Origin of the sequence: Leuconostoc palmae (assembly GCF_019656075.1) — a bacterium.
Lineage (GTDB): Bacteria > Bacillota > Bacilli > Lactobacillales > Lactobacillaceae > Leuconostoc > Leuconostoc palmae.
In genome coordinates, this window is sequence record NZ_BPKZ01000005.1 from 1 (window position 1) to 57671 (window position 57671).

The 57671-nt window shown below is 35.3% G+C and carries 48 protein-coding genes, 1 tRNA gene and 4 pseudogenes (1 of these 53 running past the window's edge); 46 read left to right on the plus strand and 7 right to left on the minus strand.

Going from position 1 to position 57671, the window contains the following annotated elements:
- The first annotated feature begins 183 nt into the window (after window positions 1-183).
- The 5 genes and pseudogenes from K5Q12_RS03575 to K5Q12_RS03595 all read left to right on the plus strand — a co-directional run bounded on the left by K5Q12_RS03575 (window position 184) and on the right by K5Q12_RS03595 (window position 3609).
- The gene (locus K5Q12_RS03575) at window positions 184-903 is read left to right on the plus strand and encodes an adaptor protein MecA (protein WP_220742461.1); all 720 of its coding nucleotides are present in this window, start codon (window positions 184-186) and stop codon (window positions 901-903) included.
- Window positions 904-955: 52 nt separating this feature from the next.
- The gene (locus K5Q12_RS03580) at window positions 956-1360 is read left to right on the plus strand and encodes a rhodanese-like domain-containing protein (RefSeq protein ID WP_220742354.1); all 405 of its coding nucleotides are present in this window, start codon (window positions 956-958) and stop codon (window positions 1358-1360) included.
- A 124-nt stretch (window positions 1361-1484) separates the two neighbouring features.
- Window positions 1485-1979 (plus strand): annotated as a pseudogene (locus K5Q12_RS03585) (lipoate--protein ligase family protein); the annotation flags it as partial.
- A pseudogene (locus K5Q12_RS03590) lies at window positions 1979-2777 on the plus strand (oxidoreductase dimerization domain-containing protein); the annotation flags it as partial. The pseudogenes K5Q12_RS03585 and K5Q12_RS03590, both read left to right, overlap by 1 nt.
- Window positions 2778-2805: 28 nt before the next feature.
- Window positions 2806-3609 carry an alpha/beta fold hydrolase gene (locus K5Q12_RS03595; protein WP_220742355.1) on the plus strand — a complete coding sequence of 268 codons (804 nt, stop codon included), beginning with the start codon at window positions 2806-2808 and terminating at the stop codon, window positions 3607-3609.
- 20 nt (window positions 3610-3629) lie between these two features.
- On the opposite strand, the gene K5Q12_RS03600 is transcribed toward K5Q12_RS03595, so the two are convergent.
- A complete protein-coding gene (locus K5Q12_RS03600; RefSeq protein WP_220742356.1) occupies window positions 3630-5312 on the minus strand; it encodes an FAD-dependent oxidoreductase in 1683 nt (560 codons plus the stop codon).
- A gap of 13 nt (window positions 5313-5325) precedes the next feature.
- Window positions 5326-5892 (minus strand): redoxin domain-containing protein, encoded by a 567-nt coding sequence (locus tag K5Q12_RS03605; protein ID WP_220742357.1) that lies wholly within the window; start codon window positions 5890-5892, stop codon window positions 5326-5328.
- A gap of 138 nt (window positions 5893-6030) precedes the next feature.
- On the opposite strand from K5Q12_RS03605, the gene K5Q12_RS03610 reads away from it, so the two are divergent.
- From K5Q12_RS03610 to K5Q12_RS03620, 3 genes and pseudogenes are all read left to right on the plus strand, one after another.
- On the plus strand, window positions 6031-6426 hold the full coding sequence (locus K5Q12_RS03610; protein ID WP_220742358.1) for a TetR/AcrR family transcriptional regulator: 396 nt from the start codon (window positions 6031-6033) through the stop codon (window positions 6424-6426).
- A complete protein-coding gene (locus K5Q12_RS03615) occupies window positions 6410-6763 on the plus strand; it encodes a hypothetical protein (protein WP_220742359.1) in 354 nt (117 codons plus the stop codon). The genes K5Q12_RS03610 and K5Q12_RS03615 overlap by 17 nt, the downstream gene beginning before the upstream one ends.
- Before the next feature lie 77 nt (window positions 6764-6840).
- Window positions 6841-7611: pseudogene (locus K5Q12_RS03620) on the plus strand (SDR family oxidoreductase).
- Window positions 7612-7892: 281 nt separating this feature from the next.
- On the opposite strand, the gene K5Q12_RS03625 reads toward K5Q12_RS03620, so the two are convergent.
- Entirely contained in the window at window positions 7893-8075 is a 183-nt protein-coding gene (locus K5Q12_RS03625; protein ID WP_220742360.1) for a DUF3042 family protein, read from the minus strand.
- Between the two features lie 84 nt (window positions 8076-8159).
- Here K5Q12_RS03625 and K5Q12_RS03630 point away from each other — a divergent pair, with 84 nt between their 5' ends.
- Entirely contained in the window at window positions 8160-8909 is a 750-nt protein-coding gene (locus K5Q12_RS03630; RefSeq protein ID WP_220742361.1) for a glycerophosphodiester phosphodiesterase family protein, read from the plus strand.
- Window positions 8906-9808, plus strand: coding sequence for a tRNA (adenosine(37)-N6)-dimethylallyltransferase MiaA (gene miaA, locus K5Q12_RS03635; protein ID WP_220742362.1), 903 nt, complete (start codon window positions 8906-8908; stop codon window positions 9806-9808). Before K5Q12_RS03630 ends, miaA begins: the two co-directional genes overlap by 4 nt.
- On the opposite strand, the gene K5Q12_RS03640 is transcribed toward miaA, so the two are convergent.
- On the minus strand, window positions 9801-11912 hold the full coding sequence (locus tag K5Q12_RS03640) for a cation:proton antiporter (RefSeq protein WP_220742363.1): 2112 nt from the start codon (window positions 11910-11912) through the stop codon (window positions 9801-9803). The genes miaA and K5Q12_RS03640 overlap by 8 nt on opposite strands.
- A gap of 144 nt (window positions 11913-12056) precedes the next feature.
- Here K5Q12_RS03640 and K5Q12_RS03645 point away from each other — a divergent pair, with 144 nt between their 5' ends.
- Both K5Q12_RS03645 and K5Q12_RS03650 read left to right on the plus strand, forming a co-directional pair.
- Entirely contained in the window at window positions 12057-14603 is a 2547-nt protein-coding gene (locus K5Q12_RS03645; RefSeq protein WP_220742364.1) for a M1 family metallopeptidase, read from the plus strand.
- Between the two features lie 191 nt (window positions 14604-14794).
- Window positions 14795-16057, plus strand: a complete 1263-nt coding sequence (locus K5Q12_RS03650) for an MFS transporter (protein WP_220742365.1) — start codon at window positions 14795-14797, stop codon at window positions 16055-16057.
- 36 nt (window positions 16058-16093) lie between these two features.
- Here the strand turns inward: K5Q12_RS03650 and K5Q12_RS03655 are convergent, their stop codons facing one another.
- Window positions 16094-17449, minus strand: a complete 1356-nt coding sequence (locus tag K5Q12_RS03655) for an HD domain-containing protein (RefSeq protein WP_220742366.1) — start codon at window positions 17447-17449, stop codon at window positions 16094-16096.
- 117 nt (window positions 17450-17566) lie between these two features.
- On the opposite strand from K5Q12_RS03655, the gene K5Q12_RS03660 reads away from it, so the two are divergent.
- From K5Q12_RS03660 to K5Q12_RS03715, 12 genes are all read left to right on the plus strand, one after another.
- Window positions 17567-18016 carry a YwiB family protein gene (locus K5Q12_RS03660; RefSeq protein ID WP_220742367.1) on the plus strand — a complete coding sequence of 150 codons (450 nt, stop codon included), beginning with the start codon at window positions 17567-17569 and terminating at the stop codon, window positions 18014-18016.
- 25 nt (window positions 18017-18041) lie between these two features.
- Entirely contained in the window at window positions 18042-18623 is a 582-nt protein-coding gene (gene rpoE, locus K5Q12_RS03665) for a DNA-directed RNA polymerase subunit delta (RefSeq protein WP_220742368.1), read from the plus strand.
- Between the two features lie 150 nt (window positions 18624-18773).
- Window positions 18774-18847, plus strand: a tRNA-Lys gene (locus tag K5Q12_RS03670).
- 545 nt (window positions 18848-19392) lie between these two features.
- Window positions 19393-20769 carry an amino acid permease gene (locus K5Q12_RS03675; protein WP_220742369.1) on the plus strand — a complete coding sequence of 459 codons (1377 nt, stop codon included), beginning with the start codon at window positions 19393-19395 and terminating at the stop codon, window positions 20767-20769.
- Window positions 20770-20870: 101 nt separating this feature from the next.
- Entirely contained in the window at window positions 20871-21917 is a 1047-nt protein-coding gene (gene plsX / locus K5Q12_RS03680; RefSeq protein ID WP_220742370.1) for a phosphate acyltransferase PlsX, read from the plus strand.
- Between the two features lie 43 nt (window positions 21918-21960).
- On the plus strand, window positions 21961-22209 hold the full coding sequence (locus tag K5Q12_RS03685; RefSeq protein WP_220742371.1) for an acyl carrier protein: 249 nt from the start codon (window positions 21961-21963) through the stop codon (window positions 22207-22209).
- A 333-nt stretch (window positions 22210-22542) separates the two neighbouring features.
- Complete coding sequence (msrC, locus tag K5Q12_RS03690) at window positions 22543-23016, plus strand: free L-methionine (R)-S-oxide reductase MsrC (RefSeq protein WP_220742372.1); 474 nt, start codon at window positions 22543-22545, stop codon at window positions 23014-23016.
- Window positions 23017-23209: 193 nt separating this feature from the next.
- The gene (locus tag K5Q12_RS03695) at window positions 23210-24724 is read left to right on the plus strand and encodes an ABC transporter permease/substrate-binding protein (RefSeq protein ID WP_220742373.1); all 1515 of its coding nucleotides are present in this window, start codon (window positions 23210-23212) and stop codon (window positions 24722-24724) included.
- Entirely contained in the window at window positions 24725-25174 is a 450-nt protein-coding gene (locus K5Q12_RS03700; RefSeq protein WP_220742374.1) for a SprT family protein, read from the plus strand. It abuts the gene before it with no gap.
- 57 nt (window positions 25175-25231) lie between these two features.
- On the plus strand, window positions 25232-26068 hold the full coding sequence (locus tag K5Q12_RS03705; protein ID WP_220742375.1) for an HAD family hydrolase: 837 nt from the start codon (window positions 25232-25234) through the stop codon (window positions 26066-26068).
- Window positions 26065-26280, plus strand: a complete 216-nt coding sequence (locus K5Q12_RS03710; RefSeq protein WP_220742376.1) for a hypothetical protein — start codon at window positions 26065-26067, stop codon at window positions 26278-26280. Before K5Q12_RS03705 ends, K5Q12_RS03710 begins: the two co-directional genes overlap by 4 nt.
- Window positions 26267-26998, plus strand: coding sequence for a CPBP family intramembrane glutamic endopeptidase (locus tag K5Q12_RS03715; RefSeq protein WP_220742377.1), 732 nt, complete (start codon window positions 26267-26269; stop codon window positions 26996-26998). Before K5Q12_RS03710 ends, K5Q12_RS03715 begins: the two co-directional genes overlap by 14 nt.
- A 49-nt stretch (window positions 26999-27047) precedes the next feature.
- On the opposite strand, the gene K5Q12_RS03720 is transcribed toward K5Q12_RS03715, so the two are convergent.
- The gene (locus tag K5Q12_RS03720) at window positions 27048-28145 is read right to left on the minus strand and encodes a M24 family metallopeptidase (protein WP_220742378.1); all 1098 of its coding nucleotides are present in this window, start codon (window positions 28143-28145) and stop codon (window positions 27048-27050) included.
- A gap of 188 nt (window positions 28146-28333) precedes the next feature.
- On the opposite strand from K5Q12_RS03720, the gene ccpA reads away from it, so the two are divergent.
- The 4 genes from ccpA (at window position 28334) to udk (ending at window position 32816) form a co-directional block, all read left to right on the plus strand.
- Entirely contained in the window at window positions 28334-29341 is a 1008-nt protein-coding gene (gene ccpA, locus K5Q12_RS03725) for a catabolite control protein A (protein WP_220742379.1), read from the plus strand.
- A gap of 116 nt (window positions 29342-29457) precedes the next feature.
- A complete protein-coding gene (locus K5Q12_RS03730; RefSeq protein ID WP_220742380.1) occupies window positions 29458-31308 on the plus strand; it encodes an acyltransferase family protein in 1851 nt (616 codons plus the stop codon).
- Between the two features lie 159 nt (window positions 31309-31467).
- Window positions 31468-32181 (plus strand): acetolactate decarboxylase, encoded by a 714-nt coding sequence (gene budA, locus K5Q12_RS03735; RefSeq protein WP_220742381.1) that lies wholly within the window; start codon window positions 31468-31470, stop codon window positions 32179-32181.
- Window positions 32181-32816 (plus strand): uridine kinase, encoded by a 636-nt coding sequence (gene udk / locus K5Q12_RS03740; RefSeq protein WP_220742382.1) that lies wholly within the window; start codon window positions 32181-32183, stop codon window positions 32814-32816. Before budA ends, udk begins: the two co-directional genes overlap by 1 nt.
- A 26-nt stretch (window positions 32817-32842) precedes the next feature.
- Here the strand turns inward: udk and K5Q12_RS03745 are convergent, their stop codons facing one another.
- Complete coding sequence (locus tag K5Q12_RS03745; protein WP_220742383.1) at window positions 32843-33694, minus strand: MurR/RpiR family transcriptional regulator; 852 nt, start codon at window positions 33692-33694, stop codon at window positions 32843-32845.
- A gap of 135 nt (window positions 33695-33829) precedes the next feature.
- Here K5Q12_RS03745 and gnd point away from each other — a divergent pair, with 135 nt between their 5' ends.
- The 18 genes and pseudogenes from gnd to xseA all read left to right on the plus strand — a co-directional run.
- Complete coding sequence (gnd, locus tag K5Q12_RS03750) at window positions 33830-34738, plus strand: phosphogluconate dehydrogenase (NAD(+)-dependent, decarboxylating) (protein ID WP_220742384.1); 909 nt, start codon at window positions 33830-33832, stop codon at window positions 34736-34738.
- 104 nt (window positions 34739-34842) lie between these two features.
- Window positions 34843-36381 carry a gluconokinase gene (gene gntK / locus K5Q12_RS03755; protein WP_220742385.1) on the plus strand — a complete coding sequence of 513 codons (1539 nt, stop codon included), beginning with the start codon at window positions 34843-34845 and terminating at the stop codon, window positions 36379-36381.
- 72 nt (window positions 36382-36453) lie between these two features.
- A pseudogene (locus K5Q12_RS03760) lies at window positions 36454-37759 on the plus strand (gluconate:H+ symporter).
- 98 nt (window positions 37760-37857) lie between these two features.
- On the plus strand, window positions 37858-39288 hold the full coding sequence (locus tag K5Q12_RS03765) for an APC family permease (RefSeq protein ID WP_220742386.1): 1431 nt from the start codon (window positions 37858-37860) through the stop codon (window positions 39286-39288).
- Between the two features lie 68 nt (window positions 39289-39356).
- Complete coding sequence (locus tag K5Q12_RS03770) at window positions 39357-40691, plus strand: aspartate aminotransferase family protein (RefSeq protein ID WP_220742387.1); 1335 nt, start codon at window positions 39357-39359, stop codon at window positions 40689-40691.
- Window positions 40692-40944: 253 nt separating this feature from the next.
- Window positions 40945-43635 carry an alanine--tRNA ligase gene (gene alaS, locus K5Q12_RS03775; protein ID WP_220742388.1) on the plus strand — a complete coding sequence of 897 codons (2691 nt, stop codon included), beginning with the start codon at window positions 40945-40947 and terminating at the stop codon, window positions 43633-43635.
- A 113-nt stretch (window positions 43636-43748) separates the two neighbouring features.
- A complete protein-coding gene (locus tag K5Q12_RS03780; protein WP_220742389.1) occupies window positions 43749-44000 on the plus strand; it encodes an IreB family regulatory phosphoprotein in 252 nt (83 codons plus the stop codon).
- Window positions 44000-44431: a Holliday junction resolvase RuvX gene (gene ruvX / locus K5Q12_RS03785; protein ID WP_220742390.1), complete on the plus strand. Its 432-nt coding sequence runs from the start codon at window positions 44000-44002 to the stop codon at window positions 44429-44431. Before K5Q12_RS03780 ends, ruvX begins: the two co-directional genes overlap by 1 nt.
- A 118-nt stretch (window positions 44432-44549) precedes the next feature.
- Window positions 44550-44846: a DUF1292 domain-containing protein gene (locus K5Q12_RS03790; protein ID WP_220742391.1), complete on the plus strand. Its 297-nt coding sequence runs from the start codon at window positions 44550-44552 to the stop codon at window positions 44844-44846.
- A gap of 186 nt (window positions 44847-45032) precedes the next feature.
- Window positions 45033-46505: a cytochrome ubiquinol oxidase subunit I gene (locus K5Q12_RS03795; protein ID WP_220742392.1), complete on the plus strand. Its 1473-nt coding sequence runs from the start codon at window positions 45033-45035 to the stop codon at window positions 46503-46505.
- Window positions 46505-47518 (plus strand): cytochrome d ubiquinol oxidase subunit II, encoded by a 1014-nt coding sequence (gene cydB, locus K5Q12_RS03800; RefSeq protein ID WP_220742393.1) that lies wholly within the window; start codon window positions 46505-46507, stop codon window positions 47516-47518. The genes K5Q12_RS03795 and cydB overlap by 1 nt, the downstream gene beginning before the upstream one ends.
- A 67-nt stretch (window positions 47519-47585) precedes the next feature.
- Window positions 47586-49307, plus strand: a complete 1722-nt coding sequence (gene cydD / locus K5Q12_RS03805) for a thiol reductant ABC exporter subunit CydD (RefSeq protein WP_220742394.1) — start codon at window positions 47586-47588, stop codon at window positions 49305-49307.
- The gene (gene cydC, locus K5Q12_RS03810) at window positions 49304-51031 is read left to right on the plus strand and encodes a thiol reductant ABC exporter subunit CydC (protein WP_220742395.1); all 1728 of its coding nucleotides are present in this window, start codon (window positions 49304-49306) and stop codon (window positions 51029-51031) included. The genes cydD and cydC overlap by 4 nt, the downstream gene beginning before the upstream one ends.
- The gene (locus tag K5Q12_RS03815) at window positions 51032-51664 is read left to right on the plus strand and encodes a glycoside hydrolase family 73 protein (protein ID WP_220742396.1); all 633 of its coding nucleotides are present in this window, start codon (window positions 51032-51034) and stop codon (window positions 51662-51664) included.
- Between the two features lie 94 nt (window positions 51665-51758).
- Window positions 51759-54005 (plus strand): DNA helicase PcrA, encoded by a 2247-nt coding sequence (gene pcrA / locus K5Q12_RS03820; RefSeq protein ID WP_220742397.1) that lies wholly within the window; start codon window positions 51759-51761, stop codon window positions 54003-54005.
- Between the two features lie 24 nt (window positions 54006-54029).
- Window positions 54030-56075, plus strand: a complete 2046-nt coding sequence (gene ligA / locus K5Q12_RS03825) for an NAD-dependent DNA ligase LigA (RefSeq protein WP_220742398.1) — start codon at window positions 54030-54032, stop codon at window positions 56073-56075.
- The gene (locus K5Q12_RS03830; RefSeq protein ID WP_220742399.1) at window positions 56072-57214 is read left to right on the plus strand and encodes a CamS family sex pheromone protein; all 1143 of its coding nucleotides are present in this window, start codon (window positions 56072-56074) and stop codon (window positions 57212-57214) included. The genes ligA and K5Q12_RS03830 overlap by 4 nt, the downstream gene beginning before the upstream one ends.
- A gap of 62 nt (window positions 57215-57276) precedes the next feature.
- Window positions 57277-57671 carry the 5' end (the start) of an exodeoxyribonuclease VII large subunit gene (gene xseA, locus K5Q12_RS03835; RefSeq protein ID WP_220742400.1) on the plus strand. Its footprint extends 892 nt past the window's final position, so 395 of the gene's 1287 nt are visible here — the first part of the coding sequence; the start codon lies at window positions 57277-57279; the stop codon falls past the right edge of the window.

Genomic DNA, 57671 nt, shown 5'->3' on the forward strand with positions numbered 1-57671 from the left:
AAGCTCTATCACGCCGAAAGTAGTTGCCGGATCGCTGGCTGCGAGGATAGGAAGATGCGGTGCCGTACATAGGAAGTACTCTGAGAAGAGTGCTTTTTTGTTTTATACCATTGAATATAAAATTTTAAATTTTGCTTTTATCTTTAAATATAGCTAAAATAGTTATGAAAGGTGGTGTCAATAATGGAAATGGAACGCATTAATGATAATACAATCCGTGTCATGATTGAGAATACAGACCTTAAAGAAAGAGGTATTTCCATTGCAGAACTTTTAGGAAATCATGAAAAAATAGAATCTTTTTTCTATAGTATTCTTTCTGAAGTCGATGTTGAACATGATTTTGGTGATGATGATCAAGTGACTTTTCAGATATTACCTAATAGAAATGGTCTAGAATTATTCATATCAAGGATATCCGAAGATGATCAAGTCGGTGATATTATCAATAATATAATATCTCACGCGAAGAAGAGTACATCAGATTTAGATGATATTTCGGATAAGCGCCGTACAGAATTACAACAGTCAGATAATGGCGATAAAGTCGAAATAAATCAATCAACAAGTATTAGGGAATCTAAAAATTTAAATAAACCTGCCTTAATAAATAATGTAATTGCATTAAAAATATTAGATTTTGAAAATCTTATTGTAATTTCTGATTTGTTGCAAGATTATTCATTATCATCAGATCTATTTAAATATGATGATAACTTTTATTTGGTTTTGAGATTTTTAGATAAATCTTTGAGTCAAGATGATATTGATAACCTAAAATCTTTTGCTATTGAGTTTTTACAATTAAGTGACAAAGATAGTGATGTTCTGAATGAACATGGACAATTAGTTTATAAAGAAACTGCATTAGCTAGTATACGTAAAATTTTTAAACACAATTAAGCATAAATTTTGATATAATGGAGGAATTGATGCTAATTGGAAGAGGTTTGACATGAACATATTTGTAACTGTTGCTATGGTTCTTATTCTATGGCTTTTAATGACATTCTTTAGTTGGTTGTGGGTTATAATCAGTGCAAAATCAACTGGTACTATACTGACTTCTGATCAATTTTCGCAAAAAATTGAGGAAACACACTCAGCTCAAATAATTGATGTAAGAGAAACAAGTACTTATAAGCGATCACATATTATGGGTGCCAGAAACATACCTAGTATGAATTTTTCTCAAGGTAAGTCTGGACTACGAAAAGACAGAGATATATTTTTATACGATGATAGTTTAAGAAATGTTTTACGAGCTAGCAAGGCACTAAAAAAACAATCATATGACAAGCAACATATTTTTTTGCTACGGGGTGGGTTTAAAAATTATCCTGGGAAAAAAACAAACTAAAAGCAATAACTAAGATAGCTTAGTTATTGCTTTTTTGTTTCTGAAATAAAAACCTTTTTTTTCATGAAAAGAGCAGTATACTTAATGTATAAATGTAAGCGGTTACAATAAAGGTGGGGTATTGATGCAATACATAAATTATTTTAACCAAGATGCGTATACTAATATTGCTATGGATTCATGGTTATTGAAAAACCTAAAAAACGATAAGCCAGTGTTTTCATTGTGGCAAAATAAAAGAGCTGTTATTGTTGGCGAGAATCAGAATACGTTTTCAGAAGTCAACGCTGACTATGTTAAAGATTATGATGTGCAAGTGGTGAGACGTGTTTCAGGAGGAGGTGCAGTTTATCACGATTTAGGAAATATTTGTTTTACGTTTTTTGTTCCAGTGTCTAGTAGTGCAAAAGTCGACTTTAAGCAATTCGTTAAACCTATGGCAGATGCACTCGAATCTTTAGGTATAAATGTAAAAATTTCAGGGAGAAATGATTTAGAGATAGCAGGCAAAAAAGTCTCTGGAAATGCACAGCGTTATTCTGGGGGATATCTAATGCATCACGGAACTTTACTTTGGGATACGGATGTTGATGCAATGGTTAGGGCACTAAATGTAGCGTTGAAGGATTAGATCATACGCTTAATGGTTTTGATGCTGAAATGACGAAACCAGTATTAGCCGATTTTGAACAACATGGTGGTCATATCGTGACATCTGCCATGGCAAAATCAGCACAACAAACTGACCAGGATGTTAGTTTGACGTATGAAGTTGATGGAGAAGAACACACTATAACTGGCGATTATTTGCTAGTTGCTGTTGGCCGTCGGGCTAATACAGATGGATTAGGTTTAAATAATACGGATATCAAGCTAAGTGACCGAGGTTTAATTGAAATTGCGGATACCATGCAAACAAATGTGTCACATATTTATGCAATCGGGGATGTGACAATTGGCCCTCAGTTAGCACATAAGGCGAGCTTTCAGGGTAAAATAGCTGCTGCTGCCATCGCTGGTGAAGCTCAAGCACGTACGTGACTTGCACTATTCTCTGCCTGGCGTGGCGTATACACAGTTTGAGTTAGCGACAACTGGCGAAACGCCAGAGTCTGCTAAGGCAAAACAACTAGATGTTAAGATTGCTAAATTCCCATTTGCCGCTAATGGGCGTGCTATCTCGATGGATGAGACAACCGGATTTATTCGACTAATTAGTGATACAGCAACACATGGCTTGTTAGGTGCGCAAATCGTTGGTCCCAGTGCTTCTGATTTGATATCAGAGTTATCATTGGCGATTGAAAATGGTTTGACCACCAATGATATTTCACTCACAATTCATCCACATCCAACATTAGGCGAAGCCATCATGGATACAGCTGAATTAGCGGATGGTTTACCAATTCATATTTAACAGATTTTCTGAATTTAAAAGGAGTAACATGGCAAAACTGACAACAAATGATCATGTGATGTTAGACTATCATATCTATGATTCTGGACAACCAATCATATTAGTGGCCGGTTATTCAGGTAATCAGGCGACGTGGTCTGGACAGATTGATCATCTGGTCGCAAATGGGTTACAAGTGATTACCTATGATAGACGTAATCATGGTGATAGTGACAATGTTGACTATGGCATGCGTTTATCACGTCATGGGCAAGACTTAGCTGAATTAATTGCAAGTCTTAAGTTAAAACAACCTATATTATTGGGACATTCAATGGGGGCTAGCACGATTTGGGCCTACTTGTCATTACATGGAGATGATAACGTTTTGGGCATCATTACAGAAGATCAAGTCCCGGTTATGGTTAAGCAAAAAGACTGGCAATTTGGTTTATTTCAAGCCGATTTTGAGCATGTCACCGAAGCAATGAGCAAACTTCCTAGTACGAAATTAACCAATATTAAGCTATCAGAACAAATGAAACGTCAAATTAGTCTGCACTATAAACCATTTGATTTTCAATATAATGCACCGCTATTATTTAATAGCCTATTGCAAGATTGGCGTGACGTCGTTGCGCGTGAAAAAGTCCCCCATCTCTTTATTGCGGGTGATAAATCGCCCCTTTGGTCAGCCCAACATGCGGTGGTGACAAGCCAATTAACAACTAAAGGCGAATATATTATTATCAAAGATGCCGGTCATATACCACATATTGAAGCACCAGACACCTTTAATCAAATTGTTAGCAATTTTATACAGAAAATAATCTCAATAAAAAACGCCACCTGAGTTGTGTGGCGTTTTTTTATTTATGCATTTACATTTTCAATTGCTGTCACGATATCTGACATCGTTTGACTGCCAAAAATAATATCTGGTTGATCATCAATCATCATCGCTGGCACACTCATAATGTGATGCGAATTTCTAATGTCAGGGAAAAGCTGTAAGTCAATCATTTCAGCTGAGACATGTGGATTCAGGGCTGCGATGTGCTGACAGGCAGCAACAACATCTGGACAAAAATGACAGGTTAGTGACACACCAATTTTAATATTAGTTGGTGGTAAAGCCTTGATACGTGATTGAAGTTGCGTATCAAGGCTTTGTCCTGGACCAGCAACGTTGTATAGTGCAAGTACTAACGAGTTTAATTCATGACCAGTGGGAATACCACTAAATGCAATACCTGTGGCTGCATTATTTTCATTGAGTAATGTAAAATGTGGTAATAATGGCATGTCGGCAGCTTTTGCTTCGGTGATACGCAATGTTAAATGTTGACTTAATGAAGCTAATTCGGTTAAAAATGACGATAATTCATGACTTTTATCACTATTATCTGTGATTTGAGACAGAATAACTGTTTTGGATAGTTGGTCAAAAATAGGTTGGAGTTGCTTGATTAAATTTTGATCGAACCATTGTCCTTGATGTTGGGTTGCAATATGTGGTTCATCTCCCAGTTGCGATTGTTGTCGCATATTGTCAGGTTGCTGGTGTTTTTTTGTAATCTGTGTGCGTTGAATAGGAATATGCAATGCTTTCTTAAGATTTGTGACATAAACTTCGGCACTTGTTGCAGCATTTGCACCATCAGCCGCCGCAGTGACAATCTGACGTAGTGGCTTAGCAATCACATCGCCAGCAGCAAAGACACCGGAAATATTAGTTTGACATTTATTGTCAGCGATAATGTATTTATCATCGTCGAGTGTTAACTCTTCTGTGAATAAATCAGTTTGCGGGTCGGTCCCGACATAAATAAACATGCCAAAAGTGTTGTCACCTTGAGCAACATGATAGACTTTCTTTTCATGTGTTTGATTATTAACAAAGACAGCTTCAGTTAAATAATCTTTACCCGAAACAGATTGCACTTCAGTGTTTGGCCAAACCGTAATATTGTCATTAAGTCGCGCGCGATCGGCTGTTAGTGGCGGACAAGTAAAATCATCGGAGCGCATCACAACAGTCACATGTCTAGCAAAACGTGTTAAATATTCAGCTTCTTCAGCTGCGGCGTAACCACCACCGATGACAAAAACTTCCAAACCGCTAAATAATTCGCCATCACAAGTTGAACAATAGGCAATACCACGGCCACGAAATTCTTTTTCACCTGTAAAACCAACTTGATGAGGTTGGGCGCCGGTTGCGATAATAATGCTGCGAGCTTGATAAGTATTTTGCTTGCCTGAAACTGTTTTAACTGCTGGTTGACTAAAGTCAACTGATGTAATGGTATCGGATACAAAATTAACACCAAACGCATCAGCTTGTTGCTTCATGTTATTCACCAATTGAGTACCCTCAATGGTATCTACCGCTGGATAATTGGCGACACTTGATGTGGTTGTAACTTGTCCACCGATTTGGTTGCCTTCGATAATCAATGTGTCCATCGTGGCACGGCCAGCATAAATACCAGCAGAAAGTCCGGCTGGACCACCACCAATAATCAAAGTGTCATAAATGTGGGGGTTTGTCATGAATTTAAGCCTCTTAAATTTTACCAACTAGATCTAAGCTAGGCGCAATGGTGTCTTCGCCTGGATGCCAATTTGCTGGGCAAACACGATCGCCGTGTTCAGCCACAAATTGTGCGGCTTCTAGTGTACGGAGAATTTCTTCGGCATTACGACCAATACCCATATTATTGATTGTATAAGACTGAATTTTCCCTTCAGGATCGACGATAAAGACAGCTCGGAATGCTAAACCGGCGTCTTCATCTAAGACATTGAAGAAACGTGCTAATTTGCCAGCGGGATCAGCAAGCATTGGATACTTTACTTTAGCGATGGTATCTGTTGCTTCGGCCCAGGCTTTATGAACAAATTCGCTATCTTCTGAAACCGAATAAATTTCAGCATTAGCCTTTTGGAAATCAGCATAATGGTCAGCTAAGTCACCTAGCTCTGTAGGGCAAACAAATGAAAAGTCAGCGGGATAAAAGAAATACACGCCCCATTTTCCTAGGGTATCTTGCTTAGTAACTTGTGTGACGTCGCCGTCGTGATAGGCGTTGACAGAAAAGTCTGCGATTTCTTGGTCAATAAAGTTAGTCATAATGATTTTCCTCCTTTTAAATTATAATCATTCTAAACTAACTTCAGTATACAACGCAATTAATAAAAAAATCAAGGGGATATTAAATTAATTATTATTTTACTTGACCGATCAGTCAAATAAAACTATACTAAGGGCATGGGTAGAAAAAAAAGTTTTGATCAACATATCGTCGTTGCACAAATGAGTACAGTGTTTGTGCAGCGTGGTTTTGAAGGGACATCTTTAGATGATTTAGTCACAGCGACAGGATTATTACGTGGCAGCCTTTATAGTGAATTTGGTAGTAAACAGGGCATGTTTATGGCGTGTTTAAAAGCAAATTTGAAGAAGCAACCATTAGATGATGTCACATGGTTTTTGTTGCTTGTGGCAATGCTAGAATTGACGTCAAATAGCCAAGCTGTGAATGAAATCGTCAGTCAGTGGTACGCCAAACAGAATAGTCCTAATATTGCAACGCAATTAGGACAACAGTTGCTGAAGTATAGTCATATTTTATCGGGGGATAACGACAATGGAAAACGTAGTTAATATACAAAATGAGCAATTAGTGATTGAACCAATCGGATTGACTAAAATTGCAGCACTTAAAGAGCGTATTGCGATACCATTGACGCACGTTGTTGGTGCTTCAATCGATACTGGCATAATCAATGAAAGTAAGGGATTCAGAATGCCGGGAACAGCCATACCCGGTTACTGGGCAGGTACGTTTCGAAAAAATGATGAAATGACCTTTTTTAACATTAAACACACGAGCTTACCAGTTGTTATTCAACTTAAAGATGAAAAATATACGCGTTTGGTACTAGGCGTTGATAAGCCACGTGAGTTAGTGACTTTGATTAATAATCATGTGCTATCATGATATTTTTGGCAATTTTTGGTGGTAGGCATAAAATAGAGAAAATAAATAATAATCAGTAAACATCATGGAGGCTTGAAATGACGACGATTCCTGAATTATTTGATTTAACAGGTCGAGCTGCAATTGTCACTGGTGGGGCATCCGGACTTGGTCAATACTATGCGCAGGCTTTGATTGGTGCTGGCGCCGATGTTTTTGTGGTTAGCCGTTCCGAAAAAGGTTGGCAGGAACTCCGACAGTTTGCAGCATAACATGGGCGACAAGTTGTGTTTATGACACAAGATTTAACTGCTGAACAAGCCGCTATTAATGTCATTACTGAATTTAAAAAGCATTTTGAATCGTTAGACATTTTGATTAATAATGCAGGTGTTCAAATTCGTAACGATATCGTGAGTTATCGTGATGAAGATTGGCAAAAAGTAATTGATATTAATCTTAATGCACTGTATTATTTGTCACATGAAGCCGCTAAAGTGATGATTACACAAAAATCTGGGAAAATTATCAACATTGGCTCCATGCAATCGTTTCGAGCTGGAAAATATATTTATCCCTAGGCAGCTAGCAAACATGCTGTCGTTGGTTTGACCAAAGCGTATGCAGATGCGCTGGCGCCTTATGGTATACAGGTCAATGCGTTAGCACCAGGTTATATCGACACAGATATGACGAAAGCTTTGCAGGCAGATGAAACACGCAATACAGAGATTCTTAATCATATTCCAGCTGAACACTGGGCACAACCGTCGGAACTAATGGGGACGATAGTCTATCTCGCTAGTTCAGCTTCTAATTATGTCATTGGCGCAACGATTCCTGTTGATGGCGGCTACTTATTACGTTAAAAAAAGAGACCACCTGTTGAGGGTCTCTTTTTTAGTGACGTCATGGTTAACGTTTAGGCTGCACTTTTAATACAAACAAGAGTAATAACGATAAGATTGGGACAATAATCATGACTTGGTAAACAGACATAAAGGCTCATCTTGATTCATAGTTATGCTAAAACAAGTAATCGAAACACTGCTTTTTATTAGGGATCTCAATTACTTTACAGTTTATATAAATCAAGAGTAAATAAAAAACTTTCCCGTACAGTGTGGAAAAGTTTTTAAAAAATTAAACGTTAAAAGCGTGATTGGTGTGCAGAAATACTACGGCGAATAGCTTGCTTAGAAACTTCATCATGGTGCTCCTCAGCTTTTTGAGCTGGCTTCACAATTGTTTGGCGATAGCCAATAGCTGAAGCAGCAGCGACAAAAGCAGAAGCAATAATGCCAACGAAAACGCCTGATTTAAATGATTTCATAATATTCGCTCTTTTCTTAAGTTTCTTAAGTCCTATTATCAACTATTTTAGTCTATTTGTAAATGAGTTTAGTATAATTGAACTATGAATAAAAAAACAGAAATTATTGCACACCGAGGTTATCGCATTGTTGCACCCGAAAATACAATTCCTGCTTTTGAAGCAGCGCTGGCTTATAATCCAGATATGTTAGAAATGGACGTACATCGTACTCAAGACGGTCATTTAGTTGTTATTCATGATGAAAAGGTTGATCGAACAACCAATGGCAGTGGCTATGTTAAAGATTTAACATTAGATGCAATTAAGCAATTAGATGCGGGAAGTTATAAAGAACCTCGCATGATAGGCATTAAAATTCCAACACTTGAGGAATTTTTGACCTTTTTAAAAGAGAAAAATTATGATAAAACATTACTATTAGAAATTAAGACAGATCATGTAGCATACCCTAATATTGAAAAAGAAATCGTTGACATGATAGGTTTATTTCAGCCAACATATCGGGTAATTTATCAAAGTTTTAATCTCGAGACATTAAAAATTGTACGTCAGTTATTACCTCAAGCCGAAATTGCGGCGTTAGTTTTTTCAACAACGCCTAAGGTGTATTGGCTTAAATTTTGTGGTGTTTTTGACTATATTCATACTGACATTCGGATATTAAAACATAAACCCAAATTTTTGTGGACTTTTAATCAACATATTCGAACATGGACAGTTGATAGCGAAGATGATATGCGTATAGTTTTTAAATCACAATTACCTGGTTTAATAACTAACCAAGTTGCTTTAGCAGTTAAAATTCGTGCAGAGATTCAAGGTGAAAAATGAATAAAATACTTATAATTACTGGGCCAACGGCATCTGGGAAAAGTGATTTAGCCATTCAGATGGCAGAAAAATATAATGGAGAAATTGTATCTGCAGATGCTATGCAAATATATCGCAAGTTAAATGTCGGCACTGCAAAAGTAACAGTAAGTGAACAAAAAAAAGTACCCCATCACTTAATTGATATTGTAGATATGACAGCACAATTTTCAGTTGCTGAATTTTTGGAAAAAGCTGATGAAGTTGTCCTTGATATTATTTCGCGCGGAAAATTACCTATTATGGTTGGCGGAACAGGATTCTATGTTAAGGCTTTTATTGGTGAAGCAACTCTTGATTTTGTTGCTAGCAATTCAGATGAAGTTAAGCTGTTAAATAAAGAGCCTATTGACACTCTTGTTGCACAATTAAAGCAATTAGATAATGATTTAGCTCATCGTGTTGATTTAAAAAATAAGCAGCGTGTTGTTCGTGCAATACAAATTGCACGTCATGGTAAACATTCTGATATACAAAAACGGCCGGATTATGATTCGCTAATTATTGCTATTGATTGGGAAAGAGAACTTCTTTATCAACGTATCAATTCGCGTGTTTACAATATGATTGATAACGGGTTGATTGATGAAGCCAAATTAATTTTAGAAGCTGGTGGAGAAACTATTCAAGCAGGAAAGGCAATTGGATACAAAGAATTATTTCCATATCTGGAACATAATATGTCACTAGAGACGTCAATTAGTCAGATTCAACAAGATTCTAGAAGATATGCGAAACGCCAATTGACATATTTGCGTCATCAAATTCCTGGATTAGTCTGGATTGATGGTTATCATGCCAAAGCAGTATTATCAAATAAAATAAATAACTGGTTAAATAAAAAAACACATGTCAATTGACATGTGTTTTTTTATCAGTTACTAAACTGTCCAAAGTTTCGTTTTGTTGTAATTGAAGTGATTGCGCTTGATTAATTTCAGTATAGAGTACGGTTGCCATCGCATTTGGAATCATATTTTGGTCTAGTTGTTGCTGTACGTAGTTATATTCTTCCTGAAAAGCGCGGATAAATAGTGTGTTATCCACTTTGACTGTACTAGTACTATAATCACGTCTAATTAGAGAGAAATAGTGATCGAATTCTTTTCTTACCATATTAATGTCTTGATTACTTGTAAGATGCTTTTTAATCCTAGAATCAAGTAGAGAATCCAAATACTTATCTACTTGATTAATGACTTGAGTATTTAAATCCAATAACCTATTTCTTATATCTAACCAATCTTGTTTTTTATCTTGGTGGTCTTGTAGCCATTTTTGTCGACTAGATAATTTTTGTTTCTTTGTGTATTGACCGTTTACGATATGCCATTTGAAATGATTTACTGTGTACTTGATACGTCGATAAATTTGTTTTAAAATTCTATTTTTGGTATTCAATAGCTGGATTTGTTTACTAGTAAATCTATTAATAATCTTTTCATAAGCAGCTATCACATTATCATCATATTGTTCTGTAATAGTTTGACTATGTAAATAATCTAAAATAAATTGTTGTGTTTCGTTTCTCACAGTTTGGTAACTATCTTCAAGGGCTTGCCTATCAGATGATTGATAAAATCCTTTTTGAGATTGTAATTGGGATGTTAATTGTTCTCGTTCGTCATGTTGAGGAATAATGCGACGCATCTGGATAGTAGCATAATCTACCATTGCATCTCTCGTTTCGTTTAATTGAGCAAGTGTATATGACGCAATTTTCTTTGGTAACAACACTGGCAAGGCAATCGCACTGATAATCATACTAATTATGATTACTGTTGTTGCAACAATAATTAATTCTTCTCGATAAGGGAAAGTATGTCCAGCAATAGTTTTTGGTAGTGAAAAAGCCATCGCTAATGTAACTGTACCGTGAACACCACTAATCGCAAAAATTCGAGCATTAAAACTATGCTGTGGCGCATTATGTTCTTCAAATAACGTTTCGAAAGTTGGATTATCCTCTTGCCGAGCCCAAACGAATCTAACTAAAGAAGTTGTAATATAAATCAGGATAGCCAAGCCAATTAATTGTAATGTCATCATTGTGCCATATGATGACATGACATGCCAAACAGTTGGTAAAGAAATACCTAGAATAATAAAGACGACAGAATTTAACACATTTGCAATAGTTTCCCATACTGTATTTTGTGTGAGTTGAACATTTGTAGACGTTAATTTAAGTTTGCTAGATTCCCAATTATGAACAATTCCTGTTGCAACAACAGCTAAGATACCAGAAGTATGACAATATTCGGCTAACATATAGACGACAAAAGGTGTTAATAAGCTAATGGGGATGATGGTAGTTTCCGGTTTAGTTGTTCGAAAGCTAATGTTAGTACGTAACCAAACAATAAAAAAACCAGTTAAAATTCCGACAATAACACCACCGATTGAAACAAATAAAAACTTAGATAGACCGCTGAAAAAAGAAATGGAGCCACTTTGTAGAACGGATAAAGCTAAATCTAGCATAACCAAACCCGTTGCATCGTTAAATAACGACTCTAGTTCCAATGCTTCATTGACACCTTCTGGCATTTTTGTAGTGGCTGTTAAAGATTTAACGGCTACAGCATCAGTGGGGACAACAATAGCTGCTAATGCGATTGCTAAAGGCAAAGTCCACTTTGATTCAAACCAGTTAGCTAATAAACCAACGGCTGCCGCAGAAACTATGGCTAAAACAACTGAAAGTATAAAAATAATACTAAATCTTTGTCGTATTTTCGAAAAAGATTGTTGCTGCCCATCTAAAAACATTAATGGTGCAATAACAACAAGCATAAAAAATTCCGGTTCTAACTCAAAATCATGGAAAATATTTGTAAATGATAAACATACCCCCACAATAATAAGAATAAACGCATCAGGTATTTTCGGTATAAATTGTTTGATGATATTAGTGCCGATGACGCCAATAATTAATAAAAAAATGGTATATAGAGTATTCATGAAAATAATCCTAACGTTTTAATGGCTTTTGATTACACCACGTATTATAACAAAATCATTTAATACATTACATTATGAAGAAATGAACATCGTTTACCTAAAAGTGTATAATGAAGATATTCTAATCATTTAGTTGAGGTAAACATGGCAGAATTCACACAATTTTACAATTTTTTTAAACCCAGTCATTACGATGTATTTATAGATATTAATAGGGATACTAAAACTTTTTTTGGTCAGACTGTTATCTTTGGTGAGGCGATGGCGAAAGAGATATTTCTGCATCAGAAAGACTTAACAATTACCTCTGTAAAAATAAACAATCTATTGACTAACTATCAAGTGATAAATAATCAAGATGCCGTATTAATTGATTTACCAGATGTGGGCGATGATGTTATCACAATTAATTATTCCGGTGACTTAACGGACACGATGATGGGTATATATCCATCATATTATGAAATAGATGGCGAAAAGAAACAAATTATAGGAACACAGTTTGAAACTAATTTTGCACGTCAAGCTTTTCCTTGTATTGATGAGCCAGAGGCCAAGGCAACATTTAGTCTTTCATTGAAATTTGATGAACAACCAAATGAAATAGTGCTTGCAAATATGCCTGAAATACGAGTTGAAGATGGCATACATTATTTTGATAAGACCAAACGTATGTCAACCTATTTGTTAGCTTTTGCTTTTGGAGAACTGCAATCAAAGCATACTAGAACTAAAAGTGGTGTCAATGTTGGTGTATATGCTACTCGAAATCATGATCATAAAACATTAGATTTTGCTTTGGATATTGCGAAATCTTCGATTGAATTCTTTGAAGATTATTATCAAACACCATACCCATTACCACAGTCAAATCAATTGGCATTACCAGATTTTTCGGCAGGTGCAATGGAAAATTGGGGATTAGTCACTTATCGTGAAGCTTATCTTTTGATAGACCCTGAAAATACTGCTATTTCAACTCAAAAAACTGTAGCTACTGTGATTGCTCATGAACTGGCACATCAATGGTTTGGAGATTTAGTCACAATGAAGTGGTGGGATGATTTATGGTTAAATGAAAGTTTTGCTAATATGATGGAGTATGTTGCAATTGATGCAATTAAACCAGAATGGCACATCTGGGAAACTTTTCAAACATCTGACGTACCAATCGCCTTGAAACGTGATGCCACTTTTGGTGTACAACCTGTTCATGTTGATGTGAAACATCCAGATGAAATAGATGCGCTATTTGATCCAGCCATAGTTTATGCTAAAGGTGCTCGATTATTAGTAATGGTTAGAGGATTGATTGGCGATAATGCTATGAGATTGGGGTTGAAAAATTATTTTGCAAAACATCAATATGCAAATGCAACAGGAAATGATTTGTGGCAAGCGTTAGGTGAATCCTCAAATGAAAATATCGCTGAAATAATGCATGCATGGCTGGAAAAGCCTGGGTATCCAGTAGTCAAGGCTGAAGTTAAGGAGGGTAATTTAGTCCTCACACAATCGCAATTTTTAATCGATGAAAGCCATAAAACTGATCAACAGTGGTTTATACCTCTGAATAGTAATTACAAAAATGTGCCTAAAATAATGGATCAGAAAACTATCGTATTGGGTGAGTATCAGAGTTTAAGAAATCAAGAGAAAAAGGCTTTTAGGATCAACATAGGGAATGATTCACATTTTATTGTTCACTATGATACAACATTATTGCAAGATATCATACAAAATATTGAAAAATTAAATGCCATTGACAAATTACAATTACTGCAAGATCTGCGCTTGTTATCAGAAGGACATCAGACTTCATATACAGAGATAATACCTTTATTATCAAGGCTTTCGTCTGATAAATCTGCGATTGTTAATAATGCACTGTACCGTATTGCTAATAATTTAAAGCAATTTGTCGAAGCTGATTCAAAAGAAGAAAAAGATTTGCAACAATTTTTTGGACAACTAAGTGATGAGCAATTTAATCGGTTAGGCTGGCAACAAAAGCCACAAGACACTATAAATGATAAGTTAACAAGACCTTATATTATCTCGGCATCTCTATATTCTAAAAACAAATATGTCATCAATAAAGGACATGAATTGTTTCAGAAATATAGCGGTGCATTAAACACATTACCAGCAGATATTCGTGCGCTTGTCTTGAAGAATGAAATGATTCATTTCAATAATAATCAAACGCTATTCAATCAATTAATATCAGAATATACTAAAACAAATGATGCCAACTATAAAAGGGATATCAGATCTGCTATCTCTAGCACAACAGATATATTAGAGTTGCAACAGTTGATTAAGTTATTTCAAAATAACGCAGTAATAAAACCACAAGATTTGAGAGGTTGGTTTGGGGGTGTTTTAAATAATCCCAAAGGCGAGTCTTATGCATGGGATTGGGTGCGTCAGGAGTGGCCTTGGCTTGAAAAAACAGTTGGCGGTGATATGGAATTTACCTCATATATTACAGTAATTGCTAGCATATTAAAAAACGAACAACGTTTGTTAGAATTTAAAACGTTCTTTCATACTAAACTGGATCAACCAGCAATCAAAAGAGAGATTATAATGGATACTAACGAAATTGAAAGTCGAGTCGCATTAATTAATAAGTATGCTAGTACAGTTAATCATGCTGTTTGTCAGAATCTCAAAAGAGAGCTTTAGTAAAAGCACTCTTTTTTATTTATTATAAAAGTTTTATTTTATAGAGATAATCGCTATTAACCAATTTAATATACGGATATAATTTTTAAAAAATGTTAAACGTTTAATTGTTATTTGAAGTTAGTTGTGGTTTAATAGTTAACGGACAAAATAACGGTTGTCAGTGAACAGCCATTTTGGAGGAAAATTTAATGTCGTTAAGTCAAGTCAGTGCCGTTGCCAAAGAGGCTACGTCTAATAAAATGACTTCAGAACAAAAAGTTGTGCTTGGATCAACTACGCTTGGTTTTACACTTGATCATATGGATGCAACTTTTCTGTCGTTTGCTTTAGCACCAATGATTGCTGAACTACATATCAGTGGTACACAAGGTGGTATTATTGCAGCAATGTCAAACTGGGGTGCTTTAGTTGGTAGTGTATTATTTGGCATCTTAGCTGACCGTATTGGTCGAGTACGTGTGTTATCTTACACTATCATATTGGTAACATTTGCTACAGTAATCTTGGCATTCTTAGATAATGCTTATACTATATATGCTTCACGTTTCTTACTCGGCATGGGAACAGGTGGTGAATACGGCGTTAGTATGGCTTTGATTGCTGAGAGCTTTAAGGCTAATAAAGTCGGTCGTGTGAGCTCTATTACTGCAATAGGCGGTCAGGTAGGTGCAATATTAGCAGCTATATTAGCTACTATGATTATGCCTGCATTTGGATGGCGTGGATTGTTTATGATTGGTTTTTTGCCATTAATTGTGGTATATATTGTGCGCCGTCATATGAAAGAAACACCTGAATTTGAAAAGTTACAAGCCGATTATAAGTCAGGGAACAAAAAGTTTAGTTTTGCTTATATTGCTAACACACCAAAAAGAGCTTATACTTCCTTCGTGTTAATCATTATGTTGACAATACAAACAGCAGGTTACTACGGTTTGATGAATTGGCTTCCAACAATTATGCGTAAACAACTTGGTATTACAGCTACTGTAACAGCAGGGTATGTTAATTTAGGTATGATTCCGATTATTATTGGCATGGCAGTGGGAATGATGACATTTGGCACGATTTTGGATAAAATTGGACCAAGACCAGCATTTGCAATATTCTTAATTGCTTCGGCATTAATGATATTTGCCTTTACTTTTGCCTTTAACATGTGGACATTGACTATTCTTGGCGCAATTGTTGGCTTCTTTTCCAATGGTATGTATGGTGGATTTGGAGCAGTCATTAGCCGATTATATCCAGCTGAAATCAGGGCAACTGCTGCTAATACATTGATGGGATCTGGGCGTGCTATTGGTGCTTTCTCATCTGTTGCTATTGGCTGGGTTATGGATAATTATAGTGTGTCAGCAGTATTATTAAGTTTAGCTACAATGTATATTGTTAGTTTAGTCTTTATGTTAACCATTCCTGATTTTAAGAAATTAGGACGTCAAAGTTAAAAAAAAACACATGATGATATCATCATGTGTTTTTTTTTAACTTTCTGGATTCGGTGTGGTTAGTGCATTATTGTGAATATAACTTCGAAATTCTTTAAAAGTATCTGCAAAAAGTTCATCAGGTTCTATACTTAACATGTCTTTAGGAAAAAAGAATCGTTTATCAAAAGAAACTTGACCTTTGATAGCGGCTACTAAAGGTGAAAGTTTTGATAATTCTCGATGTGTACCATCACCAAGTAAAAAGTCAATTTGTGTACGTGGCTTAGCTACATTTGGGTTATAGTCATCATATGGTAAATCAAAGGCTTTATTACGTGCTGTATAGTAATGGGGGTTATATCCTGTATAAGCAACTAATTTTTCTAGATTATCGATAAGAGGTTCAGTATTATCGTCCATAACAATTGACTTTAATGGCTTACGATTTAAAAATCGTTGCGATAAATCGGACAGTATGGCATCAGGGTGTTCGCGCCACATTGAAATATAAGTCATGAAAACATTATCGTCCAATTTAAGATAATCGCCAACACTGAGAGTTTGACCACTAAATAGTGGTTGGAGAAGTGGTCCAACGAAATTTCTTTCATTTGTATGGCTATCTAAGTATAATACTTTAGCACGATGTAATAAATGTTCGAGTAGGACTTCCATACCACGTGAGACAGGGTGAAAATATACCTGTAAATACATCTGATAACGGCTGACCACATAATCTTCAACAGCGTGCATGCCTGCAATATCAAATGCAATACCACTGTGTGTTGGTCGCATGGTGCGTAGAATGCGATCAATGTCAAATTCACCATATTTAGTACCTGTATAATAAGCATCTCGAAGCAAATAGTCCATACGATCAACATCGAGTTGACTCGAAATAAGTTGAACAACCTGTTGATTAGGATATGTTTTAGCAATAACGCTAGCTACTTTATTTGGGAAATCAGGAGATACTTTTGATAACACAGCATTGATTTCTGTTGGTCCGGTAATAATAGCTCGTGTCATTGCTTCATGATCAGTGTTAAACAGATGTTCAAACGTATGTGAAAATGCACCATGTCCAATATCGTGTAACAATGCTGCGGTTAACGTTAATAATCGTTCATCTGTTTGCCAAAGACCATCATCTAATTTTTTTGAAGCATAATATTGTCCAAAGTGTTCGGTTATACGTCTAGCAATTTCATAGGCTCCCACAGAATGCCCGAATCGAGAATGTTCAGCACCGTGAAAGACAGTTGCACTGATACCTAATTGCTGAACACGTCGTAATCGCTGAAATTCGGATGTATTAATCAAATCTAATATAACGCGATCTTGAACATGAATAAAATTATGTATTGGGTCGCGTAACACTTTTTCGTTTTGTAATTTTTCTAGAATCATGATTTACCCTCTACTTGATTAAGTATATTATAATAGAAAAAGAATTAAATTAATAATAAAAGTTTAATTATGCTTATTCTTATAGGGATATGTAAGCATTATTGATGGAGAATTTACATGACAGATGTTGACCAAAGACCAATTGATGTTTTACTAAAAACGACTATTAGGCAAGAAAATGAATTTGAAGAATTTCAATTACATGCTGATGGACTCATGTATCGAAAAAACAACAATTTATTTATCAAATATAGTGAGCATTTGGAAGGACAAAACGATACACAGGTGCTTTTTAAAATTAAAAATAAAACAGTCCGACTAAATCGTAGTGGCGATAGTAACACAAAATTAATTTTCACACAAAATGAGTTATTATCTGCAACATATCAGACTGCGGCTGGACAGATGCAATTAGAAACAAAAACAGAGCTACTAGATGTCTCACTTAGTGAAGATTATTCTCATGGTACGATTAAAATTAACTATCAACTGTTTGCTCAAAATGCTCTAATTGGTCAGTATGAGGTTTTCTTGCAATTTACTGATAAATCTAGTAAACTTAATTAGTTAGAAACTCGAAAGGACGTGCACTATGGCACTCAAACAATTAGGCAATCACCCAAAAGAAGAATTAGCATTGGTTGAAATTGCAACTGCAATTTTGGAAGAACATAGGGCGGTCATGCCATTTAGCTCTTTAGTTCAAGAAATTCAGGACTTTTTGGAAATCGATGCAGAGACGTTCAAGTCACGTCTCTCACAATTTTATACAGAACTTAATACAGATGGTTCATTTATCTCGTTGGGTAATAACGAGTGGGGACTGCGCTCATGGTATCCTGTAGATGCTATTGATGAATCAATTCATGAGATGGATGATGATGACGATACACCAAAACGTAAAAAATCTGCTAAAAAGGTCAATGTCTTTGCCGATTCATCTGCCGATGATGATGTAATTGATTATAACGATGACGATCCTGAAGATGAAGAATTTGGTGAAGTAGCTGAAGAAGAAACTGAAGTTGATACTGATGACACTGATGTGGAAGTAGAAGACAGTGAAGAAGATGACATCGTAGTTGGTGATGATGAAAACATTGATGATAATTTATCAGAACTGGCTGGCACAAATGATTTAGATGATCTGAGTGACGGAGATATAGAAAAGTAAAAACCATGTTTTCATGGTTTTTTTTTGTTATAAACGTTGATATTAAAGTGTTTTCTGTTGTAATTACAAATGTAATAAAAAAAGTTAGAAAAAAGGGTTGCTTTTTTTATGGAATGTCTGTAATATATATAAATGTGCTAAGGCATGTTTGCTCCTTTAACTCAGTTGGTTAGAGTAGGGGATTTTTAATCCCAAGGTCCTCGGTTCGAGTCCGAGAGGGAGCACTGATATAACTGTCAGGAGACCTTTGGGATATTCCAAAAAAAGCAAGTAACTTCAAGTTACTTGCTTTTTTTTTATAAAAATAAAGAACAATATTGTAATACATTACAGCTTCCAACAGAATCGATAATCTAAAATCTATTTTTGGCATTCAAACAGTAATCAGTTATCGGATTATATGTTCTATTTGTAATAAAAATATCAGTTGCAAATTTAATTGAAGCATAGTATCATTGTTTAGAAGCATTGAGACGGACACGTAGTTATAATTCTTTTATAGAGACATCACGTTTGGTGGAAGTGGTGATAGTATATAACGAAAAACTACCGTTGATGCATAATATGATTAAGTATTAATCTGAAAGTATTGTCGGAGTAATTAGCCGTTATCCTAATTTTTTCAAGAAGCTTTGCTTAAGTAAGAGCATTGCTAAAAATTGGGTGGTACCGCGCAAAAGCGCCCCTGTGGTAAATTAGTTTTTATCACAGGGGCGCTTTTTGTTGCAATCACTTGACTATTGTCACAAAGTATAATAAAGGAAAAAATATGGCAAAAAAAGTTAGTGGCGAACTAAATAGAGATTTATCATCAAATCAAATGCAAATGATTGCTTTGGGTGGCACAATAGGTGTTGGGTTATTTATGGGTTCTTCATCCACAATTAAGTGGACAGGTATATCTGTTATATTAGCATATGCTCTAGCTGGTGTTGTGCTCTATTTGGTCATGCGTGCACTTGGTGAAATGCTTTACGTTGATCCTACAGTGGGTTCTTTTGCAAATTATGCCACAAAATATATCCATCCACTTGCTGGATATCTAACAGTATGGTCTAATGTATTTCAATGGTTAACTGTAGGTGTTTCGGAAACCATTGCTGTTGGTCTGTATTTAAGATATTGGTTCCCAGGAATTCCTGATTGGATAACTGGTATTGTTGTTTTGTTGATACTCACATTAGCTAACTTATCAACAGTTAAAGCATACGGCAATATGGAAACATGGTTTTCAATGGTAAAAGTTATAACAATCATTTTGATGATTATACTTGGATTTTTAGTTATTTTATTGGGATTTGGGAATGGATGGCATCCGATCGGATTTTCAAACTTATGGCGACATGGTCCATTTTTTGCTGATGGATTTAATGGGTTTATGTTTGCCCTTGCAATAGTCATGACATCATATCAAGGGATAGAGATTATAGGAATTACGGCTGGTGAAACTGAAAATCCGAAACATGCTATTGTTGCTGCAATACGATCTATTGTTGCCCGAATTTTAATTTTTTATATAGGTGCGATTTTCGTTATTGTAACCATCTACCCTTGGAACAAGCTTGATCAATTAGGATCACCTTTCGTGGAGACATTTTCACGTGTTGGTGTGACAGCTGCAGCTGGTATTATTAATTTTGTGATGCTAACAGCAGCGATGTCTGCTTTAAATTCAGGTATTTTCAGTTCTAGTCGTATGTTGTATACTCTAGCTCTAAACAAGGAACTGTCTCCTAAATTTTTAAAGTTGTCAAAACATCGTGTGCCTACATTGCCTGTGTTAGCAATGTCTACTGGTATTTTGCTTGGTATTATCTTGAACGCCATATTGCCATTGTTTTGGAATGGTAGTGCCAATATATTTGTTATAGTCTATTCAGCAAGTACGCTTCCAGGAATGATTCCATGGTTTGTTATACTTTTGAGTCAAATTAAATTTAGGCATGAAAACAAAGCGCATATGGCAGAACATCCTTTCAAAATGCCATTTGCACCCTATACAAATTATTTTGCCATTATTATGTTATTGGTAACGTTAGCCTATATGTTAGTTAATCCAGATACCAGAATACCTTTATTGGTAGGTTTGACATTCTTGATCATTATGTCTATAGTTTTCTTCCTAACACGAAAAAGACACTCATAAAAATATAGCTTGTCTCGACTTGTAGATGGCATAAATGATAAAATAATACGAGAATAATGACTTGGAGGGAATAACCTTAGATTTTTAAGGGTTTTTATAAAATGAAAATAGCAATAGATGCAATGGGCGGTGATTTTGCACCACTTGAAATCGTTAAAGGTGTCGAGATGGCTCGAGATCGTTATATGGATATCGAGTTTCAACTATATGGTACTCAATCTGCAGTTGAGCCATTAATCAAAAATTTAGAGAGAATTGAATTCATTCCAACAACAGAAGTAATTGAAATGGGCGATGAACCTGTAAAAGCCATGCGTCATAAAAAGGATTCTTCTATGGTTCGAGCTGCACTAGCAGTAAAAGAAGGACGAGCAGATGCATTGTTTAGTGCCGGAAATACTGGTGCGCTTTTATCAAGTGCAATTTTTTTGGTAGGTCGTATTAAAGGGGTTGATAGGCCAGCATTAGCAACGGCATTACCTAGCTTTGGCGGAACACATGATCAGTTTGTTTTTATGGATTTAGGTGCTAATGCTGAGAGTAAAGCAGCACATTTATATCAATATGGTATTTTAGGTAGCTTCTATGCTTCACATGTTTTAAACATAAACAACCCCTCTGTTCGTTTATTAAATAACGGTGCAGAAGAAGATAAAGGGGATGAAGTGCATAAGTCAGCACATCAGCTGATGAAGCATTCACCTGCTTTTAATTTTCTTGGTAATATTGAAGCAAGAGAATTATTAGAAGGAACTGCAGATGTTGTAGTTGCAGATGGTTTCTCAGGAAATGCAGCTTTAAAAGCTACGGAAGGAACTGCCTTGATGATGCTTAAGCAAATTAAACAAGCTATACTATCTTCAGGTCTAAAAGGAAAAATTGGTGGACTTTTACTTAAGCCAGCATTCAAGTCAATTCAGAAAAAATTAGATTATAACGAAGCCGGTGGCGCTGTTATTTTAGGTGTTAAAGCACCAGTGGTTAAGACCCATGGGTCAGCAAAAGCAAACGCTGTTGCCAATACAATGGGACAAATAAAAACCATGATAGACAATCAATTAATTTTGGATATTCAAAACTATATCAGTGAACACAGTGAAGAACTGAAAGCTGGGAAAGAGATGATCACTTCAGAAATGAATCGTTAATGTATTTTTGATTTATGGTTATCATTATTGGAGGTTATTTTACATGATTATGGAGAGAGAGGCTGTCTATAATATGATGGCTGATGAAATTGCAACAAGATTTAATGTGAAACGTGAGTCAATTACACCAAAATTAAATTTTCTCACAGACGTAGATGCAGATTCAATTGATTTTGTGGAACTTGTTTTAGAAGTTGAAGATATGTTTAACGTCAGTATTTCCGATGATGACGCAGAAAATTTGACAACTTTGGAACAAACAGTTGATTATATTGTGAACCATCAAAAATAGATTGACACTTACTATATATCAGTATATAATCATCATCAAGTTAATCAAATTAAGTGGTGAGTAGAGTAGTATTTTAAGATTTGTCAAGAGAGCTGTGTATGGTGAAAACAGTCAAATCTATGTATGAAAATGTAACACATGAGCTAGTAAAAGCTAGTGATTCGGATGGAATCGATACATTCCAATAGTTTATATAACTATAGACTCTAGAGGTGGCCGTTCCATTGGGCTATAAAGACGGGTGGTACCACGCTTAGCGTCCCGACAAGAATTTATTGAATTCTTGTCGGGATGTTTTATTTTTGATTAATAAAAAATGTATTGGAGAAGAAGATGTCAGGAACAAAGCATACACCGTTATTATCACAATTATTATCAACTTGGATTGAGGGAGAAAAAAGTGAAGAATATCCTTTAGCAAACCTATCCAATGCTATTGGCATTATTTATCAAAACATATCAGATATTAATTGGGTAGGATTTTATTTATTCAATCAAAAAAATAATGAACTAGTATTAGGACCCTTTATAGGAAAACCTGCTGTGGCTATTATAGCGCCTGGATCAGGTGTGGTAGGAAAGTCTTTTGTCGCATCTAAAACGATTGTGGTAGACGATGTACACAAATTTTCAGGGCATATTACCTGTGATGTAGACTCTAATTCGGAGATTGTGGTACCAATTATAGATAAAAATGGAAATAAGATTGGTGTACTGGATATTGATTCACCATTACTAGCAAGATTTAAAAATGAAGAACAGTCTGAACTGGAACATTTTGTTCAAACGTTACTCGAATATATTTAATTTAATTACTAGTGGTATGTGAGTTCACATAATAAATAGAAAACAATATAACCTAGAGAATTATTGGTGGTTGACTGTCTGTTACTATTTCTAATGTCGATGTGCCTTATTTAACTAAGGTTAATTTTTGCGATAAGTTGTCCATATCTGTACAATTAACATTAAAATAGCTTTTAGAAAAAGGTGAATTACGATGTGGCATACATTTATTGTGCGATATCCACAGTTTATAGCAGCGTTGTGGCAGCATATACAGTTGACAGTTATAGCGATTATTATTGCATCATTGGTTGCAATACCATTAGCTATATGGTGTGAAAGACACCGACGGTATGCGGAATATTTTTTACAAATTACTGGCATCTTTCAAACACTACCCTCGCTTGCCATACTTGGACTGCTAATACCGCTTGTTGGTATTGGCAAACCTACTGCATTGATTGCTTTGATTATATATTCACTATTACCAATTTTTCAAAATACTTATTTAGGTTTGGCCAGTGTATCCCAAGGTGTTTTAGATGCTGGAAGAGCATTGGGATTATCGCAATCAAAAATTTTGAAAAAAATACAAATACCATTAGCTATGCCAAGTATTGTAGCTGGTATTAGAACAGCTACTGTACTCGTTATTGGAACAGCTACATTGGCTTCATTAATTGGTGCTGGAGGTTTAGGCGATTTTATTTTACTCGGCATTGACCGTAACAATACTGATTTAATTGTAATTGGAGCAATTGCTTCTGCTGTATTAGCTATTTTAGGTGGCTTACTAATTAATTTATTGTCTCGCTTGAGAGGGTGGTTAAAAAACAGTATACTGATGTTTTTAACATTATTTTTTATAGGAGCAAGTGTCTTACCATATATTAGGACTGATAATACATCTCAAACTATTACTATTGCAGGGAAATTAGGATCAGAACCAGAAATATTGATTAATATGTACGCTGACCTGATAAAACAAGATCAGCCCAAGACAAAAATTGTTTTAAAACCAAGCTTTGGTGTCACTTCATTTTTATATAAAGCATTAGAAAGTGATAGGATTGATATTTATCCAGAATTTACTGGAACAGTCACTGAATCTTTAGGGAAAAGTCCAGTTAAACTATCTCAGGGTGCTAATGCACAAATAACTTATGATGCAGCTAGAAAATTGGCGAATTCTCAAGGGATGACATTAACAAAACCTATGAAATTTAATGATACATATGCGATTGCAGTAACTCAAATAAATGCTAAAAAATACCAGTTAGCCAATATTAGTGATTTATCTAAGTTACCCAATTCAAAAGCGGGTATGACTGCAGAATTTCTTGATCGAGCTGATGGTATGCCTGGTATTGAAAAAAGTTATGGTTTGAAAATACTAACAGTTAGCTTGGATCCAGCGTTAAGGTATCAAGCTATTAAGCAAAACCAGGTTAATATTATTGATGCCTATTCAACAGATTCACAACTTGTGCAATATCATTTAAAGGTGTTAAATGATGATCGCCATTTTTTCCCAGTTTATCAAGGTGCTGGATTAATGAAAAGTACATTTGCAAAAGCAAATCCAAAAGTTGTTAAAGCCATCAATAAGTTAGCTAATAAAATATCTAATACGGACATGCAAAAGATGAATTATGATGTCAATGTCAATCATCAAAATCCCGCCAAAGTTGCCAAAGAATATCTTGACAAGCAAGGATTAACTAAATAAATGCTATCTCAAAAACAGTTACAATTATTAGTCCAAAAAATATCAGTTCAAAATTTTGGCATGCCGTTTGAACATACTGCTGTTTTTAATAAACGTTTAAAAACAACTGGTGGTCGTTATTTGTTAAATACGCATGACATTGAATTTAATCCAAAGATGGTTGATTTATCAGAATTTATAGGTATCATTAAACATGAATTAGTTCATTATCATTTACACCAACAACAAAAAGGGTATCGGCATTGCGATAAAGAATTCAAACAACTACTCGCAGATGTAAAAGGATTAAGATATGCGCCTAATATAGCTACAGCAGACTCTTCAATTTTACGTTATATTTGTGAAAACGGACATATTATTATTAGAAAACGCCGATTTGATATTTCAAAATATCGATGTGCAAAATGTGGTTCAAAAATTTTGTTTGACGGTATGCATATAGAAGGTTAATTTCTATTAAGAATATGTCATGTTAAAAGTAAAACATACTAGGAAGGTTTTAAATTTATGATTCAATTACTTTTATCTGATTTAGATGAAACATTATTAAACGATGATGGCACAATAAATGACGAAAACATCTCAGCAATCAAAAAATTTACAGACAAGGGTGGATTTTTTGTACCCAATACGGGACGATCGTATAGATCAGTCTATCCTACCTTAAAAACTTTAGGACTTGACCAGAAAAAACAATTTGTTATTTCCTATAATGGTGGTGCAATTGCGGAAGTAGAGCCTAATGGCGAAACAAAGATTATTGTTCAGCATGGCATGCAACTGGATTTGGCAAAAACAATTTTTAAATTAGGGCAAGTACAAGAAGATGTCGATACACATATTTATACCTTAGATAAGCTATTTATTCACAATATTTCTGAATCAGATAAAAAATATATGTCAGAAAGACAGGTACCATATTCTGAGCAGTTGACGGATAGTTTAGATTTTTTAAATCAAGAAAAACCGGTGATGAAAGTTATTTTTGAGCATAACGACCCAATAGTTCGTCAAAAGATTGCTGATGCGGTTACGAGCCAAGTATCGCAAGATGTGTCACTAACTTTTAGTTCTAATCGATATGTTGAGTTTAATCCTAAAGGTGTAGACAAAGGATCAACAGGTTTAGAATTAGCTAAGTTACTAGGTATCGATAAGCAAAATGTAGCAGCTATTGGGGATAGTTTAAATGATTTAGCACAAATTGAAAAAGCAGGCGTTGGTGTTGCGGTCGCAAATGCTAAAGAAGAAATAAAGCTATTGGCAGATATTGTCTTAAAAACAACTAATAATCAAGCAGCTGTAGCAGACTTTATTTTAAACTATAGTGGCATTTCTTTATGAAACATTACATTAGTCAAATTGTTATCGCTATCGTGTCAGTTTTTATATTTATATCGCTATTTATTTTATCGGCACAACATTTGATTTCCAATATTCTGCTCATTATTCTTGTTGTCATTTTATTTATTATAATTAATGTAGCCTATATTTTAATTTCTTGGCAAAAAAAGAAAAAGGAACTAAAAGAGGAAGAACAACGTGATAAATTTTAACACCGATCCTAATCCGAAGCTTTTGTGGCAAAGGATTTTTAATTTCTTTATCGTTACGATTCTGCTAATTTTTATACCAGTTTTTATTCAACTCGCAGCGATCCAAAAAACAATCGTATTACAACTTGTTTTTATTGTTATGATGTTTGTTAGTTATAGTGGACTTGGTTACTATGCTTATACACTGTTGAAAAAAACATCGATTGACAAAGTTTTTCACAAACCAAATATACGTAACTGGCCTCATATCTGGTTTATTCTAAGATTATTTTTTATCATGATGATTTTGGAAGTTACAATAAATACTATCCGTGTTGCGTTAACGGGTGTAGCTACAACTGATAATCAAGAAGTTATTACTAACTTAATGTCACATATGAATGTTACAATGGTCGCTATGCTTATATACGCAGTGATTATGGCGCCGGTAGTAGAAGAAATTATCTTTCGTGGATTAGTGATTAATTATTTTTTTCGGAAATCTTGGTGGTGGGCTAGTATCATACTATCGGGCATTTTATTTGCTTTTCCTCATATGGGTTTAATTCCAACTAATTTAGTTGATGGGCTAAGCTACTTATTATATGCGTCAATGGGTATGGTCTTGGCCTATACTTACAAACGAACAGGTAATATACAAGATAGTATAGCTATTCATTTTATTAATAATTTTATTACAATGATTCCAATACTAGTGATAGCAGTGAAACATTCGTAGTAATCAACATTAAAAAGCATCGTTAATATCATAAAATTAACGATGCTTTTTAATGTTGATAAAGTGATTTCGATGTTTCTGTAAATGGTATAAAACCATTTTTGCTCATATAACCAGAGTCTTCAATCCTAACACCAGCCATATTAGGGATGTAAATTCCAGGTTCAATTGAAAATGCCATGCCTTCTTTTAAAATTAAATCATTCCCAGCAACTATTGAAGGGAATTCATGAACAGACGTGCCTAAACCATGACCCAAACGATGAACAAAGTTAGGACCAAAGCCAGCTTTAGTAATCACTTTTCTGGCAATGTTGTCTAGTTCATTAGCTGTCATACCAATTTTAGCCTTGCTTTGAGCAGTGAGTTGTGCTTCTAAAACTACTGCATGTATTTTTTCGGATAAGTCATCTACTTTACCATAAGCAATAGTGCGAGTAGCATCAGATGCATAACCATCGTGGATTGTACCTAAATCAAATAATACCATTTCATGTGACTTTAAAGGGATTAATGATGAAGTACCATGAGGGTTAGCAGCATGAGCACCAAACTGAACTAAAGTTTCAAAACTCATATTTGAAATACCTAATTTTTTGAGTTGATATTCTATATCAGATGCTAAACTAATTTCAGAGATACCATTTTCCATAAGGTTAAACCCAATTTCAAAAGCTTTATCTGCCTCTTGACCAGCAACTTTCATTTTTTGCAATTCATCTTTGCTTTTAATGAGTCTCATTTGATTAATTTGTCCTGTAGCATCTTTTAAAAAAGAGACATTTGGTAAGGCTTTTTTTAAAGCGTTATAACGTGACAAAGTAATTTGATCGAATTGAATAGCGAATTGGGTGCCAGAAGTAAGTGATTTTAGTTTACTTGCAATCATTTTCCAGGGGTTTTGATTGTCTTCGTAGCCAACTGTATCAAATTGCCAACCACTGACTACCATACTATTAACTTCTAAAGCAGGACCGAAAAGAAAAGGTTCATAATTAGCAAATAAAACCAATGCTAAAACACGCTCAATTGGATCTGAATTAAATCCTGTTAAATAAGCGATGTCATGATAATCTGTTAATATCACACCATCAAGATGTTCTTTGTTAAGCCAATTCGTCATTTCATGTAGTTTATTAATATTCATAATAGCCTCCGTTTATTTATAGTTTAACACTTCATATTGAATATTTTTTGTAACAAACTGAAACAGTAATGAAAACTTGTAAAAATAGCGTTGTAAGCGTTTGCAATTAGTTACCTTTTTGCTATAATGGAATGTGAAGAATTAACTACTATTTTAAAATGGAAGCGAAAAATAAAAGAAGGTTAACTATGCAAAAAAAAGGTTCGGCAACAATATATGATGTAGCAAATCGAGTTGGTGTCTCATTGGCAACGGTGTCCCGTGTCGTTAATGGTAATAGCAATGTTCGTGATTCAACTAAGCGTAAGGTTTTAGATGCAATTGAGGAATTGGGATATCACCCAAATGCTGTGGCGCGTGGATTGGCTTCAAAAAAGACCACGACAATTGGTGTGGTCATGCCTGATATGACAGATATGTATTATTCTGAACTAGCACGTGGTATTGATGATGTGGCTAATATGTATCATTATGATGTTTTATTGACTAATACTGACGAAGATCCAGTTCGTGAAACAATGGCTATTAATAATCTTGCAAGTAAGCAAGTAGATGGTATTATCTTTATGGGAAATGAACTTGATCGTGAAGTGTTAAACAAGATTACTAGTGCTGATGCACCAGTAGTTTTGGCAGGATCAGTGGATGCCGAAGGACGACTACCAAGTGTGAATATTAACTACGTTGATGCCGTTGATGAAGCGGTGACCATGATGATCAAGAATGGTCATGAACGTGTGGCTTTAGTTACTGGTCCTATGTCTCACGCTATTAATAAGTTACATCGTTTGGAAGGGTATAAAAGTGCGTTAGAAAAGGCAAATATCCCATATGACGAGTCATTATTATTTGTTGCACATCAAGACTACGATGCTGGACTGAAGATTGCAGAAAAAATATTAGACTCAAGTGCTAATGCTGTGGTTGCTTACGATGATGAAGTAGCGTTAGGTATTATGAATTATATGATAGATCAAGGTAAAAATATACCTGAGGATTTTGAAATTATAACAGCAAACAACACAAAATTTGCGATTGTTACTAGGCCCCAATTGACATCAATTAGACAACCAAAATATGATATTGGAGCAGTTTCAATGAGAATGTTAACAAAGTTGATGAACAATGAGATGATTGATGAAACACAGGTTCAATTGCCTCATACGATTGAACGTCGAGGCACAACAATCAATTAACGTTAAAATCATTTTAAAGAAATGAAATAGTAATATTTGATATTTTTTCGTAAAAAAAGTAAACTGTTATAAGTGTTTTATTTCTTATAATTTAAACGAGAAGGGTCACATTTTAAATGGTTAAAAAGCGCTATATCAGAGGTTTTGATGGGTTAAGAGCAATAGCTGTAATTGGCGTTATTGCATTTCATTTATTACCTAATAAAGTTTCTGGTGGCTGGTTGGGTGTGCCCCTTTTTTTTGTGTTATCTGGTTATTTAATTACGGATATATTAATTCAAGAATTTGATAAACATCAATATATAGCTGTTTTAAAATTTTATTTGCGACGACTCAAAAGATTGTATCCAGCGTTAGTAGTGATGTTATTTTTGACAGTAAGTGTTATTTTACTATTTGACCAGCAGTTAATCTATAACTTAAGACAAATAGTTTTAACAAATTTGCTATATGTGCATAATTTTTGGGCTATTAATCATGGACAATCATATTTTCAACAGTTTGGTGGTGCATCACCATTTACACACTTATGGTCTCTTTCAATTGAAGGACAATTTTATTGCATTTGGCCATTTGTGGTTTGGGTATTATTAAAAGAAAAGTTGAAAAGACCACTAATTGCGAGTGGCTTAATAGTTATGTCGGTTGTCAGTGCTATACTAATGGCTATTTTATATCATCCAGACACAATTAATCGTGTTTATTATGGTACAGATACACGTTTATTTGCAATATTAATTGGGACGGCTCTGGCTTTTGTTTGGCCATCAACAAGGCTTAATCCAGCTGTGAACCCTAAAACAAGAAATATTCTTAACTTAACAGGCGCTTTTTCTTTTGTGATTACTTTGATAGGGATGTTTTGGTTAAGTGGGCAACAGAGTGCAACTTACTATGGGGTGATGTATCTTTTTACAATTGTTGTAGCTATTTTGATTGCTGTAACAGCCCATCCTGCATCAGTTTTTAATCAACTATTAGACCAACGTGTGTTGAATTATTTAGGCACGCGTAGCTACAGTATCTATTTATACCAATTGCCAGTTTTTGTATTTTATGAAAAGTTTTTGCCAAATTATCAACCGAACTTAATCAATATTATTATTGAAGTTTTGATTGTATTAGCGTTGAGTGAATTGAGTTATAGATATGTAGAAAATACTTTTAGACACAATGGCTTTTTTGGTCAAACAATCAAAAAAATCGTCAGTTCTCGTAATTTATTTTTTTCTGTTATTATTGTGATAAGCTGTTTTATACTATTCATTGGACATGGATTGGCCAGTACAAAAGCTGGAATGGCCCAACCAGAAACAAAATTACAAAAAGAGCTTAAAGCAAACCAAAGCGAAATTACAAAGCGAAATAAACAAGCAGCTAAGAGTACAAAAGGTGGCGCAGTCACAACTAACAAGTTGACTAATGACCAACAAGCAATTATAAAAAAATATAGTTTAAATAAGGCGCAATATATTGCGTTTAAAGATTTACCATTTACTGCTATTGGTGATTCAGTTATGTTAGATGCTGCACCATATCTTCAAGAAGTGAACAGTAATATGGTTGTTGATGCTGAAGTTGGTAGACAATCTTATCAAACACCATCAATTGTTTCTCAAATGGCATCACAGGGTAAATTGTCTCAAAATATTTTAATTGGATTAGGGACAAATGGTGAAATTAAGCGTCAAGACTTAGATGAGATGATGAAAACATTTGGGTCTAAGCGTCAAGTATATTGGTTTAATAATTTTGTGCAAAGTCGTTCTTGGCAAAATGATAATAATCAAATGCTTAATGATGCTGCAAAAAAATATAAAAATTTACACATTGTTAATTGGCACGATTTGGCTAAGCAACACATTGATTGGTTCGCTGATGATGGTGTGCACCAAGGTCCTGAAGGTGATAGGAATTATGTGAGATTACTTGTTGAAGCAGTTGGCAAAGTCCAAAAAATCAAATAAAAAAAGCTACCTTTTGGTAGCTTTTTTTATTTGATTTTGATAACATCAGCTAATTCCTAACAAAAAGGTTTACAGTCCTTTTTTATTCGCTTAAAATAAAGAGAAAATGAATGATATGGAGGAAGTGCATAATCATCAATCTTATGCACAAACAAAATAATGAGTAGTTTATACGAACATGGGACACTTGCAATGCTTATGGGAAAGCAAATGCAAGGAACAATTACAGTTAAAGATTTACTTACTCATGGGGATACAGGTATTGGCACATTAGATGGTTTGAATGGTGAGGTCATTATTTTAAATGGTGAAGTATATCAAGCGCAAAGTGATGGGCGCGTTAATTTAATTACTGATGAATCAGTTGTAATGCCCTTTGCCTCGGTACATTTTGATAAACCAACAAGTACTCTTAATTTTTCAGAAGTTACCGCTAACACACTTAGTCAACAATTGAGAGATGAGAAATTAGCTAATGTGTTTGCTGCTGTTAAATTTCATGGTGATTTCACTAAAATTCATGTTCGTATTGCACCAAAGCAAAATAAGCCATATCCAAGCTTACTTGAGGTTGCTTCAAATCAGCCTGAGTTTGAAGCCAAGCAAATTTCTGGCACAATAATGGGATACTTTGCACCGCAAATTTTTAACGGACCTACTGCAGCTGGTTGGCATTTACATTTTCTATCAGATGATAAAAAATTTGCAGGTCATATGTTAGACTTTGAGGCTGAAAATATATCAGGAACACTACAAATATTTGACTCATTTATTCAGCACTTACCAATTGAAAATCCAGAATTTAGAGATATGCAATTAGAATTAGAAGGTTTGAATGCTGGTATTGAAGCTAGCGAAGGAGGAAAGCAATAATGGTCGGGAAGCCATTAGTAATTGGAATTACAGGTGGATCGGGATCAGGGAAGACGACAGTTAGTCGTGAATTAGTTAGACGTTTAGCTAATGAAGAATCTTCTGCAATTTTATTACAGCAAGATTCATACTATAAAGATCAATCCGAAAAGCCAATGTCTGAACGTATTCAGACAAATTACGATCATCCTGACTCATTTGAGACTGATTTATTTGTGTCTGATTTAAGACGATTAATGCGCCATGAAGCAATAGATAAACCAATTTATGATTATGCAAATCATACTAGATCTAAAGAATATGAGCGTGTTGAACCCAGTGATGTTATTATTGTTGATGGCGTTTTACTTTTCAATGATGAACGGGTTCGAGGATTGTTGGATATGAAGATATTCGTTGATACTGATGATGATATCAGATTTTTACGTAGATTAGAGCGTGATATTGAAGAACGTGGCCGTACAGTACGTGGCGTTATTGATCAATATCTTGCGACAGTAAAGCCCATGTATCACCAGTTTGTTGAGCCAACGAAGCGATATGCTAATATTATTGTGCCAGAAGGTGGAGAAAATTTGGTGGCAATTGATATGTTAACTAATCAAGCAAAAGCAATTTTGAAAGAAAATCACTAAAAAGCGTCCGTATATACGGACGCTTTTTAGTGTGAACGTGTTTCTTCAATAACATTTCTCATTGTATCAACAACATTTTGAGTTGGGGCTGATAATTGTGAACCAACTAACGTAAAGAGCGTGTCGATGATGGTTATTTGTGCAATCAAAGAACTCATAGATTCGCTTCTAAAATTAATTTCTTCAGCAAGTGATAACAAAACTAAATCAGCATTTTTAGCAAGAAGTGAGTCTGAAAAAGCGGTAATTGCAATAACTTTGACACCATTTTCTTTTAATTTTTGTGCAATCAGTAAAGTATCTTTGTTACGACCAGAATGTGAAATGACAACAGCAGCATCTTTTTTACCAAGTTTGACTGCTTGCATGAGTTGAATATCATAGTCAGGATGTGCAATAACATCAAGCGGTGTACGTAAAAATTTGTGATAGGCATTAAAGGCAACAATCGATGAACCACCAATACCAAAAAATCCTACACGATGAGCTGTTACTAAAAATTGACTGGCAGTGTCTAGGACAGATGCACTTAAATGATTTATTGTTGCATTTAAAGCATTACTTGCACCAGCAAACACTTTGTGAGCAATTGCAGCTGTGTCATCTTCATCAGTGATTTCACCAAAAAAATCTGACTGATTGGGGTTAACAGCGTCTTTACTTAATGCCATGGAAAATTCTCGAAAAGAATCAAAACCAATTTTTTTTGCAAATCGAGAAATTGTCGCTGTCGAAACTCCTGAACCGTTTGATAATTCTTGTATCGTTGCATCTGCAGAGCTTGAGATATCTTTAAGGATATAGTCAATTAGTTTATTTTCAGTTGTATTATATTGTTTTTTTTGTGCACGTAGTTGCGAAACGATTGTTTGTGCCATAGATAGACTCCATTTAATGTATAATTAACTATACAAGAAAAGAAAATAATTTACAATATCAGGGTTGATTTATGTAAATTATTTTCATATAATAACAGTGTAGTAAAAATACAAAATACAAGAGGTAAAGAAACCATGAAGTTTGCGATGATCGGCCTTGGTAAGATGGGCTTGAACTTAGTAAAAAACGCCGTTGATAACGGTCATGAAGTTGTTGCATTTGATTTGAATGAGGACTTTGTTAAGGAAGCAACAGACTACTCATCAGCAATTGAAGGTGCATCAGACATCGACGATATGTTGGCAAAGTTGCCTTCACCAAAGGCTGTTTGGGTTATGGTGCCAGCTGGTGTACCAACTAATTCAACAATTGATACATTGATTGAAAAGATGGATAAGGGTGACATCATCATTGATGGTGGTAACTCAAATTATAAAGACAACTTGGAACAAAACAAGCGTACAACTGCTGCAGGTATTAAGTTCTTCGACGCCGGTACTTCAGGTGGTATGAATGGTGCCCGCAATGGTGGTAACTTCATGATTGGTGGCGATGATGCCGAAGCTTGGAAGGTTATCGAACCACTATTCAAGTCAATTGCTGAAGAAGATGGCTACTTGTACACAGGTCGTTTGGGTTCAGGACACTATTTGAAGATGGTTCACAACGGTATTGAATATGGTATGATGCAAGCAATTGCTGAAGGATTCGAAGTCTTGGAAGCTTCTCAATTCGATTACGACTATGAAGCAGTTTCAAAGTTGTGGAATCATGGTTCAGTTATCCGCTCATGGTTGATGGAATTGGCTGAAGAACAATTCGCAAAGGATCCTAAGTTGGATGCCATTGCTGGCCGTATGCACTCATCTGGTGAAGGTAAGTGGACAGTTCAAGAATCATTGGATCTTGATGTGCCAGCACCTGTAATCTATTTGTCACTTGCCATGCGTTACCGCTCATTGCAAGATGATACATTTACAGGTAAAGTTGTTTCAGCTTTGCGTAACGGCTTTGGTGGTCACGCAATGGATTCAGCTAAGTAATGTTATTGTATAATTCTCAACTCAGTTGAGTATTAGCTCCCGATTGGGAGCTTTTTCTGTTTAAATTTTATTTTGGTTGACGTTTATCAAAAAGAGGTGATCTTATGAATTACATGATTGGTGTTGATTTAGGCACAACATCTACAAAAGCAGTCCTATTTGATGAAAAAAATCAAGTAGTTTCTAGTTCAAACAATGGTTACAAGTTGTATCGAGATATACCAGATATGGCAGAAGAGGATTTAGACGAGATATTCGAAGCATTACTTGAATCACTTCGTGAAGTTGTCCAAGGAGCTAAGTTAACAACTGATGATAAAATCGAAGCTGTTTCATTTTCATCAGCCATGCATTCGTTAATTGCTTTTGATAAGAATTGGCAGCCATTAACACGTGTCATTACCTGGGCAGATACTCGTGCTGTTAATTTTACAGAGGAGTTAAAAAAATCTGGCTTAGGTCAAGAAATCTATCAAAAAACCGGAACACCCATTCATCCAATGGCACCTTTGTCAAAAATTCTATGGTTGAAGTCGGAACATGAAGATATTTATAATAATGCCGCTCACTATCTAGGTATCAAAGAGTATCTATTTCATAGATTATTTGGGTCGAATAAAATGGATATTTCTTTAGCTTCTGGTACGGGATTGTTTAATATTTTTAACCTAGATTGGGATGAACAAGCGCTTGCAGTAACAGGGTTAACAAAAGAACAGTTACCGGAAACGGTACAACCTTATGATTATGAAAATAGTATGAATGAAGAATATGCCAATGTTATTGGCATTCCTTCTGATACGCCATTTGTTTATGGTGCTGGAGATGGACCACTATCAAATTTGGGTGTTAATGCTATTCAACCTGGTGTTGCAGCAATCACTATTGGTACGTCTGGCGCTATTCGTGTTGTATCTGATAAACCAGTAATCGACCTTAAAGGACGTACATTCACTTATGCACTTGATAGAGAGCATTGGGTCATAGGCGGACCAGTTAATAATGGTGGCGATGTCTTTAGATGGGCACGTGATAATATGTTTGATGCTGAAAAGTCTACTGCTGCACTTTTGGGAACAGATGCTTATGATCTTATGACTAAAATTGCAGCAAGAGTGCCTGCAGGATCAGAAGGATTAATTTTCCACCCATACTTAGGCGGAGAGCGTGCGCCAATCTGGGATGCCAATGCCCGAGGCTCATTCTTCGGATTAAATCATGGTCATACACGTGCACATATGTTACGTTCGGTTTTGGAAGGTATTACGTTTAACGTCTATATGGTCAGTTTAGCACTAGAAGAAGTTGTTGGGGATCTTAAATCAATTCAAGCAACTGGTGGTTTTGCACGATCACCTTTATGGCGACAAATGTTTGCAGATATATTTGAACAACCTGTAACAGTGCCGGAAGCTTTTGAATCTGGGGCATTAGCTGCAGTTATTATGGCTCAAAAAGCACTTGGTAAAATTGAAAAAATTGAAACTATAGAAAAATATGTTGGGAATGCTAATACTTATCAGCCATTACCTGAAAATTTTGAAGCTTATCGAGAATTAGCACCTATTTTTATTCGTTTATCGCGTCAATTACAAACAGAATATGAGAATATTGCTAATTATCAACGAAAGCACTCCAAATAGAACACATTAGATCACTTTAAAATATATAGGAATTAGGAGATAACACGTTAAATTGCTTGTTAAATATTGAACATGGAATTTGTCATGTTAATCATTTCAATTTTAATATTACTTGTATTAATTGCAAAATTGAAATTAAATACGTTTGTTTCATTAATTATTACTGCTTTTATTTTGGCACTACTACTTGGTATGTCACCAATGAAAATTCCAGAAGCTGTTTTGGGATCACAAGGTGTAGGGAATATTCTAGGACCAAATTCTGTTATCTTTATATTTGGTGGGATGATTGGTCGATTAGTTACCGATGTAGGTGGTTCGTATCGAATTGCCAAAACATTAATAGATTGGTTTGGTGTTATTGATACCAATTGTATTTGCAGTAGGTATTGAAGCTGGTGTACCTTTGCTTTACCTTGGGATCTCCATGACAGCCGCTTTATCTTCTGCACAGGGATTTTTACCACCTCAGCCTGCTCCAACCGCTGCTGCTTCAGCATTAGGAGCTAACATCGGCATGATGTTAATTTTTGGATTGATTGTTTCTGTCATCACAGCTGTAGTAGCTCGTCCACTATTCACAAAATTAGCACAAAAGTATGCGCCTGATGCATTTCAATTTAAAACAGAAATCGAGTCAGTTGGCCCAGTAAAAGAATACGATTTAAACACGACACCAAACTTTGGGTTATCTGTTTTGACATGAGTATTTCCTTTAGTCTTTATGATTATTGCAACTGTCTATAAATTAATTTACACAGGCGGTGTAACACCAAAAAATCCAACATTCATAGATCAAATCGTTGAATTTGTGGCTAATCCAGCTGTAGCTATGACAATTGCTTTAATATTTGCTATTTTTACAATGGGTATTTGGCAACATAAAACGATGAGTGAAGTTGGTAAGTCATTAAATGCAGGGATGTCAGCAGTGGTCGGCATTCTTCTTATTGTTGGTGGCGGTGGTGCACTTAGAGGCGTATTAGTATCTTCTGGTCTTTCTAATAAAATTGCTTCAATATTTCAGGCAGGCGGTGCAATGAGTCCAATTGCAATCGTATTGTTTGCTTGGGCAGTGGCAGCGATATTACGTATTTCTGTTGGGTCTGCAACAGTTGCTGGCATGACTGCAGCGGGAATTGTGACAGGAATTTTAGCTGCTAATCCAGGTAATACATTACTACCTGTCTTTGTTGCGTTAGCCATTGGGGCAGGATCATTAATCGCTTCACATGTTAATGATGCTGGTTTTTGGATTTTTAAAGAATTTTTTGATTTGTCAGTGAAACAAACCTTTCAAATTTGGACAGTATTAGAGACAATTATTTCAATAACAGGTCTCATTGTTATCCTTATATTAACAACGATTTTTGGATAAATAAAAACAGAATCTTAGATTCTGTTTTTTTGTTGACAACATTATTAGAAAATGTTAATATTATCAAGTAACTTTTGTAACCTTTGGAGGGATGAGATATGTCAGAGTCAAAAGAAAGGACGGGATGGTTCCATAAAGCTAGCCCGTCAAGCTTTGAATTAAGTGATTCACATTTACAAAAAAATCTTGGTGTTAAGGAAATGCTTGCACTCGGTATCGGAACAATTGTTTCTACAGCAATTTTTACTTTACCTGGAATAGTAGCTGCTGATCATGCCGGTCCAGCAGTTGCAATTTCATTTATTATTGCAGCTGTTGTTTCAGGATTAGCAGCATTCGCATACGCAGAATTTGCATCTGCACTACCATTTGCTGGTTCAGCATATTCATGGGCTAATGTTGTGTTTGGTGAGGTTTTTGGTTGGATTGCCGGATGGGCATTATTGGCTGAATACTTTATTGCAGTTGCCTTTGTTGCTTCTGGTTGGTCAGCTAATTTCAAGTTGTTTTTAGCCTCACATCAACTTGTATTACCACCAGCATTGGCCGGATCTTTTGCTGCAGGTCATGGTGGTATTATTGACATTTCATCATTGTTTGCTGTTTTGATTATTACAGTACTATTGTGGCGCGGCACAAATACAACTGCACGTGTGGAAAATATTTTAGTTATCGGTAAAGTACTTGTTATTTTAATTTTTATTGGTGTTGGCTTGACAGCAATTCATCCAGGAAATTATGTACCATTTATTCCTGAACATAAGTCAGGAACTTCTTTTGGTGGGTGGCAAGGTATTTTTGCTGGTGCAGCTCAAATATTCTTAGCCTATATCGGATTTGATTCAATTGCAGCAAACTCTGCTGAAGCCAAAAATCCAAAGAAAACAATGCCAAGAGGTATTATTGGATCACTAATAATTGCAACAGTATTGTTCGTAACAGTTGCATTGGTATTGGTTGGTATGTTCCATTATTCAAAATACGAAAACAATGCCGCTCCTGCTGCTTGGGCTTTGTTAAACTCTGGACATGAATTCACCTCTAACTTATTATCTGTTGTAGCCTTAGTAGGTATGTTCACTGCTATTATTGGGATGATGTTGGCTGGATCACGTTTGTTATATGCATTTGGTCGTGATGGCTTATTACCTAATTTCCTTGGAAAAGTTAATGATAAAGGATTGCCTAACAATGCTTTGTTAGTACTATCATTAATTGCTATTTTAATTGGGTCAGTATTTAGTTTTACTGAACTTGCAGGATTAATCTCTGCTGGTACATTAATTGCTTTTATTATCGTTTCGATTGGCATTTATGCCTTGAGGCCTCGTGAAGGAAAAGATATTCCTATGCCAGGATTTAAGATGCCGTTGTATCCAGTTTTGCCGGCATTGGCAGCTCTTGGATCGGGTTTCATCTTTTACCAATTAGACAACCAAGCAAAAATATATGCTTTTGGATGGTTTGTTCTTGGGTTAATTATTTATGCAGTGTACGGTTCACGTCACAGTAAAATATCACGTAAATAATTATTTAAACAAAAGTCCTGACATGTCAGGACTTTTGTTTTACAAAAATAACAAAAAGGGGAGAAATAATGTCGAAAAATAAAGAAATTTTGAACGAGGAGAAAAAGTATTTAGCTGATGCTTCTCGTGTTAAATATTTTGATGTTGTCATTGATCATGGAAAAGGTGCGATTATTACTGATGCTGACGGTAATGATTACATTGATTTGCTTGCAAGTGCAAGTGCGACAAATACAGGTCATTCACACCCACATGTTGTTGAAGCCATTACGCAACAGGCACAAAAACTGATTCAATATACACCAGCCTATTTTGCAAATACGACAACAGCAAAGTTAACTAAGCGATTGGCATCAATGGCGCCAGGTAATTTTGAAAAACAGGTTGTTTTCGGCAATTCAGGTTCGGATGCTAATGATGCTATTATTAAGTATGCTCGTGCCTATACTCATCGCCAATATATTGTTAGTTTTACAGGTGCCTATCATGGTTCAACTTATGGTTCAATATCAATTTCTGGGGTGAGCTTAAATATGACACGTCATATCGGTCCTTTATTACCAGACATTGTTAAAGTACCTTTTCCAGATCAACATCAACGTTTAGATAATGAGACCGATGAGGCTTTTTCTGATAGATTGTTTAAACAGTTTTTGTTACCTTTTGAAACTTATTTACCCGCAGATGAGGTAGCACTGGTTATTATAGAACCAATACAAGGTGATGGTGGTATTGTTAAGGCGCCAAAAAAATATATGGACCTTGTTTACCAGTTTACTAGAAAGCATGGTATTGTATTTGCGGTTGATGAGGTAAATCAAGGATTGGGTCGTACAGGAAAAATGTGGTCTATAGACCACTTTGATATTGCACCAGATCTAATGAGTATCGGCAAATCCATTGCTAGTGGATTACCACTAAGTGCAGTAATTGGCAGAGAAGAAATTATGTCTAGCTTATCAGCACCTGCAAATGTTTATACAACGGCTGGAAATCCCGTAACTGCAGCAGCTGCACTCGCAACGCTAGATGTTATTGAGGCAGAAAAATTAGTATTACGGTCAAAAATACTAGGGCATAAAGCAGAAAATTTCTTCAAAAAATGTTCGCAAATGTATCAATTTATTGGAGATGTTCGATTCTATGGTTTAAATGGTGGCATTGATATTGTTGATAAATATGGAAAACCTGATAATGAATCAACAACTAAATTAATATATAGGATGTATGAACTTGGTGTCATTATGATTAGTTTGCGTGGGAATACTTTACGATTTCAGCCACCTCTAGTCATCACTGAACAGCAACTTGATCAAGCTTTTGCAATTATGGCACAGGCGTTTTCAGATCTTTCCTTTGGTAAATTAAAATTACCAGATACAGATAATCATATTGGTTGGTAATATGCTATAATTATCTCAGTGTTATGGATATGCAAAATTTATAGTTTGGTCATTAGAAATGTGTTGGTTGATGAAAAACACACGTCGTAAATTTTGTGCTCCCATATAAATGCATTTTAAAAGATGCCGCGACTCAGCGTTATGAGCTCATAAAGGTAAAGATGATAGATCATTACAAAATGCGGTGGTACCACGGTCACGCGTCCGCAATTTGTTTTGGTCTTTTTATATTTAAATAGTCAGGGAGAAGAAAATGAAAGAATTAAAATCATCAGAAGTACGTCAAATGTTCTTAGATTTTTTTGCATCAAAAGAGCATGAAATTGTTCCGTCAAAAAACTTAATTCCACAAGATGATCCTACTTTACTTTGGGTAAACTCTGGTGTGGCTACGCTAAAAAAATATTTTGATGGTTCTGTTGTACCAAAAAATCCAAGAATCACTAATGCCCAAAAAGCTATTCGAACAAATGATATCGAAAACGTCGGTAAAACAGCACGACATCATACTTTGTTTGAGATGATGGGTAACTTTTCAATTGGCGACTACTTTAAAGAGAGTGCGATTCCATGGGCTTGGGAACTATTAACTAGTCCTGAATGGTATGGGTTAGACAAGAACCTACTTTACGTTACAGTTTATCCAAGAGATAAAGAAGCAAAGAAAATCTGGGAAGAACAAACAGATCTACCTGATGGACATATATATGAGGTAGAAGATAACTTTTGGGATATTGGAGAAGGACCTTCAGGACCTGATTCTGAAATTTTCTTTGACCGTGGTGTTGATTTTCAAGATTTACCAGATGGCGATCCAGAAATGTATCCAGGTGGTGAAAACGAACGCTATCTTGAAATTTGGAACATTGTTTTTTCACAATTTAATCATTTACCAGGTTTAACTGATAACTCTCAGTATCCTGAATTACCACATAAAAATATTGATACAGGTATGGGATTAGAGCGTGTAGTATCTGTTTTTCAAAATGGCCGAACTAATTTTGATACTGATTTATTTTTACCAATTATTAGGAAAACTGAATCAATTTCTGGTAGATATCACTATGATGGCTCTGATTCTGAAGTGAATACAAGTTTTAAAGTGATTGCGGACCATATTCGTGCGATTACATTTGCAATTGGGGACGGGGCCTTGCCAACAAATGAAGGGCGTGGTTATGTTATTCGTCGACTTCTAAGACGCGCCGTATTGCATGGGCAAAAACTTGGTATTGAGGGTGAATTTTTAACACAACTTGTCCCTGTTGTTGCTGAAATTATGTCAAGTTATTATCCAGAGCTGGCTGAGAATACATCTAAAATCCAAAAGACTATTGCGGCTGAAGAAAAACGTTTTAATGCTACCTTAGCTGGTGGGCTGTCTTTGCTAAATACTATCATTGATGATGCTAAAAAATCAGAGTCAAATATCATTTCGGGTCAAGATGCATTTAAGTTATCAGATACTTATGGTTTCCCACTTGAATTAACCCAAGAACAGGCAGAAGATGCTGGATTAACAGTAGATACTGTTGGTTTTGATAAAGCACTTCAGGCTCAAAGAGATAGAGCTAGATCAGCAAGATCAAATGATAAATCAATGGGTGTTCAAAATGCCGTCTTAACCGATTTGAAAGTGGAATCAAATTATGTTGGTTGGTCGGAGACACAAGTCGAAAATGCTAAAATAGTTGCGATTATTGGTCAAAATGAACAACAAATTGATGATTTATTAACGAGTGCTGATTCAAATCAGGTTGTTGGATTAGTCTTCAATAAGACACCATTTTATGCTGAAATGGGTGGACAAGTTCCTGATTTCGGTGAAGTTTTAAACAAAAAAGGGCAAATTATTGGTGAAGTTACTAATACACAAAAAGCGCCAAATGGTCAACACGTTCATACTGTTAAGCTGCAGCAATCAATTCAAATAGATGAGGTTGTTGACTTGAAAGTTGATATGGCTAGACATATCGCAGTTTCAAGAAATCATACAGCGACGCATATGCTTGATCAAACTTTGCGAAACATTATTGGTGGTGATGTTCATCAAGCAGGTTCATTAGTCGAGCCTAACTATTTAAGATTTGATTTTACACATGAAGGACCTGTATCAAATGAAATATTGGATCAAATCGAGCTAATGTTAAATCAAGAAATTGCTAAGAATTTACCAGTGTCTTGGATTGAAACTGATATTGACACAGCTAAATCAATGGGAGCGGTTGCCGTTTTCGGAGAAAAGTACGGGGATGTCGTCCGTGTTGTTTCAATTGGAGAGTTTAATAAAGAATTTGACGGTGGTACTCACGTTAACAATACTTCAGAATTAGGATTATTTAAAATAGTTTCTGAATCTGGTATTGGTGCGGGTATTCGACGAATAGAAGCAGTTACTGGTTTAGAGGCAATTACGCAATACAAATCAGAAGAGAAGACACTACAATCAATTGCTACTAATCTAAAGGTGCAACAACTAAAAGATGTGCCAACCAAGGTCATTGAATTACAATCTGATTTGAAAGCAACTCAGAAATTAGTAGAGTCACTAGAAGCACAACTTGCAAATGCTGCTGCGACAGATCTACTTTCAAAAGTCAAAACAGTTAATGGGTACACTTATATTGCGGCCCAACTTAAGGTTTCTGGTATGGATGGCTTGCGTAAGGTTGTGGACACTTGGCGTGAAAAGTATCCTTCAAATTTGATAGTCTTGGCTGCAAATATAGAAGGAAAAGTGAATTTAATTGTAGCTGCTTCACCTGAAGCAAATGAATCTGGTATTAAAGCAGGTAATTTGATCAAAGTTATTGCACCTAAAATTGGTGGCGGTGGTGGTGGTAAAGCGGATATGGCGCAAGCAGGTGGTAAAAACCCAGCTGGCATCAATGATGCATTTACTGAAGTTTCAGTATTCTTGGAACAAATGCCTACTAAGAAATAATTTACTTTTTTGTCATATAATTGTCATAATTTTTATGTAAAATAAAAGATAAGCTAGATCAGATTGGTACTCATTGACTAGTACAAAAATAATATCAGAAAGGAGCGTGTACAATGCCAGTAGGAGATGAAACAACAATATTTGATTTTGGTAACGAAATGCCAAAAGATATTCATGAGTCACTAGAAATTGTTTACAATGCGTTAGAGGAAAAAGGATATAATCCAATCAACCAAATAGTCGGATATCTTATGTCTGGAGATCCTGCATTTATTCCCCGTTTGAATGATGCACGTAATTTAATTAAACGTCATGAACGTGATGAAATTATTGAAGAACTTGTACGCGTCTATCTAAAAAAATAATGCGAATTTTAGGATTGGATGTTGGTAGTAGAACAGTTGGGGTTGCTATTAGTGATCCAATGGGATGGACTGCACAAGGTGTTGAGATTATCAGAATTAATGAAGATGAAGGTGAATTTGGCTTGTTAAGACTTGCTGAAATCATTAAAGATAAACAAGCTAAGAGTGTAGTTATTGGGTTACCAAAGAACATGAATAATTCCGAAGGACCACGCGCAGAAGCTGCTAGAAATTATGCTAAACTTGTGGAAACAACGTTTGGTTTGCCAACAGATTTTCAAGATGAGCGATTAACAACAGTTCAAGCTGAACGCATGTTAGTCGAGGAAGCAGATGTTTCTAGAAAAAAGAGAAAACAAGTAATTGATAAAATTGCGGCTGAATTCATCTTGCAAAATTACTTAGATGCTCATGGTAAGTTAACAAGATAGTAAAAATAACATTTCTACACGAAGTGTTGCTTTTACGTTATAATGTAAGTATCAATTTGAAGGGAATATACTAGTTAATTAATAGTGTTAATAATTAAATTAGTATTTTGATAAACTTATGACAAGTAATGATGAAGTTCAAAAAATTACACTCGTCGATGAAAATGGTGATGAAGCTTTATATGAAATATTATTCACATTCCATTCAGAAGAATATGGTAAAGATTATATTTTACTAGTACCAGAGGGTGTGGAAGAAGACGAAGAAGTTGATATTCAAGCGTACATCTTTAATCCTGACGAAAATGGTGATGCTACTGAAGAAGACTTGATTCAAATTGAAGATGATAAAGAATGGGACATGGTTGAGGAAGTATTGAATACTTTCCTTGAAGATGACTCTAACTTTGCTTAATAAAAAACGCCTAGGCGTTTTTTTATTATAAAAATTTAACAGATTTTTTTCTTATCAAGTGATAAAATAAATATTAGAGAATAAAAGTTTGTAACACACTTTTATTTATTATTTAACGTACGCTATTGCGGCATAGCATCAATAATGATTTGATTATGGTGAGTGAAACGTACTTGGGAGGAACATATGGTTACATTAGTAGGGATCTTAGATCTCGCCCGTTTTCAGTTTGCCATGACAACAATATTCCATTTTTTCTTTGTGCCAATGTCAATTGGGCTTGGAGTTGTTGTATCGGTTATGGAAACAATATATGTCATCAAAAAAGATGAGATGTATAAAAAAATGGCACAGTTCTGGGGTAAAATATTCATTCTGAGTTTTGCTGTTGGTGTCGTTACTGGATTGATTCAAGAATTTCAATTTGGTATGAACTGGTCTGAATACTCACGTTATGTTGGTGACATATTTGGCTCACTATTGGCTATTGAGGCGTTGGTTGCATTTTTCGCTGAATCAACTTTCATTGGTTTGTGGTCATTTACTTGGGATCGATTCAAACCTGGAGTGCACGTGTTATTCATTTGGATAACGACTATCGGGTCAGCTATCTCATCATTATGGATTTTGGCAGCTAATTCCTTTATGCAAAATCCAGTTGGTTATGCAATAGATAACCATATGGGAAGAGCTGAATTAAAAAGTTTTGGCGCGTTGTTGTCTAATAGACAGTTATGGGTTGAATTTCCACACGTTGTGATCGGAACTTTTGTTACTGCAGGTTTTTTGGTAGCAGGTATGTCAGCTTTTAAATTGTTAAAGTTGAAGAAAGCACATCCGGAAATTAAATTTTTCCGTCGATCTATGAATGTTGCTTTAATTATCGGATTAATTGGTGTCGCTGGGGCTTTAGTTACTGGTGATCAGCATGCTTTTGATTTACAGTCTATGCAACCAATGAAGTATGCTGCGATGGAGGGTGTTGATAAAAGCATCACTTCATCTGAAAGAAAAGACAAAGCGCAGCCTTGGTCACTGATTTCTGTTACTAATCCTGATACACACAAAGTCATTGCTCATATTGAAATTCCGTATGTATTATCTATTTTAGGGAACCACTCATTAACAGGTGGAAATACAGTTGGAACCACTGAGCTAGAAAAAGAATTTCAACAAAAATACGGGAAAACACATAGTGACATAAAAGATTATTATGTTCCTGAAAACACATTATTCTATTCATTCCGTGTCATGGCAATGGGCGCAGGTGGTTTACTAATGCTTGGTGTTGTCGCTCTTTGGATGAATAGACGTAAGTCTAAGTTGATTTTGACACAACGATGGTTTTTATGGATACTAGGTGTTGCAACTTTCGTACCATTTATTATTAACACAGCAGGATGGTTAGTAACTGAATTGGGACGTTATCCTTGGGTAGTGTATGGGTTAATGCCAATTAGTTCTGCCGTATCACCAAATGTTTCAGCAATGTCTTTGTTAATTTCAAATATTGTGTACTTCTTAACGTTCGCAACTTTAGGTGGTGTTATGGTATGGATCTCACGTCGAGCACTCCATGCGGGACCTTATGCTGAAGAAGAAGAAGTTGAGTCACCTAGTGACCCTTATGATCATTTAGCAAAGGGGGTTGAAGCTTAATGACTATTTTAGAAATTTTATGGTTTACCCTAATTGGTATTCTTTGGGCAGGTTTCTTCTTTTTGGAAGGTTTTGATTTTGGTGTTGGAATGCAATTCGCATTCAATGCAAGAGATCAAAAAGATCGTGAAGCACTGTACCAAGCTATTGGGCCAAACTGGGATGCAAATGAAGTGTGGCTAGTTACCGCTGGCGGTGCAACGTTTGCTGCTTTTCCAGCATGGTATGCCTCACTATTCTCTGGCTTTTACCTAATGCTATTCATCGTATTGTTAGGTTTGATTTATCGTGGTGTATCATTTGAGTTTCGTGAACACATGCCTACGATACAAGGCACACATATTTGGGAACGTCTTATTGCGTTGACGTCATTTTTAGTACCATTTTTCTTAGGTATGATATTTACGGCGATGGTGTCTGGAACACCAATTGATGCACATGGTAATTTATCAGCTGGATTCTTTGATTATGTCACACCATTTACTTTGGTTGGTGGTATTGCTGTGACACTAATGAGCTATATCCACGGACTCAACTATTCACGTTTACGTATTGATGGCAATGTACGTGTAAGAGCATCTAGTCAATTAAAATATCTGTATCCTGTATTGTTAGCAGGTGAAGCACTATTTGCTATTTTGCTATTTTTCTACACAGACTTTTTGCAGACAAAAACGCTATTAACTTTAATAATACTTGTTGTTATTGTATTGACAACAGTCATTGGTTGGTTCTTGACAGTGAAAAAACAACTTGAAGCGTTACCATTTGTTCTTTCAGGCCTAACTTTAGTTGAAGTTGTTGTGCTGTTGTTTGTAGGATTGTTCCCACGAGTAATGGTAGCAAATAATCCATTGTACAACTTAGATATAATGAATACGTCTTCATCTCCATATACCTTGAAATTAATGACAATTGTTGTTATTACAGCATTGCCAGTGACATTAGGTTATCAAATTTGGAGTTTTTGGGTTTTCCGAAAGCGCATTGTGTCTCACAAAGTGGTTGAATAAGACAAAGCAAAACGTTTACAATTAGGTAAGCGTTTTTTGTTATAAGAAAAAATCTAATAAGGTAAACATGATAGATAAAAGACTTTTTAAACTTAATGGTATTATCAGTAGGTTATTTACTTTGACCATAATGACTGGTATTCAAGGACTAGCAATTCTGATTCAAGGGATTACTTTAGCATCTGCTATTGTAAATTGTTGGCAGGGAAAACCAATTAAAAATGCGTTAATAGCAATCTGTATCTTTGCAATTGCATTCATCATACGGCAACTATTGGTTGTTATAAAAAATCAATTTATGTCAGCTTATGCTGACAATGCTGTTGAAATATTTCGTCGACAATTATTAGCAAAATACACAGCACTAGGATCAACACTGACAGTTGAACAAGGGACAGGAAATGCTGTAACAATGCTTGGTGTCGGTTTGGATAACGTTAAAAATTACTTTCAATTATTATTGATTAAACTTTTTGATTTGGCAATCATACCTTGGATAATTTTACTGTATATATTTTATATTAAGTGGGAACAAGGTTTATTTCTATTACTCATTTTTCCAGTTATCATTATGTTTTTTATTATTTTAGGATTAGCTGCACAAAGTAAAGCTGATGCAGAATTTGCTAATTTTAAAAATTTGAATAATCGTTTTGTCGATGCCCTAAGAGGACTACCAACATTAAAACAACTGGGATTAGCAGACATCTATGGCGGTGAAATTTATAATATTTCTGAGGATTATCGTAAAACGACCATGCGAACACTCAGAATTGCGATGACATCGACATTTGCACTTGATTTTTTTACGACTTTATCTATTGCTGTTGTAGCCGTGTTTTTAGGTTTTGACTTATTAGATGGTCACATGACACTTTTTCCAGCACTGGCAACACTTATTTTAGCACCAGAATATTTTTTACCATTGAGAAATTTTTCAGATGACTATCATGCAACTTTGAACGGTAAAAATGCGTTGACTGATGTGCTAGAAATGATTGATCAACCAGAAATGATAAATAAAAACAGTTTGAATTTAGAGTCTTGGTCTCCAAATAGCCAATTATCTTTCAAAAATATTAATTTTAGTTATGATACTCAAAATGTTTTAAAAGATATCACTACTAGTATTCATGGTTATCAAAAAATTGCTATTGTTGGCGAAAGTGGTTCAGGAAAGTCCACTTTATTAAATTTGATAGCTGGATTTCTACAACCTACGAGTGGTAGTATTCGTATAAACGAACAATCACTTGATCATTTAGCACAGAAAGATTGGCAAAAACAATTCTTTTATATGCCACAACAGCCATATATTTTCCATGATACGTTGAAACATAATATTTCTTTTTATGCGCCTGATGCTACAGATGAAGCTATTAAAAAAGCAGTTATACAAGCTGGATTAAGTGATTTAGTATCTGAACTAAAATTAGGCTTAGAGACAGTCATTGGTGAAAGCGGTCGGCAAGTTTCCGGTGGTCAAGCACAACGCATTGCATTAGCACGTTTATTATTAGATAGTAAAAGAAAGATACTATTATTTGATGAACCTACTGCACATTTGGATATCGAAACAGAATATGATTTAAAGCAAACAATGACACCAATCATGTCTTCAAGATTAGTCTTTTTTGCAACGCACCGATTACATTGGTTAGATCAAATGGACTATGTTTTGGTCATGCAGAAAGGGGAAATTGTAGAAGTAGGTGAGCCTAGAACATTAATATCAAACAAAAATAGTAGATTAAATCAATTGCGTTATCATTTAAGGGGTGAAAAGTGACTAATTTAAAAGCATTACTAAAAAACGATCGCTGGATAGTCCCTTTTTTAAAAAATCAACATAAAGGATTATTGTGGTCAATTATACTGAGTTTCATGACAATATTTGCTGCAGCAGGATTAATGTTTATATCAGGTTATTTAATTTCAAGAGCTGCTCAAAGACCAGATAATATCCTTTTAATATACGTACCGATAGTGTTAACACGTGGTTTTGGTATTGCCCGACCAATTTTTAGATATGCTCAAAGACTTGTATCACACAATTGGGTATTACAGTTTGTTTCTGAATCACGTCGTAGGTTATACGAACGCGTTGCTAGTTCTGCAAGTAAAATCAGAAGTAAACTACAGACTGGAGAAGTGCTTAGCTTACTAGCGGATGATTTAGATCAGTTACAAAATCTATATTTAAGAACTTTGTTCCCATTGGGTGCAGGGCTGGTATTATACTTGGTTGTTATAATAGGGATTGGTATATTTAGCTGGCAGTTCGCCATCTGGTGGCTTATTATGCTAACAGTCATTATGATAATCGTGCCGGTGATTAGTCTTTTAACAAACAGATCGCGCATACAGAGACAAAAACACTTACAAGCAAAATTGTATGCTGATGCAACCGATGCTATTTTAGGTTTGCAAGACTGGATATCTTCAGGAAGACAAGATGATTTGGTTGCACATCAAGGACGTGCAATGAAAGAGTTGGCTCGTGTTAAGAACAAGTCTATGCAGTTTGGATGGTGGCGTGACTTTCTGATACAGTTGTTGGCACTATTATTAGTTATCACAACTTTATTTTGGGCTAATAGTGTATTTAAAAATAATCAAATGGCGATTAACTATATTGCGGCTTTTACATTGGCTATTTTACCATTAGTTGAAAGCTTCACAGCGGTCAATCAAGGGGTTAGTGAAGCTTCATTTTATGAAGATAGTATTACCAGGTTAAATGCTTTACCAGAATTGGTGGATAAAGAGCCACTCGAGCAACAGATTAACGGTACCGATTTAAAATTAATAAATGTAACATTTAGTTATGATCATAAAACAGTCATTGATAACTTAAGTTTAACTGTTCAAAAAGGAGAAAAAATCGCGTTACTTGGTCGTTCTGGATCAGGCAAAACAACACTACTTAAATTAATAACTGGCGATATAAAACCTGATTTAGGGAGCATAACAATTGGTGAACAACCTATTAATAAATTACAAAATCAATTATCGAAAATAGTTGCTATCTTAGATCAACAATCTTATTTATTTGATACCACTATTTTAAATAATGTTAAGATGGGAAATATAAATGCATCTGATGATCAAGTTAAACAAGCTATTAATCAAGCAGGGCTGCAACCACTAATTGATTCATTACCCATGGGATATCAAACACAAATGCAAGAAGCCGGCAAACGTTTCTCTGGGGGAGAACAGCAACGTTTTGCACTTGCTAGAGTGTTGTTACAAGATTCACCAATTGTGATATTGGACGAACCCACTGTTAGCTTAGATCCTAAAACCGAACACGAAGTGTTATCGAAAATATTTGAAGTATTAAAAAACAGGACAATAATATGGGTGACACACCATCTTACTGGTATTGAGTCTGTCGATCATGTCTATTTTTTGAAGAATGGGCAATTTTCGTTAGCTGATACTCCCAAACAGTTAAAACAAAATTCAGAACACTTTAAACAACTACTAGCAATGGATGACTTTCAGTAAATGGTAAAAAGAAAAAAAAGACGTCGTAAGAAAAAAGGATTTCGTCTCAATCTTGGGATGTGGATTAGTACTATCGTTATTTTAGCCATTATAGCTACCTTTTGGTCTAAAACAATAATATATGACAAGCAATCAAATCAGTCACAAGATGAAGTCTATCAACAAAAAATTGCTTGGATTAATGAACTGGCTCCGTATGCAAGAAAAATGCAAGAAAAATATGGTGTAGTTGCTTCAATTAGCATTGCTCAAGCCATTCTTGAATCAGATTGGCATACGTCTACCTTATCAACGCAATATAATAATCTTTATGGTATAAAAGCAGATGCTGGTCAGAAAAGTATTGTACTGCCAACACAAGAATTTCAAAATGGTGAATGGATAACTATCCAAGGCAGATTTGCAGCTTATGATTCATGGCAAGAAAGTATGCGGGCGCATGCTAAACTTTTGTATCACGGAACAAGTTGGAACGCAGCTCAATACCAACATGTATTAGAATCCAAAGATTATCAAACGGCTGCAAAAGCTTTAACAGAAGACGGGTATGCGACTGATCCAACTTATGCACAAAAGTTAATATCGATAATTGAAACTTGGCACTTATCTCGTTTTGATTTACAACAAAAATAGAGCGTTTTTATACGCTCTATTTTTGTTGTACGAACATTTGTTCACTAGAAATCTGGTATAATAGTAGAAGTTAATTAACAGCTTAGGAGCAAATATGTCAGTAGAACAACTTATTAATGGTATGAACGATAAACAATCAGAGGCGGTCCAAACAACACAAGGACCACTTCTGATTATGGCAGGTGCTGGATCTGGAAAAACAAGGGTTTTAACGCATCGTATTGCTCATCTGGTACAAGATTTAAATGTTATGCCGTGGCGTATTTTGGCTATTACTTTTACAAATAAAGCTGCTCGTGAAATGCGCGAGAGAATTGCTAAACTGTTATCAGAAGACGTTGCTAGAGATATTTGGGTATCTACTTTTCATGCGCTGGCAGTTCGTATTTTACGTCGAGATGGGGAATCTATTGGATTAGCCAAGAATTTCACAATCATTGATACTAGTGCACAACGTACGTTGATGAAACGTGTTATTAATGATCTTAATCTAGACACTAATCAATATGATCCAAAATCAGTATTAGGGATGATTTCTAATGCTAAAAACGATATGTTACGGCCAAAAGATTATGCTAAATCAGCTGATAATCAATTTCAAGAAGTAGTTGCAGAAATTTATACGGCTTATCAGGCTGAATTAAAACGCGCACAAAGTGTTGATTTTGATGATTTAATTATGCTAACTATTGATCTTTTTCAATCTACACCAGAAGTGTTAGAACGTTATCAACAACAATTTGAATATTTACATGTTGATGAGTATCAAGACACAAATGATGCTCAATACACAATTGTTAATTTATTAGCGCAACGTTCTAAAAATTTGGCGGTTGTTGGTGATGCTGATCAATCGATTTATGGTTGGCGTGGTGCAAACATGAATAACATTTTGAATTTTGAAAAAGATTATCCTAATGCCCATACTGTGATGTTAGAACAAAACTATCGTTCAACTCAAAATATTTTAGATGCTGCTAATGCGGTCATCAATAATAATAATGAAAGAGTACCTAAAAATCTATGGACACAAAATGGTAAAGGAGAAAAAATTATTTATTATCGTGCTCAAAGTGAGCATGATGAGGCTAATTTTGTATTAGCTAACATTCAAAAACTTCGTAAAGAACAACAACTGGCCTATAGCGATTTTGCTGTTCTTTACCGAACAAATGCACAATCACGTAATATCGAAGAATCTTTAGTTAAAGCAAATATGCCCTATACAATGGTTGGTGGGCATAAATTTTATGAACGCAAAGAAATATTAGATATTATGTCTTATATGAGTTTAATTACTAATCCTAATGATAATGCCGCTTTTGAACGTGTTGTTAATGAACCTAAAAGAGGATTAGGAGCAACTTCGTTGAATCGTTTACGTGATTTGTCAAATCGTTTAAATGTGTCATATATGACCGCAATTGAGAGCATTGAACTAGCACCTGCAATTAGCACTAAAGCAACTTCAAAATTCTTGGAGTTTGCTGATATGATGCATAATTTAAAACAGCAGTCTGAGTTTTTAAATGTTACAGAACTAGCAGAAATCGCTATGGTCAAATCAGGATATCGGCAAATGTTAACTGAGAAAAACGATCCTGATAGTCAAGCACGACTTGAAAACTTAGAAGAATTTTTATCTGTTACAAAAGAGTTTGACGATAAATATCAACATAATGATCCTGATACCATTGATCCAGTGACAGATTTCCTGAGTACAACTGCGTTGATGAGTGATTTAGATAATTTTGAAGAAGATGATGGCGCAGTGACTCTAATGACGTTGCATGCTGCAAAAGGTTTAGAGTTTCCTATTGTTTTTTTGATTGGCATGGAAGAAAACATTTTCCCCCTATCTAGATCATTAATGGACGAAGATTTATTAGAAGAAGAGAGACGATTGGCTTATGTTGGCATTACACGCGCCATGAAACGCTTGTTCTTAACAAACGCATTTTCACGTTTACTTTATGGTAGAACCCAAGCAAATGAAGCATCACGTTTTATTGATGAAATTTCTCCTGAATTGTTGGACAACCAGTTTAGTAGTCGACAAAATGAATCAGCGTCGCGTTTGTTTCCATTTGACCGCAAGACTCAAATGGCGACAGCAACTACTTATCGCGCAACACCAGTTACTAAAACAACGAATGGTGTAACGGGTGCAGATCAAACAGCTTGGAGATCTGGAGATAAAGTTTCACATAAAAAGTGGGGAATAGGTACAGTTATCTCTGTTTCAGGACAGTCTGATGATCAAGAACTTAAAGTAGCCTTTCCATCGGAAGGTGTTAAGCAGCTATTAGCAGCATTTGCACCAATTAAAAAGATTGATTAAAAATAAAAGTGAGAAGAAGACTAAATGTTACCAGAGTTTACACCAATTACTAATTTAACGATTCAGCAAGCCCAGAAAGAAATTGCTACGTTACAAACTGATTTGCTTCAATATGGTGTTGCTTATTATGAAAAAGATGCACCCATGGTAGAAGATCATATTTATGATGCTTTGTATGCGAGGCTGGTTGCACTGGAAGCTAAGTTTCCTGATTTCATCACACCAGAATCACCGACCCAAAATGTGGGTGGAAAAAACGTTAAAACTGATTTAGCAAAAGTCCAGCATCCAGCACCAATGCTATCCTTAGGTGACGTTTTTAGTATAGAAGAGCTTGATGAATGGGATTTACGTACAAGTAAGTCTTTAGGGTTTAAATCAGAGTATAATTTAGAATTGAAGATTGATGGATTAGCAGTGGCTCTGAAATATGAAAACGGTGTATTGATTCAAGCATCCACTCGTGGTAATGGTTTAATTGGTGAAGATGTCACGGCAAATGTTAAAACAATTAAATCAATACCTCAAACCCTAAATGAACCAATAACGATTGAAGTACGTGGTGAAATTTATATGCCAAAAACTAGCTTTGCAACTTTGAATTTACAACGTGAGGCAGACGGACTAGAAGCATTTGCCAATCCTAGAAATGCAGCTGCTGGTTCGCTTCGTCAGTTGGATACTCGAATTACAAAGCAAAGAGAATTATCTGCTTTTATTTATTACACTGCTGAACCTGAAAAAATTGGTGTAACAACACAAAGTTCGGCTTTGCAACGTTTTTCTGAGCTTGGATTACCAACGGATAAACACAATGTGGTTATTAAAAATATGTCAGAGATAAAAAAATTTATTAGTGAATATACAATAAAACGTGATAAGTTATCTTATGGTATTGATGGCGTTGTTGTAAAGGTTAATCAGTTAGACATGCAAGTAGAACTTGGTAACACAGTAAAAATACCACGCTGGGCCATTGCTTATAAATTTCCGCCTGAAGAAGCATTAACTGTTGTTCATGATATTGAATGGACAGTTGGTAGAACTGGAGCCGTTACTCCGACTGCTGTTATGACGCCAGTTCAACTTGCTGGAACAACCGTAAAAAGGGCTAGCCTACACAATCCTGATTATCTCCTTGCTAAAGATATACGGATTGGGGATACAGTCACTTTACATAAGGCGGGCGATATTATACCTGAAATCGGGCAAGTTATATTAGACAAACGACCAGAAAATAGTGAAATATATCAAATACCTATGGATTGCCCTGCCTGTAACTCTAAGTTAGTGCATTTAGAGGGTGAAGTTGCTTTGAGATGTATTAATCCGTTTTGTTCAGCACAAATCAAAGAAAAATTAACTCACTTTGCATCAAGAAATGCTATGAATATTGATGGTATGGGGCCAAGGGTTGTTAGTCAATTACTCAAGGCAGAATATATAAAGGATGTCGCCTCTATTTATAGGCTTGATATCGATCAACTATTAACGTTAGATAAATTTAAAGAAAAGTCAGCAACCAATTTAATTCAAGCAATTGAAAATTCAAAACGTAATTCACTAGAACGACTAGTTTTTGGTTTGGGTATTAGAATGGTAGGATCCAAAGCTGCACGACTAGTTGCTGAACAATTTAAAACATTGTCAGCAATTGCTCAAGCTTCAAAGGATGATATTGCTAAGGTTGACGGTATAGGAGAAATGATAGCCAAGTCAATTGTCCAATATTTTAGTATGCCGGAATCTAAACAATTAATTCAAGAACTCGCTGATCAAAATGTTAACCAAAAGTATCTTTCTGATGTTACAGTTGATGAAAACTCATTTTTTTATGGCAAAAGGATCGTATTAACTGGTAAACTAGAGATTAATAGTCGTCCAGTTGTTACAAAATGGTTAGAAAATCATGGTGCCAAAGTGTCTAGTTCAGTTTCAGCTAAAACTGATTTACTAATTGCTGGGATTGATTCTGGCAGCAAGCTCGACAAAGCAAAATCATTAGGTGTTACAGTTTGGACAGAACAAAATTTAGTTGAAGCGCAAGCAAAAGAGGGTAATGATAAATGAGTCGAATCGGTTTTCGTGGCTATATGATTATTGCAGTTAGTATTTTAGTTATTACGGTGGGCGGATTATATTTTTTTAATATGAATCGTGTAGCACCAACTGCAACTAAAAAAGCTAGCGGTGTACAAATAACACAGAGTACAGCTGGTGAATATCAAACAGTTATTAAAGACGGGCGTTATTTAGTAAGTGCCGCACGTGGTATAACGGCTAGTTCAGAACCTAATCAATTAGATGTTCAACATTTTGAGTCGAGTTTATTGAAATTTTCAAAGACACAGTTTAAGCCAGCACAATATATTTTTCAAGAAGGGCAGTATTTGAGCTCAGATACTGTTACGGGATTGCTAGGAAGAAAAAGTAATGATGATGCAAATGGACTAAACCCAGAAGATAATGGTAAAAATGATAATTCACGCAATCCACTATATATTCAAACCTTAACGGAACAGGACTTCATGTCTAAACAAGGTAATGATTTAAAGTTATCTGGGATGGTTGTCGGTGTTGCTATGAATACACAAGATCAATATCAAAAAGAGCAGTATGGTGCTACTTACACACAAAATATTTCAGATGCAGATCGTATTGCATATGGCAAAAAAATCGCACCTAAGTTGCTAGCTCAAATAAGATCACAATCAGGTGTTCCAAATGATGTGCCTATTGTCATTGCAATGTATGCTAATGCACCAGCAGATTCACTAGCACCAGGTGGTTTTTATGCACAAGCAAAAAGTACTCACGGGGACGATCTGGGAGAATGGACAGATATTAGTGATAAATCAATTGTATTGCCTAAAGAAGCAAATGATGCCTCAAAACTTGGGAATGATGAGAACAGTGGTTTTGCTAACTTTAAAAACGATATTGCTAATTTTTTCCCTAATATTGCTGGGGCAACAGCTGTAGCTAATTTTAAATCTGGCGTGTTAACACAAATGAATGTGACAGTGAATACGCAGTTTTATTCACAAACAGAGATTGATAGTTTTACGACTTATGTAGCACAATCAGCATTAAAGTTTTTACCAAGTAATGTTCCCGTTAGAATAGTAATCAAGACAGCAAATGATACACAAGCTATTTTAACAAGAAATGAAAATGATAAAGCGTTTACAACAACGATATTAGATTAAGCATAGGGCACCTATGCTTTTTTGTTTTTTGTATATATGCATGAAAATGGTATAATTTACCTATGAGTGAAAACCAAAAATATCTATCAATCAGTGCTTTGACGGCGTATTTAAAGCGTAAATTCGATGTCGATCCCTATTTATCAAAAATTTATATAACGGGTGAAATTTCTAATATGGGTCGACGCCGTGGACGTCATTTGTATTTCTCTATTAAAGACCCAAACGGTCAAGCAGTAATTTCTGCTGCTATGTTTTCTTATGCCAATCGTTTAAAATTTGAACCTGAAGAAGGGATGAAAATTAATGCGATTGGGCGGGTTCAGCTTTATGAACCAAATGGGACATATGCCATTATTTTGGAACAAATGACCCCAGATGGTATAGGGGATCTTTTTTTGGCCTATGAGCAATTAAAAAAGAAGTTGTCCGCCGAGGGCCTATTTAATTTACCAAA

Bases quoted from the DNA above. Each gene is read 5' to 3' on its own strand.
- K5Q12_RS03575 (WP_220742461.1), top strand. From the start codon at position 184: ATGGAAATGGAACGCATTAATGATAATACAATCCGTGTCATGATTGAG.
- K5Q12_RS03580 (WP_220742354.1), top strand. From the start codon at position 956: ATGAACATATTTGTAACTGTTGCTATGGTTCTTATTCTATGGCTTTTA.
- K5Q12_RS03595 (WP_220742355.1), top strand. From the start codon at position 2,806: ATGGCAAAACTGACAACAAATGATCATGTGATGTTAGACTATCATATC.
- K5Q12_RS03600 (WP_220742356.1), bottom strand. From the start codon at position 5,312: ATGACAAACCCCCACATTTATGACACTTTGATTATTGGTGGTGGTCCA.
- K5Q12_RS03605 (WP_220742357.1), bottom strand. From the start codon at position 5,892: ATGACTAACTTTATTGACCAAGAAATCGCAGACTTTTCTGTCAACGCC.
- K5Q12_RS03610 (WP_220742358.1), top strand. From the start codon at position 6,031: ATGGGTAGAAAAAAAAGTTTTGATCAACATATCGTCGTTGCACAAATG.
- K5Q12_RS03615 (WP_220742359.1), top strand. From the start codon at position 6,410: ATGGAAAACGTAGTTAATATACAAAATGAGCAATTAGTGATTGAACCA.
- K5Q12_RS03625 (WP_220742360.1), bottom strand. From the start codon at position 8,075: ATGAAATCATTTAAATCAGGCGTTTTCGTTGGCATTATTGCTTCTGCT.
- K5Q12_RS03630 (WP_220742361.1), top strand. From the start codon at position 8,160: ATGAATAAAAAAACAGAAATTATTGCACACCGAGGTTATCGCATTGTT.
- miaA (WP_220742362.1), top strand. From the start codon at position 8,906: ATGAATAAAATACTTATAATTACTGGGCCAACGGCATCTGGGAAAAGT.
- K5Q12_RS03640 (WP_220742363.1), bottom strand. From the start codon at position 11,912: ATGAATACTCTATATACCATTTTTTTATTAATTATTGGCGTCATCGGC.
- K5Q12_RS03645 (WP_220742364.1), top strand. From the start codon at position 12,057: ATGGCAGAATTCACACAATTTTACAATTTTTTTAAACCCAGTCATTAC.
- K5Q12_RS03650 (WP_220742365.1), top strand. From the start codon at position 14,795: ATGTCGTTAAGTCAAGTCAGTGCCGTTGCCAAAGAGGCTACGTCTAAT.
- K5Q12_RS03655 (WP_220742366.1), bottom strand. From the start codon at position 17,449: ATGATTCTAGAAAAATTACAAAACGAAAAAGTGTTACGCGACCCAATA.
- K5Q12_RS03660 (WP_220742367.1), top strand. From the start codon at position 17,567: ATGACAGATGTTGACCAAAGACCAATTGATGTTTTACTAAAAACGACT.
- rpoE (WP_220742368.1), top strand. From the start codon at position 18,042: ATGGCACTCAAACAATTAGGCAATCACCCAAAAGAAGAATTAGCATTG.
- K5Q12_RS03675 (WP_220742369.1), top strand. From the start codon at position 19,393: ATGGCAAAAAAAGTTAGTGGCGAACTAAATAGAGATTTATCATCAAAT.
- plsX (WP_220742370.1), top strand. From the start codon at position 20,871: ATGAAAATAGCAATAGATGCAATGGGCGGTGATTTTGCACCACTTGAA.
- K5Q12_RS03685 (WP_220742371.1), top strand. From the start codon at position 21,961: ATGATTATGGAGAGAGAGGCTGTCTATAATATGATGGCTGATGAAATT.
- msrC (WP_220742372.1), top strand. From the start codon at position 22,543: ATGTCAGGAACAAAGCATACACCGTTATTATCACAATTATTATCAACT.
- K5Q12_RS03695 (WP_220742373.1), top strand. From the start codon at position 23,210: ATGTGGCATACATTTATTGTGCGATATCCACAGTTTATAGCAGCGTTG.
- K5Q12_RS03700 (WP_220742374.1), top strand. From the start codon at position 24,725: ATGCTATCTCAAAAACAGTTACAATTATTAGTCCAAAAAATATCAGTT.
- K5Q12_RS03705 (WP_220742375.1), top strand. From the start codon at position 25,232: ATGATTCAATTACTTTTATCTGATTTAGATGAAACATTATTAAACGAT.
- K5Q12_RS03710 (WP_220742376.1), top strand. From the start codon at position 26,065: ATGAAACATTACATTAGTCAAATTGTTATCGCTATCGTGTCAGTTTTT.
- K5Q12_RS03720 (WP_220742378.1), bottom strand. From the start codon at position 28,145: ATGAATATTAATAAACTACATGAAATGACGAATTGGCTTAACAAAGAA.
- ccpA (WP_220742379.1), top strand. From the start codon at position 28,334: ATGCAAAAAAAAGGTTCGGCAACAATATATGATGTAGCAAATCGAGTT.
- K5Q12_RS03730 (WP_220742380.1), top strand. From the start codon at position 29,458: ATGGTTAAAAAGCGCTATATCAGAGGTTTTGATGGGTTAAGAGCAATA.
- budA (WP_220742381.1), top strand. From the start codon at position 31,468: ATGAGTAGTTTATACGAACATGGGACACTTGCAATGCTTATGGGAAAG.
- udk (WP_220742382.1), top strand. From the start codon at position 32,181: ATGGTCGGGAAGCCATTAGTAATTGGAATTACAGGTGGATCGGGATCA.
- K5Q12_RS03745 (WP_220742383.1), bottom strand. From the start codon at position 33,694: ATGGCACAAACAATCGTTTCGCAACTACGTGCACAAAAAAAACAATAT.
- gnd (WP_220742384.1), top strand. From the start codon at position 33,830: ATGAAGTTTGCGATGATCGGCCTTGGTAAGATGGGCTTGAACTTAGTA.
- gntK (WP_220742385.1), top strand. From the start codon at position 34,843: ATGAATTACATGATTGGTGTTGATTTAGGCACAACATCTACAAAAGCA.
- K5Q12_RS03765 (WP_220742386.1), top strand. From the start codon at position 37,858: ATGTCAGAGTCAAAAGAAAGGACGGGATGGTTCCATAAAGCTAGCCCG.
- K5Q12_RS03770 (WP_220742387.1), top strand. From the start codon at position 39,357: ATGTCGAAAAATAAAGAAATTTTGAACGAGGAGAAAAAGTATTTAGCT.
- alaS (WP_220742388.1), top strand. From the start codon at position 40,945: ATGAAAGAATTAAAATCATCAGAAGTACGTCAAATGTTCTTAGATTTT.
- K5Q12_RS03780 (WP_220742389.1), top strand. From the start codon at position 43,749: ATGCCAGTAGGAGATGAAACAACAATATTTGATTTTGGTAACGAAATG.
- ruvX (WP_220742390.1), top strand. From the start codon at position 44,000: ATGCGAATTTTAGGATTGGATGTTGGTAGTAGAACAGTTGGGGTTGCT.
- K5Q12_RS03790 (WP_220742391.1), top strand. From the start codon at position 44,550: ATGACAAGTAATGATGAAGTTCAAAAAATTACACTCGTCGATGAAAAT.
- K5Q12_RS03795 (WP_220742392.1), top strand. From the start codon at position 45,033: ATGGTTACATTAGTAGGGATCTTAGATCTCGCCCGTTTTCAGTTTGCC.
- cydB (WP_220742393.1), top strand. From the start codon at position 46,505: ATGACTATTTTAGAAATTTTATGGTTTACCCTAATTGGTATTCTTTGG.
- cydD (WP_220742394.1), top strand. From the start codon at position 47,586: ATGATAGATAAAAGACTTTTTAAACTTAATGGTATTATCAGTAGGTTA.
- K5Q12_RS03815 (WP_220742396.1), top strand. From the start codon at position 51,032: ATGGTAAAAAGAAAAAAAAGACGTCGTAAGAAAAAAGGATTTCGTCTC.
- pcrA (WP_220742397.1), top strand. From the start codon at position 51,759: ATGTCAGTAGAACAACTTATTAATGGTATGAACGATAAACAATCAGAG.
- ligA (WP_220742398.1), top strand. From the start codon at position 54,030: ATGTTACCAGAGTTTACACCAATTACTAATTTAACGATTCAGCAAGCC.
- K5Q12_RS03830 (WP_220742399.1), top strand. From the start codon at position 56,072: ATGAGTCGAATCGGTTTTCGTGGCTATATGATTATTGCAGTTAGTATT.